This window comes from Flavobacterium sp., from assembly GCF_024305175.1.
Taxonomy (GTDB): domain Bacteria; phylum Bacteroidota; class Bacteroidia; order Flavobacteriales; family Flavobacteriaceae; genus Flavobacterium.
Genome location: NZ_JAMWYY010000002.1, coordinates 57,672 through 114,583, shown reverse-complemented (window position 1 = coordinate 114,583; position 56,912 = coordinate 57,672). Strand labels below are relative to the sequence as shown.

Below are 56,912 nucleotides of genomic sequence, written 5' to 3'. Positions count from 1 at the left end.
GTACAGTAAGTACTCATGTAAACTGAAAAATACAATTCAAGTATGGCCGCCTCACCCTCATCTACGCATATAAATGATAACTGTGGAGTATTATTGATACCTGAAAGTTCCGGTGCCGGGAGTATAGTTCCGTTTTTAATATTCAGGTATTGCAACCATGCACAGTCATTCACAATAAAATTAATCAGCAGCGGATTATTACTAAGGTCAAGCTCGGTTATTACAGCAGCTGTACAGTCTATAACTTCAAGGTTAACCTGTTCAGATACATCAAGCGTGGTAAAAGGGTTGCCACCGCAAATCAGTTCAGCAATATTAATAAGCCCGCTAAGCTCAAGGTCAGTAATATTATTGTTAGCACAATCAAGCTCCTCAAGGTTTATAAGGGCTGATATTGGCAGGGTATCTAAATAATTATCCGCACATTCAAGATGGTCAAGATTTATAAAGGCTTCTATTCCTTCAAGTGAATATATTCCTGCTGCGTTAACATCAAGCCTTGAGATATTCAGTGCTTCACTAACCTGTATTTCGTTATCATTATTTATGTCAATAACTGCAGGGTCGTTATTAAGGTCTCTTGCTACATCATTATCTGTCGTGGCAGAAAGCAGGACATTTTTAAAGGCGGCATCAGGTATGCTTACAATTTGTGCCCCTGCAGCAGCACTTATGAGCAGTAACACTATAATTGGTAGTAATTTTTTCATAACTTATTTATTTTGAGCGTGTGGTATAACAAAAATATACTAATTAAAGCATACAGGCTTTTTCACTTAGAATTTGCCCAGCTTCATTTAGAATTCGCTACAGCGTGCGTAGCAGTTCCTGTAATCTTTCTTTTTTTCGCTGCGAAATAGGCAGGTGGCTGTTATCGGCCATTACGGCATATCCTCCATCTTTTTTTATGTATGATTTAAGGTAGGCAAGATTTATAAGATGCGACTGGTGTATCCTTTCAAAACCCTGCTCGCTCAATAAATCTTCATATTCTTTCAGCGTTTTTGAGATAAGTACCGGCTTGTTGTCTTTAATGTAAAACTTAGTATAATTATCCTGACTTTCGAGCCTGATAATATCACTTACCTCAAACAGGTGTATTCCCTCGGCTGTAGAAAGCGCTATCCTTTTAAATTTATCTACTTTCTTCCTTATATTTTCAAGCAAAAGGTCTATGTGTGCAAAGCTGTCATTGCCTGTAACCACCTTTTTTATCTTCTCTGTTACTTTCCGCAAATCCTCGGGATCTACAGGTTTAAGCAGGTAATCAAGCGCACTAAACCTGAATGCCTTAACCGCATACTGCTCGTGTGCAGTTATAAAAACAACATGGGCATTTATACTGCCCCGCTTTTGCGCAAGCTGCTCCAGTATATCAAACCCGGTACCGTCGCCAAGCTGTATATCAAGAAAAATTACGTTTGGCTGGTAGTGCTCTATTGCATTTATACCTGTTTTCACGCTGTCTGCCTCACCCAAAATATGTATATCGGGTGCATACATTCCCAAAAGGCCTTTCATTCCTGTCCTCAGGTTGCTGTCGTCATCTATTAGCAGTGCAGTAATCATATCAGTTTGAAGCATATTGTATTGGTAAATTTAAAACTATTTTTGTTCCGGATGGCTCTCCTGCAGCATTATGCAGTTCTGTAATCTCAACCTGAGATGTTTTAGAGGTAAATGCCTGTATCACTTCCAGCCTCTTGCGGGTTATCTCTAACGCCATTGATTTGTGTACCGTTACCGAGTTTTCTTTCATTTCCTTCGATTTACTGAAGCCGATACCGTCATCTGTTACCGTGCATACCAGCTTGTTGTTTACCAGCCTGAAATCTACCATAATAGTACCCTTTTCTTTTTTAGGAATAATACCATGTATAATGGCATTTTCTACAAATGGCTGAAGCAATAGCGGCGGTATAGCCATATCATCTTCTATGTCCGGATCTTTTGTAATGGTAAATTCAAACATCCTGTTGAAGCGTAACTGCTCCAGCTCAAGGTAGTTTTGCAGGCCTTCTATCTCGCTGTCTATAGGGATAAGCGATTCTTTGCTGTACTCTAATGTAAGACGCATCAGCTTACTGAATTTTGAAAGGTACTTTATAGCAGAATCGGTTCCGTTTTGTACTATAAAACTGGATATGGAGCCGAGGCAGTTAAAGACAAAATGCGGGTTCATTTGCAGGTGAAGCGCTTTTTGCTCATATTCTGCAAGGTCGCGTTGCAGGGTTAAAGTCTTTTTAAGCTGAAGCCTGTTGTATATAACAAAAACAAGCCCCACAAGCAGTACTACTATAAGCCCGGCAAATATCATTTGCTGGCGGTGGCGCTTTTCCTGCTCTATGTATATGGCTTCCCGCTTTTCGCTCTCCTTTTTTTGTATTGCTTCGCGGCGCTCCATTTCATAATTCATCTCTTCGCGAACCATAGTCCGGATGTTCTCGGCATTTATAATGCTGTCCTGTGCCGCAGTATATTTCTTGTAATGCACCAACGCTTCTTTATAATTACCCTGTTTTTCATAAAGGCTGCTGATATTCTTTTCAGAGTCCCGCACGTGTTCAAGCGAGCCTATCTCCTGTGCATAGGCAGAAGACTTGCCGAAATAATCTAAAGCCTGTTTATCATTCTTCTTTTTCAGGTAGAGCTCGCCCAATAAATTAAGCGATGCAGATGCCCCGAATTTTTCGCCTGCTTCATTAAAAATGGCAAGTGCTTTTTTATAACTTTCCTCTGCTTTATTGATATCACCTGTTTTGCTGTAGTAATCGCCAAAGTTGTTATACAACTCGGCCAGCGCCCTGTTGTCTTCATATTTAGTAAGCATGGCAAGCGCATCATTGTAATAGTTAAGGGCTTTATTATACTGCCCTTTTTCAAGATATACATTACCTATATTAGCCATGGTGGAAGAAGAGAACCTGTCCTTTAACTTCTGTTGCAGCGCAAGTGCTTTTTCAAAATAAGTCAGGGCCTTGTCATACTCTTCATGGCTTTTGTAAACAACGCCTATGTTGTTATACAAGGCAGCCTCTATATATTCCTGCTTATCGGCTTTATATAATTTAAGGGCTTTAAAATAATATTCAAGCGCCCTTGCATAATTGTTCTGTTCACTAAAAACTACTCCAAGACTGCCATATATGCTGGCAAGCGTGTTTTTGATATTAGCGTCAGATGCATATGCTGTTTCGGTAAGCATTTTTTCCAATATATCCTGAGCCTGTGTAAACCTGTTTACAGCCTGCGGATAGTTGCTCATCATGATACTTACATTACCAAGATTCAATAATGCGCTCGCCTCCTCTGCCCTGATATTATTCTTCCTTGCAATGGCAATGGCTTTTTCGGCATAATGCCTCATCTTATCTGCATCATTTCCTGTATATTCAGATGCTATAAGATTCATCAGCCCTGCCTTATCTTTAGCGGTATCAGCTTTAGCAAGCAAATCAGTAAGGCTGTCCAGCACTTTAGTTTGTGCAGGCAGCGTACTGCTGCATACTAACAGTAAAGCCAGCAGGATTAGTTTTAAGGTTTTCATACACTAAAGGTTATACAACAGCAAAAGTATAACTTACTATCAAATTATAATTTACTGTTTAGAATTTGCCTGCTTTAATTTAGAATTTGCCATAAAAAAAAGCACCCTGCATAAGCAGGGTGCCTGTATAACCTGAAAAAGGGTTAAACTATTTCTTTATTTTAAATGCTTTCTCACCCGGAAAATAAGCCACTTCTGCCAGTTCTTCTTCTATGCGAAGTAGTTGGTTATATTTGGCCATACGGTCAGAGCGTGAAGCAGAACCTGTTTTTATTTGTCCGCAATTTAGCGCCACAGCAAGGTCGGCAATTGTGTTATCTTCAGTTTCACCAGAACGGTGCGACATTACAGAAGTGTAACCTGCGTTGTGCGCCATGTTTACAGCCGCAATAGTTTCAGTAAGGGTACCAATCTGGTTTACTTTTATAAGTATAGAGTTTGCAATACCTTTCTCTATACCTGTAGAAAGGCGCTCTACGTTAGTAACAAAAAGGTCGTCGCCCACAAGCTGAACTTTATCGCCTATTTTCTCAGTCAGGTACTTCCAGCCTTCCCAGTCATCTTCATACATACCATCCTCAATAGAAATAATAGGATATTTAGCGGCAAGCTCAGCAAGGTAATCTGCCTGCTCCTGAGAAGTCCTTACCTTACCTGTCTCGCCTTCAAATTTTGTGTAATCATATTTTCCGTTTACATAAAACTCAGAAGCGGCACAGTCAAGCGCTATCATTAAATCACCTCCAAAAGTATAACCCGCTTTTTCAATGGCTAATTTAATGGTATCAAGGGCATCCTCTGTACCACCGGCAAGATTTGGCGCAAAACCACCCTCGTCTCCTACTGCGGTACTCAGGTTGCGGTCATGAAGCACTTTTTTAAGGTTATGGAAAATTTCTGTACCTATTTGCATAGCATGTGTAAAGCTCTTTGCTTTTACAGGCATAATCATAAATTCCTGGAATGCGATAGGCGCATCAGAGTGAGAGCCCCCGTTGATGATATTCATCATCGGCACAGGCAGGGTGTTACCCGATACACCGCCTACATAACGGTATAGCGGAAGGCCAAGCTCGTTAGCGGCAGCCTTAGCAACAGCAAGCGACACACCAAGTATTGCATTAGCACCCAGTTTCGATTTATTTGAAGTACCGTCAAGCTCAATCATCATTTTATCAATACCGTTCTGCTCGAATACAGAAGTACCCACAATCTCTGCGGCTATAATAGTATTTACATTTTCAACAGCTTTAGAAACACCTTTACCCATATAAGCGCTTCCACCGTCACGAAGCTCTACTGCTTCATGCTCTCCTGTAGATGCCCCTGATGGTACCGCAGCCCTTCCTAAAATACCGTTTTCTGTTACAACGTCTACTTCAATTGTAGGATTTCCGCGCGAATCCAGTATCTGCCTTGCATGTACTTTAATAATTATGCTCATGAGTTTTGAATTATTAGTTTTTGGTTGATTTTATTATGTTTTACACAAATTTATATAATTATAAATACGAAAACTGCTAAGAAACAAAAAGTTATAAACGCAAACGTTTTAGGTAGGCCTTATTTATTTTTTGCTTTTTCTATATTGCTTACAAACATATCAAACAGGTAAGATGCATCGTGAGGGCCTGGACTGGCTTCTGGATGATATTGTACAGAAAAACAGTTCTTGTTTTTCATGCGCATACCGGCAACTGTGCCATCATTAATATGCTCATGCGTAATTTCAAAATCCGGATGCTTTTCAAGCTCTTCGCGTACTACTGCAAAGCCGTGGTTTTGCGAGGTAATTTCACCTTCGCCAGTAAGCATGTTTTTTACAGGATGGTTTATGCCCCTGTGCCCGTTAAACATTTTGTAGGTTGGGATGCCGTTGGCAAGTGCAAGCACCTGGTGCCCTAAGCATATACCAAATACAGGCTCATCTTTTTCAAGTATTTTCTTAGCCGTTTCCTGAGCTACAACAAGTGGCGCAGGGTCGCCGGGGCCATTCGACAGGAAGTAACCGTCAGGGTTAAAACTCTTCAGGTCTTCATAACTTGCATCATACGGGAAAACTTTTATATAGCAATCACGCTTGGCAAGGTTTCTTAATATATTCTTTTTAATACCAAGGTCAAGTGCAGATATTTTATACTTAGCATCAGGGTTACCTATAAAATAAGGCTCTTTAGTAGAAACTTTAGATGAAAGTTCCAAACCTTTCATGTCAGGCACTTCTGCAAGCTGCCTGCGTAACTCTTCAACAGGTGTGCCATCGGTAGATATAGCGGCATTCATAGCGCCATTATCGCGTATGTAACTTACCAGTGCTCTTGTATCAACATCAGAAATGGCTACAAGGTTATGTGCTTCAAAATACTCTTTCAGGTTGTGCTTTGAATTGATTCGCGAGTGGTTAAAACTGAAGTTTTTGCATACAAGGCCGGATATCATGATTTTATCCGCCTCTATTTCCTCTTCGTTAGTACCATAATTACCAATATGGGCGTTACTTGCCACCATTATCTGCCCAAAGTATGAAGGGTCAGTAAAAATTTCCTGATAGCCCGTCATACCGGTATTGTAACAAACCTCACCAAAGGTTGTTCCCTCTATACCTATAGATTTTCCGTGAAAAATTGTGCCGTCAGCTAAAAGTAGTATTGCCTGCTTTCTGTTAGAATATTTCATTTAAGTAGTTTGTTGTTGTGTTGTGTGCAAATTTACTCTAAAAATTTGTGTCGCTAAAAAGTTTGTGCAATTTCCGTACCATGCAGGGGCAGGTAAATTAACTGCAAAAAAAAAGGACAAACCCAGAGAGTTTATCCTTTTTTGTTTTATTGAAAATTCAGGTGCTTCATTATTATTCTGTAGCTTCTTTATTTTCGTCAGCCGCAGGAGCGTTATCTGCTTCTTTTGCAGGAGCAACTTCGGCAGCCGGAGCTGTTTCAACTTTTTTAGCCCTGCTACGGCGTGTAGTTTTCTTAGCTTCTTTCTTAGTAGCGTTGTATAGTTCGTTAAAGTCTACAAGCTCTATCATTGCCATATCAGCGTTGTCACCAAGACGGTTACCAAGTTTAATGATACGTGTGTAACCACCCGGACGGTCGCCCACTTTAGCGGCAACTTCCCTGAATAGTTCAGTAACAGCATATTTGTTTCTCAGGTAAGAGAAAACAACACGCCTGTTGTGTGTAGTATCTTCTTTAGATTTTGTTACCAAAGGCTCAACATACTGCTTTAGAGCCTTGGCTTTGGCCACAGTCGTATTAATACGCTTGTGTTCTATAAGTGAACAGGCCATGTTAGCCAGCATCAGTTTCCTGTGCCCTGCCTGCCTGCCAAGATGATTTATTTTCTTTCCGTGTCTCATTGTTATCTTTAATGTGAATCAGTGGCTTGATTCAGATTATTCTTTATCTAATTTGTATTTGCTCAAATCCATACCGAAGTGCAGGTTCTTAGACGCTACAAGCTCATCAAGCTCTGTAAGCGACTTTTTACCAAAGTTACGAAACTTCATTAAGTCGTTTTTGTTAAACGATACCAGGTCTCCCAATGTATCAACTTCAGCCGCTTTCAGGCAGTTAAGCGCCCTTACAGAAAGATCCATATCTACAAGTTTCGTTTTAAGCAGCTGCCTCATGTGCAGCGACTCCTCGTCATATGATTCAGTCTGGGCAATTTCATCGGCCTCAAGTGTAATCCTCTCATCAGAGAACAGCATAAAATGATGAATCAGTGTTTTTGCTGCCTCAGTAAGTGCATCCTTAGGGTGTATAGAACCATCAGTAATAATTTCAAAAACCAGCTTTTCATAGTCAGTTTTCTGTTCTACACGAAAGTTCTCTATTGTATATTTTACATTCTTTACAGGTGTGTAAATAGAATCTGTAAAAATTGTACCTATAGGTGCATTCGGCTTTTTATTCTCTTCAGCAGGAACATACCCACGGCCTTTTTCTATAGAAAGTTCCATGTTAATGTTTATGCTGCTGTCCATGTTGCAGATAACAAGCTCCGGGTTAAGAACCTGGAAGCCTGAAATAAATTTTTGGAAATCGCCGGCAGTAAGCTGGTCTTTTCCGGTAAAAGAAACCGTAACAGATTCGTTGTCGATATCTTCTATCTGACGCTTGAAGCGAACCTGCTTAAGGTTAAGTATAATTTCTGTAACATCTTCAACAACCCCTGGTATGGTAGAGAATTCATGTTCTACTCCTTCAATACGAACTGAAGTAATTGCATAACCTTCCAGCGAAGAAAGTAAAACTCTTCTTAGTGCGTTACCAACGGTCAGTCCGTAGCCCGGTTCCAGTGGACGGAATTCGAATTTCCCCACGAAATCGGTAGAATCGATCATGATAACTTTATCGGGCTTTTGAAAATTAAATATTGCCATATTTCGACTAATGTCAATTATTATTTGTTATACAACTCAACGATTAGTTGTTCTTTGATGTTTTCAGGGATTTGTATCCTGGCAGGAACTGAAACAAAAGTACCTTCTTTAGTATCATTGTTCCAGGTAATCCACTCATATACACTTGATGAATTAGATAAAGAACGGTCGATAGCCTCAAGAGACTTAGATTTTTCGCGAACCGCTATTTTATCGCCCGGCTTAAGGTGGTATGAAGGTATGTTTACCACTTCGCCGTTTACTGTAATGTGCCTGTGGCCTACTATTTGCCTTGCAGCTCTTCTTGAAGGTGCAATACCCATTCTGTATACCACATTGTCAAGCCTTGCTTCACATAACTGTAAAAGAACTTCACCGGTTACACCTTTGGTAGCAGCAGCTTTTTCATACAGGTTCCTGAATTGTTTTTCAAGGATGCCGTATGTGTACTTAGCTTTTTGCTTTTCCATAAGCTGTACAGCATATTCAGATTTTTTACCACGCCTTCTGGCGTTTCCGTGTTGTCCCGGAGGGTAATTTCTTTTTTCGAAAGACTTGTCGTCTCCGAATATCGCCTCTCCAAATTTACGGGCGATCTTAGTTTTTGGACCAGTATATCTTGCCATTTTAAAAAATTATTGAACAGGGAGCTATGAATTCAGGTCTCATCCTCCGATACCCCGTATCCTGTTCGTGTTATACTATAAAATAAAAATTAAACTCTCCTTCTTTTTGGAGGACGGCAACCATTGTGTGGTAGCGGAGTTACGTCGATGATCTCAGTAACCTCAATGCCTCCGTTGTGTAGCGACCTGATAGCAGACTCACGTCCGTTACCCGGGCCTTTAACGTAAACTTTAACCTTTTTAAGGCCGGCTTCAAGTGCAACTTTTGTACAATCTTCAGCAGCCATCTGGGCAGCATACGGAGTGTTCTTTTTAGAACCTCTAAAGCCCATTTTACCGGCAGAAGACCAAGAAATAACTTCACCTTTCTTGTTTGTAAGAGAGATGATTATATTGTTAAAAGTTGAAGAAACGTGGGCCTCGCCTGTAGATTCTACAACAACTTTACGTTTTTTTGTATTCGCTTTAGCCATTACTACTTCTTATTATTTAGTTGCTTTTTTCTTGTTAGCAACAGTTTTTCTCTTACCTTTTCTAGTCCTTGAGTTGTTTTTGGTGCGCTGGCCCCTAAGTGGCAGGCCAACCCTGTGGCGTATACCCCTGTAACATCCAATGTCCATAAGACGTTTAATGTTAAGCGATATTTCAGAACGAAGCTCACCTTCTATCTTGTAGTAAGATACAGCATCACGGATTGCGCTGATATCATCATCGTTCCATTCCTGAACTTTTTTATCTTCGCTAACCTGAGCTTTAGCCAGGATTTCTTTAGCCCTGCTCTTACCAACACCGAAGATATAGGTTAAAGCAATAACTCCTCTTTTATTTTTGGGTACATCTACCCCTGCAATTCTCGCCATAATTATCCTTGTCTTTGTTTAAATCTAGGATTCTTTTTGTTAATAACGTATAATCTGCCTTTCCTGCGCACTATTATGCATTCGGCACTTCTTTTCTTTACTGATGCTCTTACTTTCATTTTAATATAGCTTTAGTATCTATAAGTAATTCTTGCTTTAGACAAATCGTAAGGGCTCATTTCAAGTTTCACTTTATCACCTGGTAATAATTTGATGTAATGCATGCGCATCTTACCTGAAATATGAGCTATCACTACGTGCCCGTTTTCTAATTCAACACGGAACATAGCATTAGATAATGCCTCTATTATTGATCCGTCCTGTTCTATTGCTGCTTGTTTTGCCATAAAAATTATTAAGCTACCGCTTTTCTATTCTTACCACTCTTCATTAAACCATCATAGTGCCTGTTAAGCAGGTATGAGTTAATTTGCTGAATAGTATCAATTGCAACCCCTACCATAATGAGCAGAGAAGTACCACCATAAAACAATGCCCATTGTGACTGAACGCCAAAGCTAACTGCAATAGCAGGAAGTATGGCTATAAGCGCAAGGAATAATGAACCAGGGAAAGTGATTAATGACATAATTTTGTCAAGATAATCTCCGGTTTCTACACCCGGCCTGATGCCCGGTATAAAACCACCGCTCCTCTTAAGGTCATCGGCCATTTTATTGGTAGGTACTGTAATTGCGGTGTAAAAGTACGTAAAAATTATAATTAATAAAGCAAAAACAACATTGTAGGCCAAACCGAACACATTTTGAAACTGTGCCGTAACGGTTTGTGCCATGTCAGACTCGGATAACCCTGCCACAGCAGCAGGAATAAACATAATAGCCTGTGCAAATATGATTGGCATAACTCCCGAAGCATTTAGCTTTAACGGTATCCATTGCCTGTTGCCTCCGGCTGCGTCCTGCTCATAGTCTCCGGTTACAGTGCGCCTTGCATACTGTACAGGAATTCTGCGGACAGCCATAATAAGCAATATACATACTATAATTACCAACAGCCATGCAACAACCTCCAGCACAAGCACAAGCGGCCCACCCTGGTTATCTGTTACTACTGAAGAGAATTCCTGTATAAATGCCTGAGGCATCCTTGCAATAATACCAACTAAAATTAACAGCGATATACCGTTACCAATACCCTTATCAGTAATTTTTTCGCCCAGCCACATAGCAAATATAGTACCTGTGGTAAGGATGATTACTGAAGAGAAAAGGAACTGGAAAGAGTCAGACGGTAACAGGAATGCATCTGCAGGCAGTGTCCTGTAAAGGTTATAGATGTAGCCAGGCCCCTGTACCAATGTAATAACAATGGTAAGCCAACGGGTTATCTGGTTTATCTTTTTCCTGCCGCTTTCGCCCTCTTTCTGTAGTTTTTGCAGGTAAGGTATTGCAATACCCATAAGCTGTACCACGATCGAGGCTGAAATATAAGGCATGATACCCAATGCAAATACAGATGCCTGCGAGAACGCACCACCTGTAAATACATCGATAAGCCAGCCAATACCCTGTTGGGTCTGATCTGATAAGCTGTTTAATTTTGTAGCATCAATACCAGGAAGGGTTACGTGTGCACCAAAACGGTACACAAGAAGTAATCCCAGAGTAACTAAAATTCTGTTTTTTAATTCCTCTATCTTCCAGACATTGGCAAACGCTTCGAAAAATTTCTTCATTGCTGTTTAAAGATTATAAACTTACAGCTTCTCCGCCTGCAGCCTCTATGGCAGCCTTAGCAGTAGCAGTAAATTTGTGAGCAGTTACTTTTAGTTTTGCTTTAAGCTCTCCTCTTCCTAAAATCTTTACCTGTTCATTTTTTGTAGCAAGGCGGTTGTTAACCAGTACTGCAAAATCTACAGTATCGGTAACTACACCATTATCTACAAGAGCCTGAAGCGTGTCCAGGTTAACACCTGCATACTCCTTACGGTTTATGTTTTTAAAACCAAATTTAGGAACACGCCTTTGTAAAGGCATCTGGCCACCTTCAAAACCAATTTTCTTAGAGTAACCAGAACGAGACTTAGCTCCTTTGTGGCCACGTGCGGCAGTACCGCCTTTGCCTGAACCTTCGCCCCTGCCTACTCTTTTGTTTTTGTTGTGAACTGAACCTTCTGCCGGTTGTAAGTTACTTAAATCCATTTCTGTATTTATTAGTTAGTTTCCTCTACAGAAACCAGGTGTTTAACTTTGTTTACCATTCCAAGGATAGCAGGAGTTGCTTCGTGCTCAACAACCTGTCCAAGCTTGCGTAGGCCTAAAGACTCAAGCGTAAGCTTTTGTGTTTGCGGACAGTTGATTTTACTCTTTACTTGTTTTACTCTGATTTTTCCCATGATTTCCCTGAATTAACCTTTAAATACTTTATCAAGAGATAGGCCCCTTTGTTTTGCAACAGTAGATGCGCTTCTCATTTGAAGTAAAGCATCAAAAGTAGCTTTTACAACATTGTGAGGGTTAGATGAACCCTGCGATTTAGATAATACATCGTGAATACCAACAGACTCAAGTACTGAACGAACAGCACCACCGGCAATAACTCCGGTACCGTGAGAAGCAGGCATTAGCAGTACACGTGCACCGCCAAATTTACCTTTTTGCTCGTGAGGCACAGTCTGGCTGTCAAGCGGTATACGAACAAGGTTTTTCTTAGCATCCTCTACTGCTTTAGCAATAGCTTCAGATACATCTTTAGATTTACCAAGGCCGTGGCCTACCACTCCGTTTTCATCACCCACCACTACTATGGCAGAAAAGCCGAAAGCCCTACCACCTTTAGTAACTTTGGTTACACGATTTACAGCAACCAGGCGGTCTTTAAGCTCAAGCCCGCTTGGTTTTACTATTTCTACGTTTTTATAATTATGATACATAATTTACTTTAGAATTTAAGTCCGGCTTCCCTTGCGCCTTCAGCTAATGATTTAACACGTCCGTGGTAAAGGTAACCGCCCCTGTCAAAAGAAACAGTTTCTATACCTGCCTGTAGGGCTTTCTCGGCAATCATTTTGCCAACAGCCGAAGCAGTTTCGATGTTAGTACCTTTAGTAACTCCTTTATCTCTTGAAGATGCAGAGGCCAAAGTTACACCGTTTACGTCGTCTATGATTTGTGCATAGATCTCTTTATTGCTCCTGAAAACAGAAAGCCTTGGCTTAGCAGCAGTTCCGCTTACAATCTTTCTGATCCTGAACTTAATTCTTTGTCTTCTTTCAGATTTGTTTAATGACATAGTCTTAATTTTTAAGCTGATTTACCTGCTTTTCTTCTTAATACTTCGCCAACAAACTTAACACCTTTACCTTTGTAAGGCTCAGGCTTGCGGAAAGAGCGGATTTTAGCCGCTACCTGACCTACAAGTTGTTTGTCGTGTGAAGTTAGTTTAATGATAGGGTTTTTACCTTTTTCAGATACTGTTTCTACAGTTACTTCAGGCACTACATCAAGAACTATGTTGTGAGAGAAACCAAGCGCAATATCCAGTTTTTGACCCTGGTTAGAAGCCCTGTAACCTACACCCACAAGTTCAAGCTGTTTTGTAAAGCCTTCAGAAACGCCAACAATCATGTTGTTGATAAGCGCCCTGTATAAACCGTGCTTAGATCGCTGTTCTTTATCATCAGACGACCTTTCAACTAAAACCTTGCCATCTTCTACCTTTACGGTAACATCAGAAAAGTTTTGGGTAAGTTCGCCCCTTTTACCTTTTACCTTAACAACATCTCCGTTAACCTCTACAGTTACGCCGGATGGTATTGTAATTGGATTTTTACCTATTCTTGACATTGTATAAGTCTCTTTTAATTTAGTATACGTAGCAAATTACCTCACCACCAACATTAAGTTGTTTTGCCTGTTTTCCTGTCATCAGTCCTTTAGATGTAGAAACAATAGCAATACCAAGGCCGTTAAGGATTCTTGGAAGGTTAGATGAACCTGCATATTTACGTAAACCCGGTTTACTAATTCTCTGGATATCTTTTATTACCGGCTCTTTAGTATCTTTATCATACTTAAGGGCTATTTTGATTGTACCCTGTACAGAGTTGTCATCAAATTTGTAACTTAAGATATATCCCTGATCGAATAAAATCTTTGTGATTTCTTTTTTCAGGTTAGAAGCAGGAATTTCAACCACTTTGTGGTTAGCCCTTACTGCATTTCTAATCCTGGTTAGAAAATCTGCTATAGGATCTGTGTACATTTGTTTTTCCTTTTAATCTTAATTACCAACTTGACTTTTTAACTCCCGGTATCAATCCGTTATTGGCCATTTCACGGAATGTAACACGTGAAATACCGAATTGACGCATATACCCTCTTGGCCTTCCTGTTAGCTTGCAACGGTTGTGCAGGCGAACCGGAGAAGCATTTTTAGGCAGTTTTTGTAAACCTTCATAATCTCCGGCTTCTAATAAAGCCTTCCTTTTCTCGGCATACTTAGCTACCAGCTTCTCTCTTTTTGCCTCACGGGCTTTCATTGATTCTTTAGCCATATCTTAATTCTTTTTAAAAGGTAAACCCAGTTCTGCTAATAATGATTTTGCTTCTTTATCAGTTTTTGCAGAAGTTACAAATGTAATATCTAAACCTGATATTTTGTTAACCTTATCAATATCAATTTCAGGGAAAATGATTTGCTCGGTTACACCCAGGTTATAATTACCCCTTCCGTCAAAACCTGTAGCCTTAATACCACCAAAGTCCCTTACGCGTGGTAAAGCTGATGTAATTAGCCTGTCAAGAAATTCATACATCCTTTCGCCACGAAGTGTTACTTTAGCGCCAATTGGCATACCTTTCCTTAGTTTAAACGTAGCAACGTCTTTCTTAGAAATGGTAGAAACAGCTTTCTGGCCTGTAATTTTAGTTAATTCCTCAACTGCATAGTCAATAAGTTTCTTGTCTGATACAGCGGCTCCAACTCCACGGCTAAGAACGATTTTCTCAAGTTTAGGAACCTGCATCACGTTCTTGTAACCGAACTCTTCTTTAAGGGCAGCTATAACCCTGTCCTTATATTCTTGTTTTAATCTTGGTATATAAGCCATTACTATAATACTTGATTAGATTTTTTTGAAAATCTCACGTTCTTATCTCCTTCTGTTCTTACACCCACTTTTGTAGTTTCCTTAGTTTTAGGATCTACAAGTGCAATGTTAGAAATATGGATAGGAGCTTCTTTCTTCACGATACCACCCTGAGGGTTTTTGGCGCTTGGCTTTGTGTGCTTGCTCACCATATTTACACCCTCTACTACCGCTTTATTTTTTTCACGAAGAACACGAAGCACTTTACCCTCGCTACCTTTGTGGTCGCCGGCAATTACCCTTACTGTGTCTCCTGATTTTATCTTTAGCTTTATCATTTCTAAAATCAATTAAAGCACTTCAGGTGCCAATGATACAATTTTCATGAATTGTTTTTCACGAAGTTCTCTTGCTACAGGGCCAAAAACGCGGGTTCCCCTCATTTCACCAGCAGCATTTAACAAAACGCAAGCGTTATCGTCAAACCTGATGTATGAACCGTCGGCTCTCCTCACCTCTTTTTTGGTACGAACAACTACAGCGGTAGAAACAGCACCTTTCTTAACGTTTCCGTTTGGTGTTGCATCTTTTACAGCCACTACAATTTTGTCGCCCACAGAAGCGTAACGCCTTTTTGTACCTCCTAGAACACGGATAGTTAAAACTTCTTTAGCTCCCGTGTTATCTGCTACTTTTAATCTGGATTCCTGCTGTACCATAATTACTTCGCTCTTTCAATGATTTCTACTAATCTCCAACATTTAGTTTTACTTAAAGGACGTGTTTCCATAATCCTTACAGTATCTCCAATGTTACAGTCGTTCTTTTCGTCGTGTGCAACATATTTCTTAGTTTTTAACACGAACTTACCATATAACGGGTGTTTAACCTTCCTGGTTTCAGAAACAACAATAGATTTTGTCATTTTGTTGCTGGTTACAACACCTACTCGTTCTTTTCTTAAATTTCTTTTTTCCATCTTTCAGCTTAGACTACAATTATTGTAACTCTCTTTTGCTTAACTCAGTAGCTACTCTCGCAATAGACCTTCTTACGGTCCTGATTTGTAACGGATTCTCGATTGGAGAGATAGCGTGAGCTGATTTTAGGTCGGCATATGTCTTTCTTAGCTCACCAAGTTTACTTTGTAACTCAGCTGCAGATAGATCTTTAATTTCTGATTGTTTCATAATAATTGTTGATTATGCTTCAAAATCTCTGGCAACAATAAACTTAGTTTTAACAGGAAGCTTTTGTGCTGCAAGGCGTAAAGCCTCTTTTGCAACTGCAAGCGGCACACCTCCCACTTCAAACATTATCCTTCCCGGTTTAACAACGGCTGCCCAATATTCTACGGCACCCTTACCTTTACCCATCCTTACCTCTAGAGGTTTTTTGGTTATAGGCTTATCCGGGAAAATTTTAATCCATAATTGCCCTTCCCTTTTCATAAAACGGGTTGCAGCGATACGCGCAGCCTCTATCTGACGAGAAGTAATAAAAGATGAATCTAAAGATTTTATGCCAAACATACCATTAGAAAGTTCGTGACCTCTTTGAGACACGCCCTTCATTTTACCTTTCTGTACCTTGCGGTATTTCGTTCTTTTAGGCTGTAACATTTTTTCTTTCTTTTAAAAAATTACTTTCTTTTGCGGGGTTTGCCTGCTCCGGCTGGTTTTTGAGATCCTGCAGATTTAGACTGTTTCTTGTCCATACCTACTAACGGAGAAAGATCTCTCTTACCATAAACCTCACCTTTCATGATCCACACTTTGATACCCATCCTACCATAAGTAGTATGAGACTCTGCAAGTGCATAATCAATGTCCGCCCTGAAAGTAGAAAGAGGGATCCTACCTTCTTTAAACATTTCTGAACGTGCCATTTCAGCACCATTCAAACGGCCGGAAATCATAACTTTAATACCTTCTGCGTTCATACGCATAGCAGCAGCAATAGCCATTTTAATAGCACGCCTGTAAGAAATCCTGCTTTCTATCTGGCGGGCAATGCTTGATGCTACAAGGTAAGCGTCAAGTTCCGGTCTTTTAATTTCAAAGATGTTGATTTGAACCTCTTTGTCAGTAATTTTCTTAAGCTCCTCTTTCAGCTTGTCTACCTCCTGGCCACCTTTACCGATAATAATACCGGGACGGGCAGTGGTGATAGTAACGGTTACAAGTTTAAGAGTCCTTTCAATAATTACTTTAGACACACTTGCTTTTGATAAACGCGCATGGATATACTTCCTGATCTTGTGGTCTTCGGCAAGTTTATCGCCGTAATCATTTCCACCATACCAGTTGGAATCCCATCCTCTAATGATACCAAGGCGATTTCCTATTGGATTTGTCTTTTGTCCCATACTGTTTATTAATTGCTTTGTGTGTTATTGTTAATAGCTCCAAGTACAATTGTAACATGGTTAGAGCGTTTCCTTATCCTGTGGGCGCGGCCCTGAGGTGCAGGCCTAAGCCTTTTTAACATCGTACCACCGTCTACCCTTATCTCTTTCACAAAAAGGCCGGCTTCTTCCAGGTTTTCCTCGCTGTTCTTTTGCTGCCAGTTATTAATGGCAGAAAGCAAAAGTTTTTCAAGTTTGCGGGAAGCCTCCTTGCTGTTAAATTTCAATATATTGAGTGCTAATTCTACTTTTTGTCCCCTTACAAGGTCTGCTACAATACGCATTTTCCTTGGAGAAGTAGGGCAGTTGTTAAGCTTTGCAAAAGCAACTGACTTGTTAGCCTCTTTCCTGGCATCTGCTGCCTGTCTTTTACGAACTCCCATTGCTTATTATTTTTTTCCTTTATTTTTAGCACCGGCGTGGCCCCTGAAAGAGCGGGTCGGCGAAAATTCTCCTAGTTTATGACCTACCATGTTCTCTGTAACATATACAGGAACAAACTGACGACCGTTGTGCACTGCTATAGTCTGTCCTACAAAATCAGGGGTAATCATAGAGGCGCGAGACCATGTCTTAACAACTCCTTTGTTACCTTTTTCTATATTTTCAAGAACTTTCTTTTCCAGTTTGTAGTGAACGTAAGGTCCTTTTTTTAATGAACGTGCCATATCTTACTTATTATTTCTTTCTACGTTCTACGATATACTTATTACTCGGGTTAACTTTAGAACGAGTCCTGTAACCTTTAGCCGGAAGACCTTTCCTAGAGCGTGGGTGACCTCCTGAAGAGCGTCCTTCACCACCACCCATCGGGTGATCTACAGGGTTCATAGCTACCGGCCTTGTTCTTGGCCTGCGGCCTAACCACCTGCTCCTACCTGCTTTACCGCTAACGATAAGCTGGTGGTCTGAGTTAGAAACAGCTCCTATAGTAGCCATGCAGGTTAAAAGGATAAGCCTTGTTTCACCGCTTGGCATTTTAATAGTAGCATACTTTCCGTCCCTTGCCATTAGCTGGGCAAAAGTACCGGCACTACGCGCTATAACAGCACCTTGTCCCGGGCGTAGTTCTATGCAAGATATAACAGTTCCCAGAGGAATTTTACTTAAAGGAAGTGCATTACCAATTTCTGGCGCTGCATTTTCTCCGGAAACAATGGTTTGGCCTACCTGAAGTCCGTTAGGAGCTACAATGTATGCCTTTTCTCCGTCAGTATATTGTACCAGGGATATAAATGCTGAACGATTAGGGTCGTATTCTATAGTTAAAACTTCTGCGTTAACAGCAGTTTTAGCTCTTTTAAAATCTATAATACGATACCTTTTTTTGTGACCACCGCCTGTGTAACGCATGGTCATTTTTCCTTGACTATTTCTACCTCCTGAGCTTTTTTTCGGTGCGATAAGAGAACGCTCCGGCTTATCAGTTGTAATAGTGTCAAAGCTATTTACAACTCTAAAACGCTGGCCCGGGGTAATAGGTTTTAATTTTCTAACTGACATTTTCTATTAGATATTATTGTAAAAATCTATTGTTTCTCCTTCCTGTACTTGAACAATTGCTTTTTTGTAAGCACTTGTCTTTCCTGTTATCAGTCCACTTTTTGTGTACTTAACTGTTCTATCAGCCCTGTAGTTCATTGTGTTAACTTCAACCACAGAAACCCCATAAGCAGCCTCAACGGCTTTTTTTATCTGGATTTTGTTGGCCCTTTTATCAACAACAAAACCAAAACGGTTAAAAACTTCACCGTCTTTGGTTACTTTTTCAGTGATGATAGGCTTAATTATAATGCTCATATCCCTGTTTATTTGCTTAAGTTTTCTGTAATTCCTTCTACTGAGCCCTCTGTAAGAACTAAATTATTAGCGTTTATTATCGCGTAAGTGTTTAATTCTGAAGAAGTTACAACAGAGGACGCTTTTAAATTGCGTGACGACAAATATACGTTTTTATTTGTATCACCCAACACAAATAAAGATTTTTTATTGTCTAACCCTAAAGCTTTCAAAACGTTAATGAAATTTTTAGTGCTTGGGGCATCAAAATTAAAGTCTTCTACAATTATCAGGTTAGACTCTTTTGCTTTTAATGCAAGGGCAGATTTTCTTGCAAGGCGCTTAAGGTTTTTGTTAAGCTTAAAAGAGTAGCTTCTTGGCCTTGGGCCAAAAATGGTACCCCCACCTTTAAACAAAGGGTTCTTAACGCTACCTGCACGGGCTGTACCGGTACCTTTTTGCTTTTTAATTTTACGGGTACTACCGGTTACCTCGTTACGCTCTTTACTTTTATGGGTACCCTGCCTTTGGTTAGCCAGGTATTGTTTAACATCAAGGTATACAGCGTGCTTGTTTGGCTCTATAGCGAATACTGAATCAGAAAGGGTTACCGTTCTGCCAGTTTCTTTTCCGTTTATGTTTAATACTTTTACTTCCATTACTTCTGAATGATTACATACGAGTTTTTGTGGCCAGGTATTGCACCCTTAATAACAAGAAGGTTTTTCTCTGCTACCACTTTTAAAACTACAAGGTTTTGTATTGTTACTTTCTCTCCACCTGTTCTTCCTGCCATACGCATACCTTTAAATACCCTTGATGGATATGATGATGCACCAACAGAACCCGGAGCCCTTAAACGGTTGTGCTGACCGTGAGTAGCCTGGCCAACACCGCCAAAGCCGTGGCGTTTAACAACGCCCTGAAAGCCTTTACCTTTAGATACTCCCTGAACATCTACAAATTCACCTTCTTTAAAAAGGTCTACTGTAAGCACATCTCCTAAGTTGTGCTCTGTTGCAAAATACTTGAATTCGGCGACCTTTTTCTTGCCAGAAGTACCTGCTTTTTTAAAGTGCCCTTCGGCAGCTTTAACTACATGCTTTTCTGTTTTGTCATCGAAACCAAGTTGCAACGCCTTATACCCGTCAACCTCATTGGTTCTGACTTGGGTAACTACGCATGGGCCAGCTTCAATTACTGTACACGGAATGTTTTTACCGTTTTCATCGAAAATACTGGTCATGCCTATTTTTTTACCAATTAACCCAGACATATAAATAATTATTAATTAAAAAATAAAATACTTTTTCTTAGATATGAGATATGAGAATTGAGTAAAGAGAAGAAACTCTATACTCAATCCTCAAATTCCCTTTTCTTTTATTATCACACTTTTATCTCTACCTCTACACCGCTTGGAAGCTCTAATTTCATTAGGGCATCAATGGTTTTGCTTGAAGAGCTGTAGATATCAAGAAGCCTTTTGTATGAACTTACTTCAAACTGCTCCCTGCTCTTTTTGTTTACGTGCGGAGAACGAAGAACGGTAAAGATCTTCTTGTGTGTTGGTAACGGAATTGGGCCTGTAACCACTGCTCCGGTACTCTTTACAGTTTTAACGATCTTTTCAGCAGACTTGTCTACAAGACTGTGATCGTATGATTTTAGTTTTATTCTGATTTTCTGACTCATTTTCCTTTAATAATTAAGCGTTTCCTTTAGCTTTTTTAATTACTTCATCCGCAATGTTAGAAGGTGTCTCTGCATAGTGAGAGAACTCCATTGTAGATGTTGCCCTACCAGAAGACAATGTTCTTAGTGTAGTTACATAACCAAACATTTCTGAAAGCGGAACGCTTGCTTTAACTACTTTAGAACCTGCCCTGTCGTCCATGTTGTTTATCTGGCCACGACGACGGTTAAGGTCACCTACAATATCACCCATGTTTTCTTCCGGAGTAAGCACTTCAAGCTTCATGATAGGCTCAAGGATTACGGCACCGGCAGCTTTAGCGGCTTCTTTGTAGCCCATTTTTGCAGCAAGTTCAAATGAAAGTGCATCAGAGTCAACCGGGTGGAATGAACCGTCAAGAAGTGTTACCTTCATGCTATCCATTTCATAACCGGCAAGAGGCCCTTGTTTCATAGCTTCTCTAAAGCCTTTCTCTACAGCAGGGACAAATTCTTTAGGCACGTTACCACCTTTTACCTCGTTTACAAACTGTAATCCAACAGGAGCTTTGCCATCTACTTCGTCAGCAGGCTCAAGTTTAAATACAATATCAGCAAACTTACCGCGACCACCAGACTGTTTCTTGTAAACCTCTCTGTGGTTAGCGCTGCGTGTAATAGCCTCTTTATACTCTACCTGTGGCTCGCCCTGGTTAACCTCTACCTTAAACTCACGCTTAAGACGGTCTACAAGGATGTCAAGGTGAAGCTCACCCATACCAGAGATAATAGTTTGTCCTGAAGCATGGTCTGTCCTTACGGTAAACGTTGGGTCTTCTTCTGCAAGTTTTGCAAGCGCCATACCCATTTTATCAACGTCTGCCTTTGTTTTAGGCTCTACCGCGATACCGATTACCGGATCAGGGAAGTTCATACTTTCAAGTACTATTGGGTGCTTTTCATCACATAGTGTGTCACCCGTTTTAATATCTTTAAAACCTACTGCTGCACCAATGTCACCCGCTTCAATAAAGTCGATGGCATTTTGCTTGTTAGCGTGCATCTGGTAGATACGTGATATACGCTCTTTGTTTCCTGAACGTGTGTTAAGGATATAAGAACCTGCATCAAGGCGGCCAGAGTAAGCCCTGAAGAATGCTAAACGGCCCACGTAAGGGTCGGTAGCAATTTTAAATGCAAGTGCAGCAAATGGCTCAGTTACAGATGGCTTACGCGAAATAGGCTCTTCTGTATCTGGGTTTGTACCGTCAATCGCTTCTTTATCAAGTGGCGAAGGAAGGAATTTACAAACCGCGTCAAGCATAAACTGAACACCTTTGTTCTTGAATGAAGAACCGCAAAGCATCGGTATGATAGCCATATCGATAGTAGCCCTGCGAAGCGCGTTGTTGATTTCATCTTCTGTGATAGAATCTTCATCTTCCATGAATTTCTCAAGAAGGTTTTCATCATAAGCGGCAACTTCTTCTATAAGCTGTGCACGGTACTGGTGTGCTTCTTCTTTCATATCGTCCGGAATAGGAACAATATCAAAAGTAGCGCCCTGTGTTTCATCGTGCCAAACGATAGCCTGGTTCTTGATAAGGTCTACAACACCTTTAAAGTCGGCCTCATCACCAATTGGCAATACAATTGGCACAGCGTTACTTTTAAGCATGTCTTTAACCTGCTGGCATACTGCAAGGAAGTTAGAACCCTGGCGGTCCATTTTGTTTACAAACCCCATACGCGGAACCCTGTAGTTATCTGCAAGCCTCCAGTTGGTTTCAGATTGTGGCTCAACACCGTCTACGGCGCTAAAAAGGAACACAAGTCCGTCAAGCACCCTAAGTGAACGGTTTACCTCAACAGTAAAGTCAACGTGTCCGGGAGTATCAATGATGTTAAAGTGGTAACCGGTAGTGTTATCTATAGGCTTACCCTGCTCTGTAGGGAAATTCCAGGTACAGGTTGTAGCAGCCGAGGTAATGGTAATACCCCTTTCCTGCTCCTGTGCCATCCAGTCCATCGTAGCAGCACCATCGTGTACCTCACCAATTTTGTGTGATTTACCCGTATAAAAAAGGATACGCTCTGTTGTTGTCGTTTTACCGGCATCAATGTGAGCAGCAATCCCTATGTTTCTAGTATATTTTAAATCTCTTGCCATTGTATTGTTTTCTTTATGAAATTAGAATCTAAAGTGAGAGAATGCTTTGTTAGCCTCTGCCATTTTATGAGTATCCATTCTCTTTTTAACAGCAGCACCTTCTTCTTTGGCAGCAGCCAAAATTTCTGAAGCTAACCTTTGAGCCATAGATTTCTCATTTCTTTTCCTTGCATAAAGTATAAGCCACTTCATGGCCATAGAGATTTTCCTGTCTGGCCTGATTTGCATTGGTATCTGGAAAGTTGCGCCACCTACCCTGCGGCTACGAACCTCTACGTGAGGCATAACGTTAGTTAGGGCGTCTTTCCACATTTCAAGCGCAGATTTTTCTTCGTCTTGTTTCTTAGTTTCTACGATGTCTATAGCATCATAAAACACTTTAAAAGCAGTTGATTTTTTACCGTCCCACATTAAGTTATTTACAAAACGTGTTACCAACTGGTCGTTAAACCTCGGATCCGGTAAAAGAGGTCTTTTTTTAGCCTGTCTTTTTCTCATGTCTTCTCTTTAAAAACTCTTTAAATTACTTTTTGTCTTTAGGGCGTTTTGCACCGTACTTAGACCTTCTCTGTAACCTTCCGTTTACACCGGCAGTATCCAGAGCTCCACGAACAATGTGGTATCTAACACCTGGCAAGTCTTTAACCCTTCCACCCCTAACTAATACTATCGAGTGCTCCTGCAGATTATGTCCTTCACCCGGGATGTAAGCATTTACCTCGTTGCCGTTTGTTAAACGAACCCTTGCTACTTTACGCATTGCAGAATTCGGTTTTTTAGGCGTAGTTGTGTAAACACGTGTACAAACACCCCTCCTCTGTGGACAAGAATCTAAAGCAGCCGATTTACTCTTCTTAGTTATCTGGGCCCTTCCTGTTCTTACTAATTGTTGAATTGTAGGCATAATTGTTATTAAATATTTCTATAAATTAAAAAACCCGCTTTTTTCGGGGTTGCAAATGTAGGAATTATAATTAATAAAACAAATCATAATTCATTAATTTTCAAGTATATTGTTCTACGCAACAGGCACTAATATTTTTTCCGCTTTTTTTGCGTTACTTTTACCAACACCATTTTTCTGTATTGAGATTTCTTTACTTCATATATACATTACTATTTTCTGCTTTTTGGTGCGGGGCGCAAAACCTGTATCTTAAAGCTGAAGGCGCCAATGCAGCCGAAACTGCTGTTATTGACTCTTTAGGATATATAAAAAACCACGAAAACGCAAAAGCCGTTGAAGCGGAAGCGGCAAATATACTACAAAAGCTATCAGGCAAAGGCTACCTGGAAGCCCGGGAGGTGGCGCACCAAAAAATAAATGATACCACTTTTGTATATGCATTTTCAATTGCCACAAAAACAGATTACATACATATATATACAACTACACTTACCGATGCCGAAAGGCAGTTGCTGGACATTGCAGAAGACACAATAGTATTGGCAACAGGCACTGTAAAGCAGTATATGGAAAACCGTACGGCCTTACTCGAAAAAAAAGGATACAGCCTGAGCAGCCTGCAACTGACAGGGCATGAAAAAAAAGGTAATATTATAACTGCCGCCATAAAAGCAGAAATAGAAAAGAAGCGCACGCTTGACGGGCTGGTTATAGAAGGCTATACAAAATTTCCTGAGGGCCTGCGGAGAAGTATCTTAAAAAAGTACAGTGGTAAAACCTTTAACCGCGAAAACCTGCAAAGGGTGTACAATGACTTTAATGCAATAAAATTTGTAAGCCAGGTGCGTTACCCTGAAATACTATTTAAGGAAGACACGACTAAAGTATATGTATATCTGGAAAAAGCCAAACCAAACAGTTTTGACGGATTTATAGGCTTCAGTAATGACGAAGATGAAGGTAATGTTCGCTTTAACGGATATTTAGACCTGCTGTTGGTAAACGTGCTTAACTCCGGAGAGCGCTTTAACCTGTACTGGAAAAACAATGGCGATGAGCAAACTACGTTTAACGCCCAGTTGGAACTGCCGTATATTTTTAAAAGCCCCATCGGGTTAAAGGGCAGCCTTAATATATTTAAGCAGGACAGCACATTCCAGAACACCGTTACAGACCTTAATGCCGGATATTACTTTAGCTATAACTCAAAAGTTTTTTTGGGTTACAGGCGCACCCAGTCGGTAGATATACAAAATCTCGACAATACCACACTTAGCGACTACAGCAGCACCTTCTGGACCTCAACCTACGAGCATACCGGTTATACTTTTGATGATTACCTGTTCCCTGAAAAAACCCGCATAATGATTAAAGGCGGTATTGGCAGCCGTAATACCAAGGCGACTGATACCGGCCAGTTTTTTTTACAGGCAGACGTTTCGCACAACCTGTACCTGAACAAGCGGAATATTATTGCAATACGCAACGAAAGCTATTATCTGGACAGTAACACCTATATAATTAATGAGCTTTACCGCTTTGGGGGTATTAACTCTGTAAGGGGGTTTAACGAGAACAGCCTGCAGGCAAGCCTGTACACCGCCCTGCTCGCCGAGTACAGGTATATACTGGCTCCTAATATGTACCTATACTCTATTACCGATTATGGATATTTTCAGGATAAGACCTCTAACTTTAATGACAACCTGCTTGGGTTGGGATTCGGTTTCGGGCTGCTCACAAAAAACGGATTATTCAATATAATTTATGCTAACGGCAGTACAGGCAACCAGTCTATAAAACTATCAAACTCTATAGTACACCTTAGTTTTAAAGCTGTTTTTTAACAATCTACTTGTTAAAGTGTTAAGCTAACCCAAATATTATGCTAAAGTAATATTAAGGTTAACAAAACATAATCCTAAAGGCTTTGCATTACCAAAACCATCATTAGATATTTGGGGTTCTAACATCTCAAAACTATACTCAATGAAAACAAAACTTGATGGTTTGTTAACGCTCCTCATTGCGTTAACAATGCAAATTTCATTTGCACAGGAGAGGGCAGTTACAGGAACTGTTACCGACCAGACCGGGTTCCCTATACCCGGCGCCAATGTTGTGATTAAGGGTTCTGCTACAGGTGTGCAAACCGATTTTGACGGTAAGTACGAAATACAGGCAGCACCGGACCAGGTTCTGGTTTTCAGCTATATTGGCATGACTACCGAAGAGCGACCTGCAACAAGCACCACTATTGATGTAATGCTTGAAGACTCTGCCACCGAACTGGAAACGGTTGTGGTAACGGCAGTAGGTATCCGCAGGGAAAAATCTTCACTGGGTGCGGCAACCACCACCCTTCGTTCGGACGAGATTAACGAAGGCTCCCAAAACAACATTTCGGATGCGATTAAGGGAAAAGTGGCAGGTGTTGTAATATCAAATGCTTCTACAGATCCGGGTGCGTCTTCCAGTGTTGTCATCAGAGGATACAGCAGTTTAAGCGGAAATAACCAGCCGCTTTATGTAGTTGATGGTATACCTATTAATAATAACACCAATTTTTCTGACGACCTTGATGGCGGTTATGACTTTGGACGGGGTTCTTCGGACATTAACCCGGATGACATCGAAAGCATGACTATACTTAAAGGTGCAGCTGCTTCGGCACTTTATGGTGCAAGGGCAGCAAACGGTGCTATTATTATTACCACCAAAAAGGGTAAGGCAGGAAAGTTATCGGTTGATTTTAGCACCACAACATTCTTTACCCAGGTATTAAGGACACCAAAGTACCAATCTACATACGGACAGGGATGGGACGGTGTGCATTACCTTAACGAAAATGGTTCATGGGGACCCCGTTTTGACGACCAGCCGCGTGTTTGGGGCAATGTTGTAAATAACAGCCAGCTTTTAAAGCCTTATTCATTCCAGGAGGACCAGCTTAGAAACTTTTTTGATACAGGTGTTTCCCAGTTAACCAATTTTGCGGTATCAGGCGGTTCCGGCGAAAGCAGTGTGCGCCTTTCATACTCCAATGCGCAGCAGGATGGTATTTACCCAACTGATGCCGACTCTTATGAAAGGAATACCATATCACTTAGTGGTACAACTAAAATTGACAAGTTTACCATTAATGCGAGCATGAACTATGTAAACACGCAAGGTAGCTCGGTTGCTACAGGCCAGGGCTTAACAGTATATAACAACCTGTTGCAGATACCAAACGACATCCCTATTACGGAATTTGCCGATTATAATAATCCTTTCCATAACGTGTCTAACTACTACACGCCCTATGGTGTAACCAACCCATATTTTACACTTAACGAAAATGGTTCTGATTACAATAAAGAAAGGGTTTACGGTTCGGTAGAACTTACTTATGACCTTAACAGTTGGTCTAACGTTCTTTACAGGTTTGGTGTAGACAGCTACAGCGATGTAACAAGAATTTGGGAAGCACGTGTAGATGCAGCTCCGGGTAGCCCTAATGATGGTTCTTCTACAGAGTATCCGGGCAGCTACTATGAGGCCAGCAGCACTTTCAAGCAGCTTAACCACGACTTGTTATACAACCTTGATTTTGATATAGATGATAACTTTGGTGTTGTTTCTACATTTGGTTTCAACATTAATTCGCGCGAAGGCATGCAGCTTGCCGCTAATGTGGGCAGCCAGGACATACCTGACTTTTACTCGCTTGCCAACAGCTCGCAGGTGCCAACAGTAGCCAATACACGTTCGCTGCAAAAGCTGTACGGACTTTACAACACCACTACATTCTCATATAAAGAACAATTGTTCTTAACAGGAAACGTAAGAAACGACTGGTACTCTACCCTGCCGGAAGCAAACAGGTCTTCGCTATATGCGGGAGCCAACGCAAGCTGGGTATTTTCAAGGACATTCCCTGAAATTAATAACATCATTAATTATGGTAAGTTAAGGGTAGGCTATGGTGAAGGCGGTAACGACACAGATCCGTACCAGGTATATGCTGACTTTGTACAGGGTTCTGCTGTAGGAACATTTGGTAACCTTACATTCCCTATCAACGGCTTAAATGCTTATGAAGTAGGTAACCGTGCTCCTAACCTTGACCTGAAACCCGAAAGGAGAAAAGAGTTTGAAGTAGGTATGGAGCTTTCATTGTTCGACAACAGGATTACCATTGATGCCACCTATTATGATGCAAGGGTAGAAAACCAGATATTGCCGCTGCCTTTGGCACCAAGTACCGGCTATACCAACCAGGTTGCCAACCTTGGTACTATATCTAATAAAGGTATAGAGGCTTTGGTTAACTTCTCAATATTTAAAAACAGGGATGGCTTTAACTGGGATACCTCGGTAAACTTTACGACTAACGACACTAAGCTTGAAGAGCTTGACCCAAGGATTGAACAGGTTGAGCTTGGAGGTTTAAGCACGCTTGAGTATATAGCCAAACCGGGACAAACTGTTGGCCTTATACAGGGCTATGTTCCTGAAAAAGATCCTGACGGCAATATAGTGGTTGATGCCAATGGTGTGCCGATTGCCTCACCTATCAAAGAAGTATATGGTGACACCCAATATGATTATACTATGGGTATTACCAACAACTTTGAGTGGAAAGGGATAAGCCTCGGCTTTACGTTTGATATCAGGCAGGGTGGCCTTATGTACTCGCGTACTGCCGATATTACAAGGTTTACAGGAAACTCTGTAACCACTATGTATAACGACAGGCAACCGTTTATAGTGCCAAACTCTGTTGTAAGAGTTATTGATGAAGGCACTGGCAATGTTAGCTACCAGCAAAATACAACTGCTGTTGACAGGGAGCACATGGACGATTACTATCGTGCAGATGCACTGGCAAGGGCTACGGTAATAGATAAATCGTTCATAAAGCTGCGTGAGGTGGTGCTAAGCTACAGGTTCCCTACAAAATATCTTGAAGGCACATTTATACAAGGGCTTACCTTCTCTGTAATTGGGCGTAACCTGTTCCTGTGGACACCGGCAAGCAATCAGTACATAGACCCTGAGGTTTCTACATTTGGTACACAGCTGGCAGGACAGTTTGGTGAGTTCTCTGCAAACCCTTCAACAAGAAGCCTTGGCTTTAGCCTGAAAGCTAATTTTTAAAATAAAAAACTATGAAAAGTATATATAAAATAATAGTAATTGCAACTATAGGGCTGTTTGTATCCTGCGATGAAGAGCTGGATATTAACCGCAACCCTAACACGCCCAATGAAATTAATGCCGGGCTTGCACTAACCTCGGCAGAGGCATCGCTTGCCATGGTAGTGGGCGATGAACTGACTAATTTAGGTGGTTTTTATGCACAGTATCATACCCAGTCGCCCAGTGCGAGCCAGTATGAAAGTATAGACCAGTATAACCTTAATACAGGTTATGCCAACAGGTTCTGGACAGAGTTATATACCGGCTGTTTAAATGACTTAAAGTATGTAAAAGAAGAATCTGATGCTGCAGGAGATACTGCTTCGGCTCTTATTTCAGAACTTTTAAGGGCATATACCTATCAATTGCTGGTAGATCTTTTTGACGACATACCCTATACAGAAGCTTTACAACAGGAATCGGGTAACATCACCCCTGCATTAACATCGGGAGAAGAAGTATATGCCGACCTGCTGGAAAGGATAGATGCTGCCGTTGCTGCTTATAACACCAACCCTACAGAGGCCGAAGTAGCTTCGCAGGATGTTATTTATGGCGGCAATATGGACAGGTGGATAGAGTTCGCCAATACGTTGAAACTTAAAATGTACCTAAGGATGGCCTATACTTCTATGGCTGACCCCGGCGCTGTTAACGCACTTATGGCTGAAGGCAATTTTCTTACCGAAGATGCAGCTTTTGCAAGCTTTGCTGATACTGACGACAAAAGGAATCCGTTTTATGAAGTGCAGTTTGACCAGACAGGCTTAGGGGATGTAAACCACATTGCCAGTAACACGCTGCTGCTTTTTTATGAAGGTAATGCTGACCCAAGGCTTTCGGCAGTTTACAGGGCCAGCAGTGCCGGCACTTACCTTGGTATAGAACAGGGAACAGGTAACGACTTTAATGATACCGCACAGGCTTATGCAAGGCCAAACGTAGGGCCATTTACACCTGTGTTTTTTATAAGCGTTACCGAAAGTTACTTTTTGCAGGCAGAGGCGCTGGCGCGCTATAGCGGCGGTACAGGTGCTAAGGAAATGTATGACATGGCTGTAGAAACCTCTTTTGACACCTATAAAGAATACTTCGGACTAAACAATGATGCAGACCCTTCAGCGTTAACCGGTGCAGGAGGCGCATATGAATATACAGATGCCGGTAGTGTAGAGGCAAATATAAGGCAGATAATGGTTCAGAAATGGGCATCTTTACCTTATATCAACAACATCGAATCGTATATTGAAACAACCCGCACCAAATTCCCTGAAGTTGTAACAGCAGGCACACAGGATTATACTGAAGGTAACAGGATACCATCGGCTATTTCTGTACTGGGTGGTACTGCGGTGCCAAGCATATTATTCTACCCTGATGATGAGGTAAACAGGAATCCTAACATTACACAAAGGGCAAACATCACCGAAAATGTTTGGTGGGATCAAAAGCCCGAATAACTAAAAAAAGTAAGTTGATATGAAAACATTATATAAAATAAAGTTTTACGCACTGGCGGCTGCGGGGCTGCTTGCCCTGAATGCCTGCAGTACGGAAGACACTATAACATCTACGGTGACTAACTATGCTGTTATTACACCAAATAATGATGATAAGAATCCGTATGTACTTGCCCCCGGCGAAACATATGAAGAGTTTGGCGCAGTAGCTTTAGAAAATGGCACCGAGCTGGATGTAGAGACATCATATACCCGCGGGCATTTTACAGGTGAACTGTTTGACCCGAATTCTACAGAGAACCCGAGAGACTATTACTCGGCAAGATACAGTGCAGAGAACCAGGACGGTTTCAGTGCATCGCAGATGAGGGATATAATTGTTACCGAAACAGGTGATTTTGAAACCAGTATTGCAGGTGCATACCTTTCTACAGTTGTAAGGGACGGAACTGCATCAGCACAATATACCAATATGGGATATGTGCTTATATGGCAGACAGGTGAAAATACATTCGAAATATCAGATGCTCTTGGAGGCTACTATGACATCGGACGTGCTTATGGCACAGACTATATTAATCCGGGTGGTGTAATAATAGCTAATGATATAGCAGCAAACGATTTTTCTACACCCGGAACACAAACCAATATAGCTTTTGGAGGTAATTCTACTATAGATTCTTTTTCTGTAGACCAGGAGGCTAAAACCATAGATATGGTAGTATCATGGGAAGGCTATACGTTTGAAATTCACCTGGAGCAAATTCAACCTTAAAAATGCAAACAAATATGAAAAATATAAAGATAAAAATAACGGCCATTTTGCTTTGTGTATTTGCCTTGCCGGCATTTATATCTTGCGATGACCAGGGCTATGACGATTATGATGCAGGGGAAACCCCTGTACAGGCCATGAGCGGTGAATGGTTTATAGATATTACGGATGATGCGACCGGCGATTTGCTTGTAGCCCATGCATTGCATAAAACCTATAACACTGGTACAGGCTCTGATGAGACAATGTATATTAACGACCAGCAGAACGGCTGGTGGCTTGGTGGCATTGTAAACATTAACCTTGATGATTTAACCTTTAGCGTTACCGATGAGGAAAACTTTCAGGATCCGGGTACTACCTTTACTATAACTGAAGGCAAGATAATGAGGAATGCCGCAACATCGCCAACCGGCGCAACTGTTGACAGTATTTACTTTAAAGCAACCTTTAGTTATGACCCTGAATCAGTACTTTCATTTTCAGGCTACAGGCGAACAGGCTTTGTAGAAGAAGAATAGTCAGCAATAACCCTTGTTATAATTAAGAAAGCCGCCCACAAGGGCGGCTTTTCTGTCTTAAAAACGGAATTACTAATTAACAATCACTTTTACATTATATACTTTGTTAGAGTGTATTTTTAGTATATATACTCCTGTTGGCAGGCTCTGGTTAATTAAAGAGAAGTTATAATCGTTGATGTTCTCTGAAGTATAAAACAGGTTACCTGTCATATCAAAAACATCAATCTGGTCTATCGGATATTTGCATTTAATATAAGTTTTCTCTCCTGCTTTAACAGGGTTAGGGTAAACCATTACTGCATTCTGGCTGCTAAACTCATCTAAGCCTGCAGTGTCATCCATAATCTGGAAAGTCACCCTGTTAGAAACTTCATTATAAGAGTCGTCAGTAAATATTACAATAAAGTATTCGCCCGGCGTGGTGGGCATGTTCTCGTCAGGAATTATTTTGCTTCCTTCCGGCTGCCCGTCAAAGTAAGTGTAGCTTACCAGCGGGTCAACGTTTGGTTCATCTCCTTCATGGTAGATACCCAGCCAGTCTTTAATAATACCGGGAGCGTCTGTCCAGGTGGCTATAATATTTTCATTAAGGTTGTAAATGGTATTGTTTATGGCAAGCTGGGTAATCTGGCTTCCCACCTGAAAGAACACCTTTTGCCCTACCGTGTCATAACCATCCTCAAGGAAATACTGCACAAAGTAGTAACCGTCTGCAAGCCCTTCAAAAGTTAATTCACCTTCGGCTGCATATACATACTCCCATTGCGTAGAGTTAATACTGCCCGGTGTATGGCCTACCTTATAAATACCTATCCAGTCGTTTGTAAGCGCAGGGCCATTGGCAAACGTTACGGTTACAGCGTTGCCGGATTCATACACATTCTGGTCGGTATCAAGCGTAACAAAAGGGCCTACATAAAAATACTTTCTCTCAACAATTTCATTATATGTATCGTTTTCCATTAGTGTAGCATAATACCTGCCTACCTGGTTAAGGCCGTTAAACGTAATGTTGCCACTTATCTGGCCGTTGGTATATTGCCATGCCTGAGAAGGGCTGGCGCTGCCCGGTGTCTGCCCAACTTTATAAAGCCCAACCCAGTCGGTACCGTTGCCCGGAGTATCAGAAAACGAAACGCTGATTGGCTCATTCACATTATAAGCAATGGTGTCAAGCTGTATTAGCGTATTGGCAAAGCTACTGTTGGTAACATTGAATGATTTTACCTCGCTCCATTCAGACCATGACAGGTTACGGTCCCTGTGGCGCACTTTTACAAAGTACTGCCCGTTAGGTATTTCATTTTCTGCAATGGTTAGCTTAGTAATATCTACGCCCTCCATTACGTTTGCAGAAGTATCTACCTGTGTGCCTACCGGCCCGTATAGATCTTCGAAGTCACGGTACACATCTTTTTCAAGGATTTCAAATTCAGCATTTTTACCAATCATGAACTGGGTACTGTTAAGCAGCTCTTCAGATGTTGTAGTATAAGGTGAGCTTTCTATAGTAAGGGGAAGCTCTACATCGCCACCATCAAAATTATTTATAATTTCAGGCTGTGCCGGCGCAGCAAGCCCTTTATAATGATGAAACTCATCCATAAGCTCATTGTCTTTCCACTGGTACACACTGCCTATTGAGTATGACTCCACATCAAAAGTGTCGTTGTTTACATCCACATCTACAATCTGGTACATCCAGTTGGATATGGTTTTCTGTACATCTTCATAATTAGCTTCGGCAGCCATACCCCAGTACTGGTCCCATGCCACACCTCCGGAAATAATCTGGTAGGTTGGGGTGTCTTTAAGCTGCCCCCTGTGGTACAGGTGGTGGTGTGCACCTATGTGCAGTATGTGCTTTGGCGAAGTAACCAGTACAGGCATAACGGTATTGCGCACCCATTGCGAAATATCACCTATGTACTGTTCTGCCTGGTAAGGCCTGTGCCCCAGTGATATTATCCAGTCTACCGTTTCATCATTATTGGCTGCGGCAAGTACCTGGTTTACCCATGTTAGCTGTTGCAATCCTGTATGCTCTGTATCAAGCGCTATAAACAGTACATTACCAACCTGGTTGGCATAATAATTCTCTGTCCCTGATGATATACCCTGATACGACATTTCATCAAGTACATAATGGTCGTAATAGGCCTGCATGGCAAGTGTGCCATAGGTTTCATGGTTACCCACAAGCGTTTGTATGGGCAGATAGCCCGATAGCGCTTTGTTTTTCTTAAAGTGTACATTCTCATAATGGTCAAGCGTACCCACATCTACCTGGTCGCCCACCATAACTGTAAGGGCAATATTATCCGAAGGGTCGGCTAAAAGTCCCCACTTTTGTGCAATTTTTCGTTTAGCGGCAGAGACAAGCGAGTCGAATCTCGGCACGTTACGCATCTGGTTATCGCCCATGATAAGAAAGCGCAGGTGACCGTCTTCGGTAGCTGCCTGACCCGGCAATGGCATAGTGCGGAAAGAATATACCTCAGAAGTTAATGTACCCGTTTTTACACGGTAATAATATTTGGTGTTTGGCGTAAGCCCGTCAACCTTTACAGTGTGGTAGTAATAGTTTGCAGGGTAACCGGTATCCGAAAATACAGATGCGTTTCCTGTAGAAGTTGTGGTAAGGCTTTCCGGGCTGCTGCCATACTCTACTATAGATTCTGTGTTGCCATCCGTTTTCCAGTTAACATAAATGGATGTAGGAGTTGCTGCCTGTAAATACGGATTTAGTGTTTGTGCTTTTAAGAACAGGCCGCTTAAAAGCACAAGCAAAAAGTAAAATTTTTTCATGTTGCGTTGTGTGAATAAAAGTTTAGAAAAATATGCCCAAAAATACCGGTTGCCAACGGTAAGGCTATTAGCTGATTCTTAAAGTAGCATTATCAAATAGAAAGCGAATTGTTATCAAGATTATATTTGTGTTATACTGCAAAAACAGCTTGACTGATATAACTGAAACCTTTTATGCCTTGTTTTTCTATAATTGTAAATTATACCTGCACAAAAAATAAACGAAAGTGAATTTAATCTTAAAACAATAAAAAATTATAATCTTAATGCTAACCATTATCTTTGCAGCATGGAAAATAAGGAACACCAGATATTCGGTATACGCGCCATAATAGAGGCGGTACATTCAGGAAAAGAAGTGGATAAGGTTTTTATTCAGAAAGATGCACAGGGCGACCTTATGCGCGATTTGCTGAAGGTTTTAAAGCAGCATAATGTTAACTTTAGCTATGTTCCGGTTGAAAAGCTGAACAGGCTTACACGCAACAACCACCAAGGTGCTGTGGCAAGTATATCGCCGGTAGCGTTTCATGACCTTGAAACTTTAACCGAAAGTGTGCTGGAAAGCGGCAAGACTCCGTTGTTCCTGATACTTGACCAGCTAAGTGATGCGCGCAATTTCGGCGCAATAATCCGAACTGCAGAGTGTACAGGTGTTAATGGCATTATTGTGCAAAAGCAAGGTGCTGCACCTGTTAACGGTGATACCGTTAAAACATCTGCCGGGGCTGTTTTTAATGTGCCTATATGCAAAGTTACCCATATTAAAGATGCTATTTTCCATTTGCAGGCATGCGGCATTAAAACTGTTGCTGCCACAGAGAAAACCGACAGCACTATATATGATATTGATTTTACAACCCCGGTTGCCATAATCATGGGCAGTGAAGACAGGGGTATAAATCCGTCGGTACTTAAAATAACCGATGAAAAAGCAAAGCTGCCTATGTATGGCAGTATATCATCGCTTAACGTATCTGTTGCATGCGGTGCATTTTTATATGAGGCAGTAAGGCAGCGTATGTAGTTTACGCACCTCCATCTTTTTCAGGATTATCATCCAAAGTTTGTTCCTGTACAGGCTTATATTGGTACAATATTGTAATTCCGGATATGGTTGCAGAATGGTGTATTGCATTACCTGAATCTGTGTCCTGTTCCGGTTCAGGCTCCGGCTTTGGCGGGTTAACAAAGTTACCGTTCTCATCAAACCGTTTCATAAAAGCATCCTCCTGAGGATTAAAGTCAGGACGCTGCCAGTCGTATACTATCGGTTTTTGATAATCAGGCGAATCATAAAACCTTGAAAAAAGAAAACCGGTAACCAAACCGCCCAAATGCCCCTCCCATGATATGCCTTCATCAACATCAGGAAAAACATACCATATCATACCACCATATAACATTATTATGGTGAGCGAAAGTGCTACCAGCCTGTAGTAACCGGTCTGTATCCCTTTAAAGAACATAAAGCTTACCAGTACATAAATAAGCCCGCTGGCGCCTATGTGGTAAGACTCCCGCCCTATCAGCCATGTTATAAAACCGGAGAGCAATATACCGTAACCTATAATTTGCAAAGCGTGCCTGCGGTAAAAAAATCGTAATGCGGCTATAAGCACCACGAGTGCTACAGAATTATTATATAAGTGTTCCAGGCTGCCATGCAGAAACGGGCTGAAAAGAACACCGCGCAAACCTTTAAGCGTGCGCGGATATACACCGTAATGGTTTAAGTATATATGGAATTTTACTTCTACCCAATATATAAGCCACAATACCAGTACACCCAGTAAAGGCCATGTAAATACAGATGGAGAAAAAGTAAAGCGGTTGTCGTTATTGGTCATACAGATACCTCTTCAAAAAATTAACCAAACTTTATAGAATGCTATTTTGACAGATTAAGTAATTTTACGTTATGGAAGCACCTTTGGCAGAACGCATACGCCCGCAGCAGTTATCAGAATATATAAGCCAGCTACACCTGGTTGGGCCCAACGGCTCATTAACGCACCAGATAAGCCGGGGCATTATACCGTCATTAATACTATGGGGGCCACCTGGAACAGGCAAAACCACGCTTGCACAAATTATTGCGCACGAATCTAAACGCCCGTTTTACGAGCTTAGTGCCATTAATTCGGGTGTAAAAGAAGTGCGCGATGTCATCGAAAAAGCCAAGCAAAGCGGTGGGTTATTCACGACCAAAAATCCTATTTTGTTTATTGATGAGATACACCGCTTTAGCAAATCGCAACAGGACTCGCTGCTTACGGCAGTAGAAAAAGGCTGGGTAACACTTATAGGTGCCACTACCGAAAATCCGAGTTTTGAAGTTATACCGGCTTTACTATCACGCTGCCAAGTATATGTTTTAGAAGCCTTTTCACGCGAAGACCTTGAAGCGCTGCTGCACCGCGCCATGGCTAAAGATGAGGTACTGAAGCAGAAAAATATTGAACTGAAGGAAACCGAGGCGCTACTGAGGCTATCGGGCGGAGACGGGCGTAAGCTACTGAATGTTTTTGAGCTTGTGGTAAATGCCTCTGAAAGTGATGATATTGTTATTACCAATGAAAGGGTAATGCAGCTTGCCCAGAAAAATACTGTTTTATATGACAAAACAGGTGAGCAGCACTATGACATAATTTCCGCTTTTATAAAATCGATGCGTGGCAGCGACCCTAACGGAGCGGTTTACTGGCTTGCAAGAATGATTGAGGGAGGTGAAGATCTTAAATTTATTGCCCGCCGAATGCTGATCCTTGCCAGTGAAGATATCGGCAACGCCAACCCTACCGCGCTCATCATGGCTAATAATACTTTTCAGGCGGTGAGCACCATCGGATACCCTGAATCGAGGATTGTACTGAGCCAGTGTGCTGTTTACCTTGCCACATCGCCTAAAAGCAATGCAAGCTATATGGCTATTGGCAAAGCACAACAGGTGGTAAGGCAAACAGGCGACCTGCCTGTACCGCTGCACCTCCGCAACGCTCCTACCAAGCTAATGAAAGAACTGGGCTATGGTGATGAATATAAATATGCCCACGATTACAATAATAATTTTGCCGACCAGGAATTTTTACCCGATGATATCAGCGGGACAAAATTTTATGACCCCGGGCAAAACAGCCGCGAAAACAGCACAAGGGAGTTTTTAAAGAACCGCTGGCGCGATAAGTACGGATATTAAAATTCAGACTAAAACTTAATATTCAGTTTTTCGCTGATGAGTTTGTCGTTTTGGTAGTATTCAAAAAACCAGTCGTTACCTTTCTTAAAAACAACACCGTTTTTACCTTCACCCACAGCTGTGAATGAGTCCTGCTGAGATGTTTTGTATATTTTAAGCACTACTTTAGGGGTACTGTCTACTAACTGATAGCCATTGGCAATAGGCTGTGCAAACAGCATATCATCGTTTGCCACCTGCTCTGCCTGCGGAGTGGCAGAAGGCACATAAACCGTAACTGTTTCCGTTTTAGTCACAGGGGTTTGTATGGTTACAGTTTCAGTTTCGCCATTATACTGATAATTCAACGCTTCCACCGAAGCCGACGCTTCGCGTAACGCTTCATAATATGCCCTTTGTACATTTTTCTGCTTGCTCTCTCCTTTTTCAGAAACAAAAACTTCTTTTCCTTTGCAGTCTTTCAGCTTAATAATTACCCCTGTCTTAAGCATGTTCGACTCTTTTGCTAAATCAGCATACAACGCTTTGCAGCGGTTCATAATAAGCTCATCAGGTAGTTCCTGCCCCCTGTAAACAGCAAAGCCATTTTTCTCAAACATCATCGCCACAAGGTTGTTCAGGTTAAACTCTCCCGCTTCCCTTTGCAGTTCGAACCTGTCCGGCACTACCACATATTTATAGCTGTTCAGGTCCTGTGCAAAGCCAGTTACGGCACATAGCATCAATAAGCAAAAAAGTATTTTTTTCATCGCTTTAAAGTAAGTTCTTGATTTGGGAAAGGTGCTGCACCTGTACTACCGATGGGTGCGCTTCTTTATTAAACTCGTTAAAATATATGGCATCAAGCCCGCAACTGATTGCACCCTGCACATCGGCTTCTATACAATCGCCTATCATTATGCTTGTTGCTTTTTCTGCCCCGGCAGCTTTTATGGCATATTCAAAAATATCGGGATGTGGCTTTTTGCACCCCGCCAGTTCAGAGTTTGTAACCGTTTCAAAATAGTGGAGTATATCTGCATTTTTTAGCTTCCCTTCCTGTACGGTGTGAAAACCATTTGTAATTATATGCAGGCTGTACTTAGGTTTAAGGTATTCTAAAAGTTCTGTTGCCCCCTCGTATAAATGATTAAAAGTAGGCAGATGTGCAATATAATCTTCAGATAACAACTCAAGCAGTACATCATCCACATCATATTGCAGTATGTTAAAAGCATCTTTAAGCCTGCCATAGCGAAGTTGCTGCTGGCTTATTTGCCCGTCGCGGTACAGTTTCCAGTACTTCATGTTAATTGGCACATACTCTTTAACAAAAGCCTGCGCATCTACCCCTACTTTATGCTTTTTAAGTATGGTTTCAAATGCAAGTGCAGAATTTTTCTCAAAATCCCACAAAGTATGGTCGAGGTCAAAAAAAACTGTCTTTTTACCGGCTATACGCATTACCTCCCTTTTACAATTACAGCATTATCTATATGATAAATCCAATCGTCAACATCACTGTCATTATAACGGAAAGTACCCTGCAGGGTTACATACTGGTCGGTTTTAAGCCTTATAGACGGATCTTTAAACTTTATGCCCATAATGGTTTCCGGCCCGGCCTGTCCGCAAAAAAAGCAGGAAGCAAATACGTTCTTACTCAGCGCGTAAGTCTTATTATCTATGGGGATAATAAAACCACTCATTATTATCGGCTTCTTGTTCTTTGCTTTCAGGGTTGTATTTACAATCGGGAACATTACGCCTTCAGGATAATCATCCGTTACTCTCTTCACATATTTTATCTGCCCAAGCAGTTTCCAGGAAAGGGTATCGGCAACGGCTGTAGTATATAAAGCCTTATCTGTTTTTGAATATGATGATGGTGTAACTGCCGATGTAAGCATAAATCCGGCAAATAAAAGTGTTGTCAGTATAAAAATTGTTTTACGCATTTGCAAGTGTTTTAGATATATTGAGACTATAGGCTTTAATTGCCGGTATCAGTGCCGCAATAATTCCCACAGCTATTGTGAGCAGGAATAAATATCCTTCTTTATCCCACACAAAGGTAAAAGGATTAAAAGACATTTTAAACTCCTCTTCAGACGATCCGGATATTAAAACCACACCAATCCTTCCAACAATCGTTCCAAACACAAAGCCCGTAACACATAAAATAAGGCTTTCTATTAATACTAAAGATAATAACTGAGCACGGCTCGCACCGTTTACCCTTAGCAGGGCAAACTCATACTTGCGCTCTTTTAACGTATTAAACAAAGCTATGAATATACTGATGCCTGAAATCAGCATAATGCCGTAAGCGAGGTACTGTAGTGCCTGCAACCCTATCCCAAACAAGCTAAACAAGCGGTTTATTTCTTTACCCGGAGATGCCGCCTGCATTTTAGTATTCATGGGTATCATGTATTGCCACGACAACAGGGCAGGCTTGTTTTTCATTTTTAAAAGTACAGCCGTTATTTCTTTACCTGCTTCACTAATTTCAGCTTCATGGTCATGGTCGTGGTCATGGTCATGGTCGTGGTCATGTTCATGGTCGTGTGTGTGAGCTTCAGCGTGGTCATGGTCATGTGCATCACTTCCTTCATGAGCATGAGCTTCATGATCGTGGTCGTGAGCCTCGCCCTCTGCATGCTCGTGGCTGTGCTCCTCTCCACCATGGTCGTGTGCCTCCTCACCTTCATGGTCATGCCCGTGATCATGAATAGCCCATACACTTGGTATTGTGCATAAAATAAGGTTATCTACAACTTTACCGGTTTCAGCGGCGATACCGGTAACGATATAAGCATGTGTGTCATGTACTTCTCCTTCTGCGCTGTCACCATGCGAACCAAAAAATTCATCGCCAATCTTTAACTGCATCTTTTCGGCTACCGTGCTGCCTATTACTACTTCAAAGTTTTCGTTGAAAATTTTGCCCTGCTCTATGGTTGCGCCATAGTGTTTAAGATAAGCAGGTGTGGTACCCACTATTTTAAAGCCACTGTAATTATCGCCAAAAGCCAATGGTATGGCAGTCTCTACAAAAGGGTTGTCCATCCATGTTTTAGCCTCAGTGTAGCTGATGTTACCCGTAGGTGCATCAACCTGGTAAACGGCTGAGAGTATTAACTGTAACGGACTGCCCTGCGCCCCCATTACAAGGTCTATCCCCTCTACATTACTGTTGAATTTCTTTTCGAATTGTTCCTGTAATAAAATCAGTAGGGTTATAATAGCCACACTTGCCGTTAGCAATATGATGCTTAGCAGCGTGTTGAGTGGCTTAAACCAAATATTTTTCCATGCTATTTTGGTAATCATGATAAGTTGATTTGGTTAAGAAAACGGTCTTTTAGCCTTTGGTCGTGCGTTACTATAACCAGTGCTGTGCCAAACTGACGGGCGAGCCTGTCGAGCATATCTGCAACCGTAAGTGCATTTTCATCATCAAGGCTCGATGTAGGCTCATCTGCCAAAAGCAGTTTTGGGTCGTTTATAAGTGCCCTGGCAATAGAAACCCTTTGCTGCTGCCCTATACTAAGGCGGGATGGCAGCTTGTTTAACTGATCCTGAAGGCCAAGCTGCACTAATAGTGGCTTTGCCTTTTCTGTTGCCTGCCTGCCTGTACCCAGCCATGAAGCCAGCACTACATTTTCGAGTACCGTTAACGATTCTACAAAGTAAGCCTGCTGTAATACAAGACCAATATTTTTACCCCTGAAACTATCAAGTTTGCTATCGGGCATTGCAGCAATATTAGTATTGTCTATATTAATTTCGCCCGTAGCCGGTTTAAGCAAGCCACCTAACAGGTGCAACAGGGTAGTTTTACCTTTACCCGACTCTCCTGTTATAAGCAATGTGCCGCCTTTTTGGGCAACAATATCAGGAAAATTAAAAGATGTGCCTTTTCCGTATGAAAAGGTTATATTTTTTGTGCTTATCATGCAGTAACCATTTATTATGACTGCAAGTTAGCGAATTTACATACGAAAGAAAAGTACTTTAATTCTGTAGTGAGCAATAATTTATATCTGAGAATGTTGTAACTCCAAATAATGGAAAATCTAAGGCTATAAAATGCCCTCATCTGTAAAACTCAGATAGCTTTTCTCGGTAATGATTACATGGTCCAGCACTTTTATATCAAGCGAATGGCCTGCGGCTTTAAGCTGCCGGGTTATTTGTTTATCGGCTTCACTTGCCTTTAGCACCCCAGATGGATGGTTGTGAACCAGTATAACAGAAACCGCGTTATGCTCTAATGCTGTTTTAAAAACCAGGCGCACATCTACCATTGTGCCTGTTATACCGCCTTTGCTTAGTTGTGCTTTGTATATTACTTTATTGGAATTATTCAGGTAGATAATCCAGAATTCTTCATGCGGAAGCTCGCCTATCACAGGCTGCATGATATCAAAAACAGCACGGCTGCTTGTTATTTGTTTCAGGTCGGGTCCGCTCTCATCACGTCTCCTGCGACCAAGCTCCATTGCGGCAGCAATACTAATAGCTTTAGCTTCACCAATGCCTTTAAATTGCATTAGCTGCTGGATGGAAAGCTTACCAAGTGCCCCGAGCTGGTTATCTGCACTGGCGAGGATGCGTTTGCTTAGTTCTACAGCGCTTTCATTACGGCTACCCGAGCCAATCAATATCGCTATAAGCTCGGCATCACTAAGTGCAGCTTTGCCTTTCAGCATCAGCTTTTCTCGCGGCTTGTCGTCTTCTGCCCAGTATTTAATCGAAAAAGGGCTTTGTGTTTCTTCCATTAGTCAGCAGGATATCCTGCTAAAATAGCTATTTTTTAAAACCACAGTATACTACATCTAAATATTATTACGTTTTTATTTACAAACCAACTGAAGATGAAATACTTTGCCTTATTGTTTTTATTGGTAATGCTACCCGTGCAGGATAGTTTTTATGCGCGACTTTCTGATGCTGCGTTATCACTTACCAAAGACCATGTAACTTATATTGGCGATTATGTAAAGATTCCCTATCCTAATGGAGATGTACCAAAGAATACGGGCGTGTGCACAGATGTTATAATACGTGCTTACAGGAAACTGGGAATAGATTTACAGAAAGAAGTACACGAGGATATGAAAGCCAATTTTTCTAAATACCCGAAAAACTGGGGGCTTAAATCAACAGATACTAATATAGACCACAGGCGTGTGCCTAACCTGCAAAAATTTTTTACGCGCAAAGGCACTTCATTACCTGTAACAAAAAATGCAGCAGATTATAAACCGGGAGATATAGTAACCTGGATGATTACACCCAGCCTGCCACACATTGGTATTGTGGTAAATAAAAAATCTAAAGACGGTAAACGCTATATGATAGTACACAATGTAGGCCGTGGGCAGGAACTGGAAGACTGCCTGTTCCTGTATGACATATCAGGGCATTACCGCTATAAAAAATAAACATTACATAGCAGTTTTGTCTGCAAGTACAGCCTGCCATTCGGGGTGTTCGGTAATATACCTGGCTACATAAGAACAGTTAGGCACTACTTTATAGCCGCGGTTAGCGGCATGCTGCAAAGCATTCTCAACAAGCTTTTTTGCGGCACCTGTACCCCTTAACGCCTGCGGCGCTTCGGTATGGTTCATAAACAGCACATCGTCTTTTTTTATATAATCTATAATAGCAGTATGTTCTCCCACATGCAGCTCATAGCGGTTTTGCTGCTCGTTAAACTTAAATGTAGTGTCTTTCTGTGTACTCATAATACGTTGTTTTTATAAAGATACAGATTTAGTAATAAAAAAGCCCCTCTTTAACAAGAAGGGCTTCTATATTTATCGAAAAGTTATTAATGATGTAACTGCTCTTCGTTTGGTTTCATAGGAATGTTTTGCGGAACAAAGTCCTCATCATGGCCCGGCTTGCTGTAGTCATACGGCCACCTGTAAACTTCAGGTATCTCGCCCGGCCAGTTACCGTGCATATGCTCAACCGGTGCAGTCCACTCTAGTGTGTTAGACTTCCATGGGTTCATAGGCGCTTTTTTACCTTTAAATATGCTGTAGAAGAAGTTCCACAGGAATACAAGCTGGAATGCTGCACCTATTATTGCAAACATCGTTATAAGTACGTTTACATCCTGAAGGTCGTCAAACAACGGGAAAGCAGTATTGGTATAGTAACGCCTTGGTAAGCCTGCCATGCCTATAAAGTGCATCGGGAAGAATACTCCATAAGCACATATTGCTGTTACCCAGAAGTGGATATATCCAAGATTTTTATTCATCATCCTGCCAAACATTCTCGGGAACCAGTGGTAGATACCCGCAAACATACCATAAAGGGCAGATATACCCATTACAAGGTGGAAGTGAGCTACCACGAAGTATGTATCGTGAACGTTAATGTCTAGCGTGCTGTCTCCAAGTATGATACCTGTTAAACCACCTGTAATAAAGGTTGATACAAGACCTATAGAGAAAAGCATGGCAGGGTTAAGCTGAAGGTTACCCCTCCACAACGTTGTAATATAGTTAAATGCTTTAACTGCCGAAGGAATTGCAATAAGTAGTGTTGTAAAGGTAAACACAGAACCAAGGAACGGGTTCATACCCGAGATGAACATGTGGTGGCCCCATACAATAGTTGAAAGGAATGCAATTGCCAATATAGAGGCAATCATGGCGCGGTAACCAAAAATTGGCTTACGGGCATTGGTTGCAATAATTTCTGAAGTAATACCAAGTGCAGGAAGAAGTACAATATATACCTCTGGGTGCCCAAGGAACCAGAAAAGGTGTTCGAACAATACCGGAGAACCTCCCTGGTAATGTAATACTTCACCCGCGATAAAGATATCTGAAAGGAAGAATGAAGTACCAAAACTCCTGTCAAACAATAAAAGTAATGCCGCTGAAAGAAGTACCGGGAATGATAGTATACCAATAACGGCAGTAATAAAGAATGCCCATATTGTAAGCGGCATCCTTGTCATAGACATACCTTTTGTACGCAGGTTAATAACCGTTACAACATAGTTAAGTGAACCCATTAGTGATGAAGCAATGAATATTGCCATAGATACCAACCAAAGCGTCATACCCGCGCCTGAACCCGGTATAGCCTGTGGCAATGCCGAAAGGGGAGGATAAATTGTCCAACCCGCAGATGCAGGGCCTGCCTCAACAAAAAGGGAGATAACCATTATAACCGAAGATATAAAGAACATCCAGTATGAAAGCATATTCATAAATCCGGAAGCCATATCCCTGGCACCAATCTGTAAAGGAATAAGAAGGTTACTAAAAGTACCGCTCAAACCTGCCGTTAATACAAAGAATACCATTATAGTACCATGTATTGTAACAAGTGCAAGGTAAATATCGTTACGCATTACGCCGTTTGGAGCAAACTTATCACCTAGGAAAATCTTGAACATAGTGAATGACTCTTCCGGCCATGCAAGCTGCATACGGAATAAAATTGACATCATGATACCGATAATACCCATGATAATACCGGTAATAAGATATTGCTTGGCAATCATCTTATGGTCGATGCTAAAGATATACTTTGTTATAAAAGTATCCTTGTGGTGGTGTTCGTGAGCATCATGATGACCTTGATCTCCGTGTATTTCGTGTCCTACTGCTGACATATTTTTTTAATTTGAATATATTAAAAAAGGTTATTTCCTGATTAATTGTGCTACCATTGTTGAGTCTGCCGCAACTGTAGCGGTAGTATCAGCTTCTGTAGCAGGTGCTTCTTGTGTTGCCGGTGCAGCGGCAGCATCCTGCTTAGATTCCTTAACAGCCGCAGAAAGTGGCTTAAGGCCTTTTAACCATGTGTTAAAGTCAGCTTCTGTATCAACAACGATTTTCATTTGCATGTTGTAGTGAGATGCACCACAAATTTTATTACAAAGCAATAAATAGTCAAAAGTATAAGGGTCTAACGCCGACTCTCCTTTTGCAGTAAGCTCTGCACTTTTTGCAGACCTTATTTTGTTTATGTTTGCAACCTTCTCAATTATCTGAGGGTCATTACGCATCTCTTCTGTAGTCATGGTTGGAGTAAATCCAAACTGTGTTACCATACCAGGCACAACGTTCATCTGCGCACGGAAGTGCGGCATATAAGCAGAGTGCAGCACATCCTGAGAACGGAATTTGAATATAACTTTTTTACCTTTTGGCAGGTGAAGCTCACTTGCTGTAATATCATCCTGTGCCGCAGGGTCGCTAAGGTCTACACCCATTGTGTTTACACCCTCAATATACCTTACGTTAGCTTTTCCTAACATACCGTCTTCTCCGGCATAACGCACTTCCCATCCAAACTGTTTTGCGTAAACCTCTACATAAATTGCATCTTCTTTCTCTTCATCAATAAACATAATGTTAGTCCATGCATAAAGTCCGTAAAGAATAAGTCCTGCAAGAACTATAACCGGTATAATGGTCCAGATAAATTCAAGCTTATCGTTATCTGCATAATAAAAAGCTACTTTCTTTTCGTTACCCCTGTACTTAAACGAGAAGTAGTGCAAAAGGAACTGCGTGATTATTTGTACGATAAATATAATCCACATAGAGATAGCCATAAGGTTATCATACTGCGGTCCGTGTTCTGAAGCAGGTGTACCCAATACAAGGTGACCCCACTTAACGAGAGAATATATTGTAAAGATGTATATGAAACCTAAAAAGGCAAACATCAGGTAACCATTAACATTATTATCCCTGTCATTAGCCACTTCACTGTTTTCTGTTTGTGAAGATGAACCAATTTGAGTCAGGTGGAATATTTTAGTTAATTGCCATATTGCAATGCCTAATAAAACTAAAACTGCAATTATCAATAAACTTGTCATTTGTTTATTTCTTTAAATATTAATAATGAAAATGCTTACTCTCTTCCATCAATGGGTTGCGCTTAGCAAGAAGAGGCGCTTTGGTTAATGCCGTAAATACTACAAATATAAACAGGCCAAGGAAAAGAAGTATCGCACCTATTTCGCCTGCGCCAATAAACCAACGGTCTCCCACAGTTGCAGGCATAATCATATTGTAGAAATCAAGGTAGTGACCGCAAAGGATAACAATACCCGCCATAACCACTATCCATGATAAACGTTTAAAGTCGGTGTTGATAAGTATAAGAACCGGGAACACAAAGTTCATAGCTACCATACCAAAGAACGGAAGGTTATATTGTTCTATACGTGTAACAAAGTAAGTTACCTCTTCCGGTATATCAGCATACCACATAAGCATAAACTGAGAGAACCAAAGGTATGTCCAGAACACGCTTATACCAAACATAAACTTGGCAAGGTCGTGTATATGGCTTGTATTTACATACTCAAGATATCCTTTAGCCTTAAGGTAAAGTGTAATCATAGCAATGGCAGTAATACCGCTTACAAAGAAACTTGCAAACACATACCATCCAAACAGGGTACTGTACCAGTGTGGGTCAACCGACATGATCCAGTCCCAAGACATAATAGATTCTGTTATAATAAAGAATACAAGGAAACCGGCAGATGCCTTAAAGTTCTTCTTATAGTACGTATTATCTGTAGCATCATCCTGAAGCAGTGAGTTCTTTCGTGCATACTGGCGGTAAAGTATCCAGCCGCCCATAAAAAGCGCTGCCCTTATCAGGAAGAAAGGCCCGTTAAGATATCCTGTTTTACCTTGCAGTAAATGGTCGTTAGCAACAACTTCTTCATCCATCCATATAAAAATATGGTGAAAATGCAGTACACCCAATACAAGCAGTACAAATACAATTATTGCGCCCGGTATAAGGTAAGCAGAGATAGCTTCCATAACCCTGAAAAGAACTGGAGACCAGCCGGCCTGTGCTGCGTTTTGTATAGCATAAAAAGCAAGTGTGCCAAGCGAAAGCAGCATAAAGAACAAAGCGGCAACATATACTGCCGACCATGGCTTGTTCTGAAGCTGGTGCAATACGTGCTCTAAATGTTCATGGTGCTCATCTGCATGTGTAGCTTCTGCATCATGGCTTGCGGTAACATGCTTTTCTAAATTTTCCATGTGCCCCCTGTCGTCATGTATGGCATGCTCTACAGCGTGATCACCCTGAGGAACGGTTTCATGAAGCTCCTGCGTTGTATGTTCGTGCCCGCCTTCACCCGGTGTAAGCTCGGCATCGTGTACTGTTGCTTCGGCATCAGGATGAGCGGCAGCTCCATGGTGTCCGCCGTGTGCAGCTTCCTCCTCTTTCAGTATTTTTTCTACGTCTTCAATAGTTTTAGGTGCAGTTAAAAAACTATAGCCTATGCCAAGTATACCCAGCACGATAAGGACTAAGGAAAAAGTTTTTAATCTACTTGAAAATGTGTACATATTATATGCTTTCAGTGTTCTACAAATTATAATTCGCTCCTTAATTTAAGCACGTAGCTGGTAACCTGCCAACGCTCTTCCTGAGAAAGCTGGTTAGCATGCGAGCCCATGGAGTTAAGACCGTAGGTTATTACGTGGAATACACTTCCTTCTGTAATTTGCCTGTCTTTGTAGTTAGGCACACCAAGAAACTTTTCCTTCTTTACCAGAGTTCCTTTTCCGTCTCCCTTATCACCGTGGCAAATTGCACAGTAAATAGTATAAAGCTGCTCGCCTTGTGGTAAATCTACAGATGCAGAATCCAGCGGAGATTTCAGGTTAGCTTTTGCCATTTCATATCCTTCGTTGGTATTAGGGTACTCATAAGGAGTAAAGCCCCTCGGGATGCTGCCCTGTGCAGGGTACTGCCCTTCTTTACCGTTAGGAAAAGCTGAAACTTCAGAATAAGTTTCATATGGTATGGCTTCATACATATTCGGGAAATACTGGTAATTCGGCTCTTTTTTATTAAAGCATGCCGTTAGCCCAGAGGCTGCAATTACCAATAATGCTGTTCTATAAAACGCTCTCATAATCTGTTAATGCTTTTCTATTACTTTTACTTCCACAGCTCCTGTATTCTCAAAGAAAGAAACAAGCTGGTCTACATCACCGTGAGCAGCAACTTCCATTAAAAAATGATCATCCGTTGTCCTTACATCCGGGTTCTCTGCTTTTTTAAATGGCCAAAGCTTACTCCTAAGGTAAAATGTTATAACCATTAAGTGGGCGGCAAAAAATACTGTCATCTCAAACATTACCGGTACAAAAGCCGGCATATTTTGTATATAGCTGAAACTTGGCTTACCTCCAATATCCTGCGGCCAGTCTATAATCATCATATAACGCATCATGGCGGTAGCAACGCTTAAACCAACCAAACCGTAGAGGAAAGAAGCAATAGCTATCCTTGTTGGGGCAAGGCCCATGGCTTTATCAAGCCCGTGCACCGGGAAAGGGGTATAAACCTCTTCAATGTGATGATGAGCTGCGCGCGTTTTCTTTACTGCGTCCATCAGGATATCATCATCATTGTATAAAACATGTATAACTTTATTACTCATGACCTCTTAATGATTATGTTCTGAATGTGAATGATTGTCGTGACCGTGTTGCTCGTGAAGCTTTTTATATTTCTCGCTTGACGTTTTCATGATCGATTTAACCTCTGCCTGTGCAATTACAGGGAAACTTCTTGAGTACAGCAGGAACAGTACAAAGAAGAAACCTATTGTACCAATGTAGAAACCTGCATCTACAAATGTTGGCTGGAACATAGTCCATGAAGATGGAAGGTAATCCCTGTGAAGCGATGTAACGATAATTACGAAACGCTCGAACCACATACCTATGTTTACCACAATAGAGATTATAAACGATGCCATAATACTTGTACGGATCTTTTTAACCCACATTACCTGTGGAGATACCACGTTACACGTCATCATTAGCAGGTAAGACCACCAGTAAGGGCCTGTTGCCCTGTTAAGGAAGGCATACTGCTCATACTCTACTCCTGAATACCATGCAATAAATAACTCTGTTATATAAGCTATACCTACTATCGAACCTGTAATCATGATAATGATGTTCATAAGCTCAATGTGCTGTATAGTAATATAAGCTTCCAGGTTAGACACTTTTCTCATAATGATAAGAAGTGTGTTTACCATTGCGAACCCTGAGAAGATTGCACCCGCAACGAAGTATGGCGGAAGGATAGTAGTGTGCCATCCCGGTATAACCGATGTGGCAAAGTCGAATGATACAATGGTGTGAACCGAAAGTACAAGTGGCGTAGCAAGGCCTGCAAGTACAAGAGATACCTCTTCAAAACGCTGCCAGTCTTTAGCACGGCCGCTCCATCCGAAACTTAGAGTTGAATATATTCTTTTTGTGAAAGGCGTTATAGCCCTGTCGCGAAGCATTGCAAAGTCAGGCAATAAACCTGTCCACCAGAAAACAAGTGATACCGAAAGGTAAGTTGAGATTGCAAATACGTCCCAAAGTAGCGGAGAGTTAAAGTTAACCCATAAAGAACCGAACTGGTTTGGTATTGGCATTACCCAGTAAGCAAGCCACGGGCGTCCCATGTGGAATACAGGGAACATAGCCGCCTGTATTACCGAGAAAATGGTCATCGCTTCAGCCGACCTGTTGATGGCCATCCTCCACTTTTGGCGGAATAAAAGCAGTACCGCAGAGATAAGCGTACCGGCGTGACCGATACCTACCCACCAAACGAAGTTGGTGATATCCCAGGCCCAGCCTATTGTTTTATTAGATCCCCATGTACCGATACCGGTTCCTACTGTATAAGCAACGCAACCTACACCCCAAAGGAAAGCGGCAAGCGCAATGGAAAATGCTATCCACCATTGCTTGTTGGCCCTGCCTTCCACCGGCCTTGCAACATCAACTGTTACATCGTGATAATTTTTGTCACCTATAATTAAAGGTTTTCTAATGGGTGCTTCGTAATGAGACGACATATCCTTTATAATGTTTCTTAATTAATAACTAATTGATTAGGTGTTCCTCACTTTAACGTGATAGAATACATTAGGCTTAGTGCCAATATGTTCCAGCAGGTGATACATCCTGTCGCTTTCCTGAAGCTGTGCAACTGTATCTTCCTCATTGTTTACATCTCCAAACACCATTGCACCGGAGCCGCAGGCCTCAGAACATGCTGTGTAGAATTCATCTTTCCTTACCGGGCGGCCTTCACGCTTAGCGTTAAGTATGGTAGCCTGTGTCATCTGGATACAGAAAGAACATTTCTCCATAACACCCCTCGAGCGTACGTTAACATCAGGGTTAAGTACCATACGGCCAAGATCGTCATTCATGTGGTAGTCAAACTCCTCGTTCTTGCTGTATAAGAACCAGTTGAAACGACGCACTTTATAAGGGCAGTTGTTTGCACAGTAACGGGTACCTACACAACGGTTATAAGCCATGTGGTTTTGACCCTGGCGGCCGTGAGATGTTGCCGCAACAGGACAAACAGTTTCGCAAGGCGCGTGGTTACAGTGCTGGCAGAATACAGGCTGGAATGCAACCTGCGGATTCTCTGCCGGGTCTTCCATTTCCCTGAAAGTTTCTATAGAATCAAGTAATCCGCTTGCAGCTTCTTTAGTTTCAACATCACCTGCAAATGTATCTTCAGATGAGTAGTACCTGTCAATACGCAGCCAGTGCATATCACGGCTTCTCCTTACTTCGCTCTTACCAACAACAGGAACGTTGTTTTCGGCGTGGCATGCAATAACGCACGCGCCACAACCTGTACAGGCGTTAAGGTCTACCGATAGGTTAAAGTGGTGGCCCACTGTCCTGTCAAAAGATTCCCAAAGGTCTACAGTAGCTGCAGGCACTTCTTTATGGTCTAATGATACTACAGGAACTTCATTCCATTCAGCAGCATCTTTAGTATTATAATCTTTAAGGGTTGTTTCTTTAATGATGTCGCCCCTGCCCATCAGTGTTTTTTGTAACTGTATGCAGGCAAATTCGTGGTCGCCGCTTTCTTTGGTTATCTTAACCGGCTGAACAGCATTAAAGTTATTATACAGCGTGTAAGCATTTACACCTACCACCATTTCAGGCTTCATAGCCTCTTTGCGGCCGTAACCAAGCGCAAGGCCTACTGTGCCTTTAGCCTGACCAGGCTGTATAATTACAGGGACTTTTTCAAGTTTTTTACCATTAACTTCTATAGTAACATAGCTTCCGTTAAGTCCGCCATTTGCTACATTATAGTTTTCAAGGCCCAGCCTTTCTGCATCAGCCTTTGAAACAGTAAGGTAGTTATCCCAAGATACCCTTGTTATTGGGTCAGGGAACTCCTGAAGCCATGGGTTACTTGCCTGCTGGCCGTCTCCCATACCTGTTTTGGTATAAAGTACAAGTTCAAGCTCTCCTGCTTTTTTGGCTTGCGCAAGCTTAGAAGCCGCACCGCTAAAGTCAGCACCGTTAGTTACAGCAGGAGCTATAGTTTCAGCTACAGCAACACCATCATGCACCAGTTGGTTCCATGTTTTACCTGCTGCATAAGCAGGAGCTGTAACTTTAAGATAGTCGTAGAAAGATTGCGGGTTACCCGTCCATGCCAGTAACGAATCCTGAAGCTGCCTTGTTTTAAACAGCGGGCGGATTGTAGGCTGCATGATGCTGTAGTAACCTTTTGCTATACTTACATCTCCCCAAGACTCAAGGTAATGAGGGGCTGCAGCAGCTATAGTAGTAAGACTAGCCGTTTCATCTTCTTTCATAGTGAAGGCTACCGACATTTTTACTTTTTTAAGGCCTTCTGCAAACGCTGCGCTGTCGGCAAGCGTGTACATTGGGTTAACACCACTTGTAATAAGTGTATGTACCGACCCTGCTTTCATGTCATTTACAAGCTGGGCAACTGCCTTTGCATCACCTTTTCTTATAAGGCGTGCACCTGCAGGGTTAAATGCAGCCGACTGAAGTGCGTTATTAATGGCAAGCACTAATAGTTGTGCATCAGTATCATCTAAACCTGTAACAACCACACCGCGTGAACCAGCCGATTTAAGCTGCTGTGCCGCTTTGGCTACTTCTGCTTTTGCAGTAAATGCCGGTGTGCTAACCGAAGAACCTGTAATTGCATTGTAAAGTTCTACAAGTGCATACTTCTGCTCAGTTACCGTCATCGGGATACGCTTATCGGCATTAGCACCCGATAAAGACATGTTTGCCTCCATCTGGATGTGCCTTGACATTTTACCATTTTTAGGTATACGCCCTTCAGCATATCCGGTATCGCAGCCACCGCCCTGCCAGTCGCCAAGTATATCGGCACCTACAGAAACGATAAGGTCTGATTTAGCAAAATCATAATCAGCAAGAGCCCTTTCGCCATAAACAGACTGGAAGGCATCAAGCGCTGTAGTACATGAAACAGCATCATATATTACATGCTTAAAGTTGGCATACCGTGCACCAAATTCAGCAATAAGTTTTTCAGTTGCAGGGCTTGCAAGTGTACCTGTTAAAAGAACCACCTGCCCGCCAGAAGCCGCAGCCTGATCAAGGCTTTTCTTCACTTCGGCATCAACCTCTTCCCATGATGCAGGCTTACCCTTAATCATAGGCTCTTTAAGGCGCATACTGTCATATAAAGAAAGTACAGACGCATATACCCTGGCATTTGGCCTTATTTTGCCACCTGCCAGATAGTTGTTTTCAACTTTTATAGGCCTGCCCTCGCGGGTCTTAACAACAATATTTGCAAAGTCGAAACCATCTGCCATAGTAGTAGCATAGTAATCTGCTACGCCCGGAATGATTTCTTCCGGCTGAACAACATAAGGTATCGATTTAATAACAGGGCCTTCACACGCTGCAAGCGAAGCTGCAGCAGTACTAAACCCTACATATTTTAAAAAGTCACGACGGCTTGTTGATGATGATGACAAAGCTTCTTTGTTACCAAGAAATTCGTCAGTCGGTATCTCCTCAACAAACTCATTGTTTCTTAGCGTCTCAACAATAGAACTGTTTTCTTTCAGTTCTTCAACACTTTGCCAGTATTTTTTGTTTGATGCCATGTTATATATAGATATTAGCTTCTTTAAAATTGATTAATAGTGACATTTACCACATTCTGTTCCGCCCATATTGGCAGCAGTAAGCTTGGTTACGCCATATTTCTTGGCAAGCTCATCGTGGATTTTTTCGTAGTAAGCATTACCTTCTATCTTCACATCTGTTTCGCGGTGGCAGTTAATACACCAGCCCATTGTAAGAGAAGAATGCTGCTTCATTATTTCAAATGTTTCTACAGGACCGTGGCATGTTTGGCACTCTACACCTGCTACAGAAACGTGCTGAGCGTGGTTAAAGTAAACAAAATCCGGAAGGTTGTGTATCCTTACCCATTTTACCGGCTTTTGTTTGCCTGTATAGGTTTGGGTGGCTTTATCCCAACCAACAGCATCATATAGTTTTTGTATCTCGGCAGTGTAGAACTCTTTAGAATACTCTACATAAGTTGAATCTTTATCTCCCTGGAATTCTGCAATGTTTTTGTGGCAGTTCATACACACATTAAGTGATGGTATACCGGAGTGCTTGCTTACCCTTGCAGAAGAGTGACAGTATTTACAATCTACACCATTATCTCCGGCGTGTATCTTGTGAGAGAAGTGAATTGGCTGTATTGGCTCATACCCTTGGTCTACACCAATCTGCATCAGGTAACCGTAAAGGAAGTAGGAAGCAGAAAGCAGTAACAGGATAGCAGTAACTAAAACCAAAAACTGGTTTTTAGCATAAGCCTGCCATAATGACACTGACGACTCAGGCTTCTCAACCTCAATACCGTTTGCAGCAGCAACCTTTTTAAGTGTTTTATTAACCAGTGCAAGCATTACAATAAGAACCACAAGCACTAAAACAAGAGCACCTAAAATAAGCGCATTGTTTATTCCGTTGTCAGATGCAACAGGAACACCGCCTGGAACAGGAGTTGGCGCAGAAACCTCAGCAGGCTGCGAAGTATAAGCAAGAATATTATCTATGTCCTGGTTAGACAACTGCGGAAACGCAGTCATTACCGATTGGTTGTTTTCATTAAAAAGCTTAACAGCAACAGGGTCGCCCGCTTTAATCATAGCGCTACTGTTCTTTATCCAGCTATACAGCCACTCCCTGTCATGTTTTTCAGCAACATTTCTTAGGGCAGGCCCTGTAGCCTTAGCATCAAGCTTGTGACAGGCAGCACAAAGCGTGTTAAACAACTCTTTACCCTTTACAGGATCTCCCGCACCCGCATCAGCCCCGGCATCAGCAACCGCAGGCGCAGCAACCGCCGCGTCGGCAGGAGGAGCATCCTGTGCAAATACTGAAAGGGAGAAGGATAGCGAGAACGCCAGACAGAACATTATAATTCTTGAAAACGAAGTATGGTTACCCACTTTTTTCATATTAAAAATGATTATCGACTATTTTGGTACAGTTTTTAATGTATACACAACAAAATGTTATAGTTTTTTAAAAACTCCCACAAAAATACGACTTAAGAATTATTCTCAAACCTTAAATAAATGTTAATAATCAATTTATAACAATTCTAAATAAACCCGAAGAATACAGGTAAAACAATATGTTGTACTTTTGTAGCAAACACTATTCATTATGAGAAAATTAAAATTTGGAAGATACTTATTTGTGGCACTTTTCCTAATAACAGGGTCCGGATATATGCACGCGCAGGATGTTACAGTAACGCAGGATGAAAAATTTGTACAGCTGCTTAATGAAAAAAGAAAAATAAATGCATCGGTAACTATAAATGACAAGTATAAAATACAGATTTTTTATGGTGAAAACGACAAAGCACGCAAAGCACTGTCAGAGTTTAAAAGAGAATTTACCGATACAGACGGCACCATAGTTTACGAAAGCCCGACTTACAAAGTATGGGTAGGCAGCTTCAGTTCAAGAATTGATGCCGAAAGGATGCTTGTAAAAGTAAAAGAGAGATTCCCGTATGCGCTTTTAATTAAGCCAAACAAATAGAATAAATAACTATATATAACAACAAAGCCCGCTGAAAAGCGGGCTTTGTTGTAGTAAAAACTTAATTATTATTTAAGCTTTTTCTTTACTTCTACTTCCTGGAATGCTTCAATTACATCAAGCTGTTGCAGGTCGTTATAGTTCTTGATCTGCATACCGCAGTCGTATCCTTTAGAAACTTCCTTAACATCGTCTTTAAAACGTTTAAGCGTGGCAAGTTCACCTGTGTAAATAACCACACCATCGCGTATAAGCCTTATCTTAGAGTTCCTGAATATCTTGCCATCGGTAACCATACATCCTGCAATGGTTCCCACTTTAGAAATCTTGAATATCTCACGCACTTCGGCAGTACCTGTAACCTCTTCTTTAAGTTCAGGCGAAAGCATACCCTCCATCGCATCCTTAACATCATCAATAGCATCATAGATGATTGAGTAGTTCCTGATGTCGATTTCTTCTTTTTCTGCAAGCGATTTGGCACTTGCCATAGGGCGCACATTAAAGCCGATGATGATAGCATCTGATGCCGAGGCAAGCAATACATCACTTTCAGTTATTGCTCCAACACCTTTGTGGATTATGTTGATCTGGATTTCTTCTGTAGAAAGCTTAGAGAATGAGTCTGATAATGCCTCTACCGAACCATCCACATCACCTTTAAGGATAATGTTAAGCTCTTTAAACTGGCCAAGTGCAATCCTCCTGCCTATCTCGGCAAGTGTTATATGCCTTTGTGTACGCACCGATTGTTCGCGGATAAGCTGTGTACGTTTGGCTGCAATTTGTTTTGCTTCCTTCTCGTCTTCATATACACCAAACTTGTCACCTGCTGTTGGGGCACCGTCAAGACCAAGTACAGATATAGGTGTAGATGGTCCTGCTTCTTTAATATTATGACCACGCTCGTCGTGCATTGCCTTAACCTTACCGTGGTGCTTACCTGCAAGTACATAATCGCCTACCCTTAGGGTACCGCCCTGCACCAGCACTGTAGATACATAACCACGGCCTTTATCAAGAAACGCCTCTACAACCGTACCAACAGCCGCTTTTTCAGGGTTGGCTTTAAGGTCTAGTATTTCGGCCTCAAGCAATACTTTTTCAAGTAGCTCATTAACCCCCATACCTGTTTTTGCAGATATGTCGTGCGATTGTATTTTACCGCCCCAGTCTTCTACCAGTAAGTTCATACCGGCAAGTCTTTCTTTAATCTTTTCAGGGTTTGCTGTCGGCTTATCTACTTTGTTAATAGCAAATATGATAGGCACGCCGGCTGCCTGTGCATGGTTTATTGCTTCTTTAGTCTGCGGCATTATATCATCATCCGCAGCAATAACAATAATAGCAATATCGGTTACCTGTGCACCACGCGCACGCATAGCGGTAAACGCCTCGTGGCCCGGTGTATCAAGAAATGTTATTTTCTGTCCGTTTTCAAGCATTACCCCATAGGCACCAATGTGCTGGGTTATACCTCCGGATTCTCCTGCAATTACGTTTTCTTCACGAATGTAGTCAAGTAACGAGGTTTTACCGTGGTCAACGTGTCCCATAACCGTAACTATAGGTGCACGTGGCTCAAGGTCTTCCTCCCTGTCTTC

Annotated in this window: 64 protein-coding genes (2 of these 64 cut by a window edge); 9 read left to right on the top strand and 55 right to left on the bottom strand. The window is 41.5% G+C overall.

The window, feature by feature from the left end; genetic code table 11:
- From Q0K96_RS01160 to rpsL, 37 genes are all read right to left on the bottom strand, one after another.
- A protein-coding gene (locus tag Q0K96_RS01160) for a T9SS type A sorting domain-containing protein (protein ID WP_297332176.1) crosses the window boundary here: on the bottom strand, window positions 1-710 show its 5' end (the start). It extends 1,348 nt beyond the left edge of the window; the window shows 710 of its 2,058 coding nt (coding positions 1-710); its start codon is at window positions 708-710; its stop codon lies beyond the left edge, outside the window.
- 97 nt (window positions 711-807) lie between these two features.
- Entirely contained in the window at window positions 808-1,584 is a 777-nt protein-coding gene (locus Q0K96_RS01155) for a LytTR family DNA-binding domain-containing protein (protein ID WP_236937597.1), read from the bottom strand.
- A complete protein-coding gene (locus Q0K96_RS01150; protein ID WP_297332175.1) occupies window positions 1,571-3,547 on the bottom strand; it encodes a tetratricopeptide repeat protein in 1,977 nt (658 codons plus the stop codon). Before Q0K96_RS01150 ends, Q0K96_RS01155 begins: the two co-directional genes overlap by 14 nt.
- A gap of 148 nt (window positions 3,548-3,695) precedes the next feature.
- On the bottom strand, window positions 3,696-4,991 hold the full coding sequence (gene eno / locus Q0K96_RS01145) for a phosphopyruvate hydratase (RefSeq protein ID WP_297332174.1): 1,296 nt from the start codon (window positions 4,989-4,991) through the stop codon (window positions 3,696-3,698).
- A gap of 119 nt (window positions 4,992-5,110) precedes the next feature.
- On the bottom strand, window positions 5,111-6,223 hold the full coding sequence (gene carA / locus Q0K96_RS01140) for a glutamine-hydrolyzing carbamoyl-phosphate synthase small subunit (RefSeq protein WP_297332173.1): 1,113 nt from the start codon (window positions 6,221-6,223) through the stop codon (window positions 5,111-5,113).
- A gap of 172 nt (window positions 6,224-6,395) precedes the next feature.
- The gene (rplQ, locus tag Q0K96_RS01135; protein WP_297332172.1) at window positions 6,396-6,905 is read right to left on the bottom strand and encodes a 50S ribosomal protein L17; all 510 of its coding nucleotides are present in this window, start codon (window positions 6,903-6,905) and stop codon (window positions 6,396-6,398) included.
- A gap of 36 nt (window positions 6,906-6,941) precedes the next feature.
- Window positions 6,942-7,934, bottom strand: coding sequence for a DNA-directed RNA polymerase subunit alpha (locus tag Q0K96_RS01130; protein WP_297332171.1), 993 nt, complete (start codon window positions 7,932-7,934; stop codon window positions 6,942-6,944).
- A 20-nt stretch (window positions 7,935-7,954) separates the two neighbouring features.
- A complete protein-coding gene (gene rpsD, locus Q0K96_RS01125) occupies window positions 7,955-8,560 on the bottom strand; it encodes a 30S ribosomal protein S4 (protein ID WP_297332170.1) in 606 nt (201 codons plus the stop codon).
- A gap of 89 nt (window positions 8,561-8,649) precedes the next feature.
- Window positions 8,650-9,033 carry a 30S ribosomal protein S11 gene (gene rpsK, locus Q0K96_RS01120; RefSeq protein WP_223052908.1) on the bottom strand — a complete coding sequence of 128 codons (384 nt, stop codon included), beginning with the start codon at window positions 9,031-9,033 and terminating at the stop codon, window positions 8,650-8,652.
- 12 nt (window positions 9,034-9,045) lie between these two features.
- On the bottom strand, window positions 9,046-9,420 hold the full coding sequence (gene rpsM, locus Q0K96_RS01115; protein WP_297332169.1) for a 30S ribosomal protein S13: 375 nt from the start codon (window positions 9,418-9,420) through the stop codon (window positions 9,046-9,048).
- A gap of 2 nt (window positions 9,421-9,422) precedes the next feature.
- Window positions 9,423-9,539 (bottom strand): type B 50S ribosomal protein L36, encoded by a 117-nt coding sequence (ykgO, locus tag Q0K96_RS01110; protein WP_002987490.1) that lies wholly within the window; start codon window positions 9,537-9,539, stop codon window positions 9,423-9,425.
- 12 nt (window positions 9,540-9,551) lie between these two features.
- Window positions 9,552-9,767: a translation initiation factor IF-1 gene (gene infA, locus Q0K96_RS01105; protein ID WP_035129818.1), complete on the bottom strand. Its 216-nt coding sequence runs from the start codon at window positions 9,765-9,767 to the stop codon at window positions 9,552-9,554.
- Between the two features lie 8 nt (window positions 9,768-9,775).
- On the bottom strand, window positions 9,776-11,119 hold the full coding sequence (gene secY, locus Q0K96_RS01100; protein ID WP_223052906.1) for a preprotein translocase subunit SecY: 1,344 nt from the start codon (window positions 11,117-11,119) through the stop codon (window positions 9,776-9,778).
- A gap of 13 nt (window positions 11,120-11,132) precedes the next feature.
- Window positions 11,133-11,585 (bottom strand): 50S ribosomal protein L15, encoded by a 453-nt coding sequence (rplO, locus tag Q0K96_RS01095; RefSeq protein ID WP_223052905.1) that lies wholly within the window; start codon window positions 11,583-11,585, stop codon window positions 11,133-11,135.
- An 11-nt stretch (window positions 11,586-11,596) separates the two neighbouring features.
- Window positions 11,597-11,779, bottom strand: coding sequence for a 50S ribosomal protein L30 (gene rpmD / locus Q0K96_RS01090; protein WP_223052904.1), 183 nt, complete (start codon window positions 11,777-11,779; stop codon window positions 11,597-11,599).
- A gap of 12 nt (window positions 11,780-11,791) precedes the next feature.
- Entirely contained in the window at window positions 11,792-12,316 is a 525-nt protein-coding gene (gene rpsE / locus Q0K96_RS01085) for a 30S ribosomal protein S5 (protein ID WP_223052903.1), read from the bottom strand.
- A gap of 8 nt (window positions 12,317-12,324) precedes the next feature.
- On the bottom strand, window positions 12,325-12,675 hold the full coding sequence (gene rplR / locus Q0K96_RS01080) for a 50S ribosomal protein L18 (protein WP_297332168.1): 351 nt from the start codon (window positions 12,673-12,675) through the stop codon (window positions 12,325-12,327).
- A gap of 11 nt (window positions 12,676-12,686) precedes the next feature.
- Window positions 12,687-13,229, bottom strand: a complete 543-nt coding sequence (rplF, locus tag Q0K96_RS01075; protein ID WP_223052901.1) for a 50S ribosomal protein L6 — start codon at window positions 13,227-13,229, stop codon at window positions 12,687-12,689.
- 19 nt (window positions 13,230-13,248) lie between these two features.
- A complete protein-coding gene (rpsH, locus tag Q0K96_RS01070; RefSeq protein WP_159800542.1) occupies window positions 13,249-13,647 on the bottom strand; it encodes a 30S ribosomal protein S8 in 399 nt (132 codons plus the stop codon).
- A 22-nt stretch (window positions 13,648-13,669) separates the two neighbouring features.
- Window positions 13,670-13,939 (bottom strand): 30S ribosomal protein S14, encoded by a 270-nt coding sequence (gene rpsN / locus Q0K96_RS01065; RefSeq protein ID WP_223052900.1) that lies wholly within the window; start codon window positions 13,937-13,939, stop codon window positions 13,670-13,672.
- Window positions 13,940-13,942: 3 nt separating this feature from the next.
- The gene (gene rplE, locus Q0K96_RS01060) at window positions 13,943-14,494 is read right to left on the bottom strand and encodes a 50S ribosomal protein L5 (RefSeq protein WP_297332167.1); all 552 of its coding nucleotides are present in this window, start codon (window positions 14,492-14,494) and stop codon (window positions 13,943-13,945) included.
- Between the two features lie 2 nt (window positions 14,495-14,496).
- Complete coding sequence (gene rplX, locus Q0K96_RS01055; protein WP_223052898.1) at window positions 14,497-14,811, bottom strand: 50S ribosomal protein L24; 315 nt, start codon at window positions 14,809-14,811, stop codon at window positions 14,497-14,499.
- Between the two features lie 12 nt (window positions 14,812-14,823).
- On the bottom strand, window positions 14,824-15,192 hold the full coding sequence (gene rplN / locus Q0K96_RS01050) for a 50S ribosomal protein L14 (RefSeq protein WP_116787132.1): 369 nt from the start codon (window positions 15,190-15,192) through the stop codon (window positions 14,824-14,826).
- 2 nt (window positions 15,193-15,194) lie between these two features.
- A complete protein-coding gene (gene rpsQ / locus Q0K96_RS01045; RefSeq protein ID WP_223052897.1) occupies window positions 15,195-15,452 on the bottom strand; it encodes a 30S ribosomal protein S17 in 258 nt (85 codons plus the stop codon).
- A 19-nt stretch (window positions 15,453-15,471) separates the two neighbouring features.
- Window positions 15,472-15,663 carry a 50S ribosomal protein L29 gene (rpmC, locus tag Q0K96_RS01040; RefSeq protein WP_223052896.1) on the bottom strand — a complete coding sequence of 64 codons (192 nt, stop codon included), beginning with the start codon at window positions 15,661-15,663 and terminating at the stop codon, window positions 15,472-15,474.
- Between the two features lie 12 nt (window positions 15,664-15,675).
- On the bottom strand, window positions 15,676-16,095 hold the full coding sequence (rplP, locus tag Q0K96_RS01035) for a 50S ribosomal protein L16 (protein WP_223052895.1): 420 nt from the start codon (window positions 16,093-16,095) through the stop codon (window positions 15,676-15,678).
- A 20-nt stretch (window positions 16,096-16,115) separates the two neighbouring features.
- The gene (gene rpsC, locus Q0K96_RS01030; protein WP_297332166.1) at window positions 16,116-16,841 is read right to left on the bottom strand and encodes a 30S ribosomal protein S3; all 726 of its coding nucleotides are present in this window, start codon (window positions 16,839-16,841) and stop codon (window positions 16,116-16,118) included.
- 8 nt (window positions 16,842-16,849) lie between these two features.
- Complete coding sequence (gene rplV / locus Q0K96_RS01025; RefSeq protein WP_223052893.1) at window positions 16,850-17,263, bottom strand: 50S ribosomal protein L22; 414 nt, start codon at window positions 17,261-17,263, stop codon at window positions 16,850-16,852.
- A gap of 6 nt (window positions 17,264-17,269) precedes the next feature.
- On the bottom strand, window positions 17,270-17,548 hold the full coding sequence (rpsS, locus tag Q0K96_RS01020; protein WP_223052892.1) for a 30S ribosomal protein S19: 279 nt from the start codon (window positions 17,546-17,548) through the stop codon (window positions 17,270-17,272).
- A gap of 10 nt (window positions 17,549-17,558) precedes the next feature.
- A complete protein-coding gene (rplB, locus tag Q0K96_RS01015) occupies window positions 17,559-18,383 on the bottom strand; it encodes a 50S ribosomal protein L2 (protein WP_297332165.1) in 825 nt (274 codons plus the stop codon).
- A gap of 6 nt (window positions 18,384-18,389) precedes the next feature.
- The gene (gene rplW, locus Q0K96_RS01010; protein WP_223052890.1) at window positions 18,390-18,680 is read right to left on the bottom strand and encodes a 50S ribosomal protein L23; all 291 of its coding nucleotides are present in this window, start codon (window positions 18,678-18,680) and stop codon (window positions 18,390-18,392) included.
- Between the two features lie 8 nt (window positions 18,681-18,688).
- A complete protein-coding gene (gene rplD, locus Q0K96_RS01005; RefSeq protein ID WP_297332164.1) occupies window positions 18,689-19,318 on the bottom strand; it encodes a 50S ribosomal protein L4 in 630 nt (209 codons plus the stop codon).
- Window positions 19,318-19,935, bottom strand: coding sequence for a 50S ribosomal protein L3 (gene rplC, locus Q0K96_RS01000; protein WP_297332163.1), 618 nt, complete (start codon window positions 19,933-19,935; stop codon window positions 19,318-19,320). Before rplC ends, rplD begins: the two co-directional genes overlap by 1 nt.
- 113 nt (window positions 19,936-20,048) lie before the next feature.
- Complete coding sequence (rpsJ, locus tag Q0K96_RS00995; protein ID WP_020213633.1) at window positions 20,049-20,354, bottom strand: 30S ribosomal protein S10; 306 nt, start codon at window positions 20,352-20,354, stop codon at window positions 20,049-20,051.
- A 13-nt stretch (window positions 20,355-20,367) separates the two neighbouring features.
- A complete protein-coding gene (fusA, locus tag Q0K96_RS00990; protein WP_297332162.1) occupies window positions 20,368-22,503 on the bottom strand; it encodes an elongation factor G in 2,136 nt (711 codons plus the stop codon).
- Window positions 22,504-22,524: 21 nt separating this feature from the next.
- Window positions 22,525-23,001 carry a 30S ribosomal protein S7 gene (gene rpsG / locus Q0K96_RS00985; protein ID WP_223052886.1) on the bottom strand — a complete coding sequence of 159 codons (477 nt, stop codon included), beginning with the start codon at window positions 22,999-23,001 and terminating at the stop codon, window positions 22,525-22,527.
- Between the two features lie 25 nt (window positions 23,002-23,026).
- Window positions 23,027-23,407, bottom strand: a complete 381-nt coding sequence (rpsL, locus tag Q0K96_RS00980) for a 30S ribosomal protein S12 (RefSeq protein WP_035129761.1) — start codon at window positions 23,405-23,407, stop codon at window positions 23,027-23,029.
- 182 nt (window positions 23,408-23,589) lie between these two features.
- Here rpsL and Q0K96_RS00975 point away from each other — a divergent pair, with 182 nt between their 5' ends.
- From Q0K96_RS00975 to Q0K96_RS00955, 5 genes are all read left to right on the top strand, one after another.
- Complete coding sequence (locus tag Q0K96_RS00975; RefSeq protein ID WP_297332161.1) at window positions 23,590-25,257, top strand: hypothetical protein; 1,668 nt, start codon at window positions 23,590-23,592, stop codon at window positions 25,255-25,257.
- 142 nt (window positions 25,258-25,399) lie between these two features.
- A complete protein-coding gene (locus tag Q0K96_RS00970; RefSeq protein WP_297332160.1) occupies window positions 25,400-28,552 on the top strand; it encodes a SusC/RagA family TonB-linked outer membrane protein in 3,153 nt (1,050 codons plus the stop codon).
- An 11-nt stretch (window positions 28,553-28,563) separates the two neighbouring features.
- On the top strand, window positions 28,564-30,054 hold the full coding sequence (locus tag Q0K96_RS00965; protein ID WP_297332159.1) for a SusD/RagB family nutrient-binding outer membrane lipoprotein: 1,491 nt from the start codon (window positions 28,564-28,566) through the stop codon (window positions 30,052-30,054).
- A 19-nt stretch (window positions 30,055-30,073) separates the two neighbouring features.
- The gene (locus Q0K96_RS00960) at window positions 30,074-30,829 is read left to right on the top strand and encodes a BT_2262 family domain-containing protein (RefSeq protein ID WP_297332158.1); all 756 of its coding nucleotides are present in this window, start codon (window positions 30,074-30,076) and stop codon (window positions 30,827-30,829) included.
- Between the two features lie 14 nt (window positions 30,830-30,843).
- Window positions 30,844-31,350: a lipid-binding protein gene (locus Q0K96_RS00955; protein ID WP_297332157.1), complete on the top strand. Its 507-nt coding sequence runs from the start codon at window positions 30,844-30,846 to the stop codon at window positions 31,348-31,350.
- A 72-nt stretch (window positions 31,351-31,422) separates the two neighbouring features.
- Here Q0K96_RS00955 and Q0K96_RS00950 read toward each other — a convergent pair whose 3' ends face one another.
- Entirely contained in the window at window positions 31,423-34,161 is a 2,739-nt protein-coding gene (locus Q0K96_RS00950) for a fibronectin type III domain-containing protein (protein ID WP_297332156.1), read from the bottom strand.
- 289 nt (window positions 34,162-34,450) lie between these two features.
- Between Q0K96_RS00950 and rlmB the strand changes: the two genes are divergently transcribed.
- Window positions 34,451-35,188: a 23S rRNA (guanosine(2251)-2'-O)-methyltransferase RlmB gene (gene rlmB, locus Q0K96_RS00945; protein WP_297332155.1), complete on the top strand. Its 738-nt coding sequence runs from the start codon at window positions 34,451-34,453 to the stop codon at window positions 35,186-35,188.
- 1 nt (window position 35,189) lies between these two features.
- Here rlmB and Q0K96_RS00940 read toward each other — a convergent pair whose 3' ends face one another.
- Window positions 35,190-36,011, bottom strand: a complete 822-nt coding sequence (locus Q0K96_RS00940) for a rhomboid family intramembrane serine protease (protein ID WP_297332154.1) — start codon at window positions 36,009-36,011, stop codon at window positions 35,190-35,192.
- A 71-nt stretch (window positions 36,012-36,082) separates the two neighbouring features.
- On the opposite strand from Q0K96_RS00940, the gene Q0K96_RS00935 reads away from it, so the two are divergent.
- A complete protein-coding gene (locus tag Q0K96_RS00935; protein ID WP_297332153.1) occupies window positions 36,083-37,360 on the top strand; it encodes a replication-associated recombination protein A in 1,278 nt (425 codons plus the stop codon).
- 8 nt (window positions 37,361-37,368) lie between these two features.
- Here Q0K96_RS00935 and Q0K96_RS00930 read toward each other — a convergent pair whose 3' ends face one another.
- The 6 genes from Q0K96_RS00930 to radC form a co-directional block, all read right to left on the bottom strand.
- The gene (locus tag Q0K96_RS00930) at window positions 37,369-38,109 is read right to left on the bottom strand and encodes a hypothetical protein (protein WP_297332152.1); all 741 of its coding nucleotides are present in this window, start codon (window positions 38,107-38,109) and stop codon (window positions 37,369-37,371) included.
- A gap of 4 nt (window positions 38,110-38,113) precedes the next feature.
- Complete coding sequence (locus Q0K96_RS00925) at window positions 38,114-38,803, bottom strand: YjjG family noncanonical pyrimidine nucleotidase (RefSeq protein WP_297332151.1); 690 nt, start codon at window positions 38,801-38,803, stop codon at window positions 38,114-38,116.
- Window positions 38,803-39,297, bottom strand: coding sequence for a hypothetical protein (locus Q0K96_RS00920; RefSeq protein ID WP_297332150.1), 495 nt, complete (start codon window positions 39,295-39,297; stop codon window positions 38,803-38,805). Before Q0K96_RS00920 ends, Q0K96_RS00925 begins: the two co-directional genes overlap by 1 nt.
- Window positions 39,290-40,675 carry an FtsX-like permease family protein gene (locus Q0K96_RS00915; protein WP_297332149.1) on the bottom strand — a complete coding sequence of 462 codons (1,386 nt, stop codon included), beginning with the start codon at window positions 40,673-40,675 and terminating at the stop codon, window positions 39,290-39,292. Before Q0K96_RS00915 ends, Q0K96_RS00920 begins: the two co-directional genes overlap by 8 nt.
- Window positions 40,672-41,301, bottom strand: coding sequence for an ATP-binding cassette domain-containing protein (locus Q0K96_RS00910; protein WP_297332148.1), 630 nt, complete (start codon window positions 41,299-41,301; stop codon window positions 40,672-40,674). Before Q0K96_RS00910 ends, Q0K96_RS00915 begins: the two co-directional genes overlap by 4 nt.
- Window positions 41,302-41,427: 126 nt before the next feature.
- A complete protein-coding gene (gene radC / locus Q0K96_RS00905; protein ID WP_297332147.1) occupies window positions 41,428-42,126 on the bottom strand; it encodes a DNA repair protein RadC in 699 nt (232 codons plus the stop codon).
- Window positions 42,127-42,255: 129 nt separating this feature from the next.
- Between radC and Q0K96_RS00900 the strand changes: the two genes are divergently transcribed.
- Window positions 42,256-42,792 carry a DUF1287 domain-containing protein gene (locus Q0K96_RS00900; protein ID WP_297332182.1) on the top strand — a complete coding sequence of 179 codons (537 nt, stop codon included), beginning with the start codon at window positions 42,256-42,258 and terminating at the stop codon, window positions 42,790-42,792.
- Between the two features lie 3 nt (window positions 42,793-42,795).
- Here Q0K96_RS00900 and Q0K96_RS00895 read toward each other — a convergent pair whose 3' ends face one another.
- From Q0K96_RS00895 to Q0K96_RS00855, 9 genes are all read right to left on the bottom strand, one after another.
- Entirely contained in the window at window positions 42,796-43,098 is a 303-nt protein-coding gene (locus Q0K96_RS00895) for a GNAT family N-acetyltransferase (protein ID WP_297332146.1), read from the bottom strand.
- Window positions 43,099-43,184: 86 nt separating this feature from the next.
- Window positions 43,185-44,993 (bottom strand): cbb3-type cytochrome c oxidase subunit I, encoded by a 1,809-nt coding sequence (locus tag Q0K96_RS00890; RefSeq protein WP_297332145.1) that lies wholly within the window; start codon window positions 44,991-44,993, stop codon window positions 43,185-43,187.
- A 30-nt stretch (window positions 44,994-45,023) separates the two neighbouring features.
- Complete coding sequence (locus Q0K96_RS00885) at window positions 45,024-46,211, bottom strand: cytochrome c oxidase subunit II (RefSeq protein WP_297332144.1); 1,188 nt, start codon at window positions 46,209-46,211, stop codon at window positions 45,024-45,026.
- A gap of 19 nt (window positions 46,212-46,230) precedes the next feature.
- Window positions 46,231-47,715 carry a quinol:cytochrome C oxidoreductase gene (locus Q0K96_RS00880; protein ID WP_297332143.1) on the bottom strand — a complete coding sequence of 495 codons (1,485 nt, stop codon included), beginning with the start codon at window positions 47,713-47,715 and terminating at the stop codon, window positions 46,231-46,233.
- 26 nt (window positions 47,716-47,741) lie between these two features.
- Window positions 47,742-48,287, bottom strand: coding sequence for a cytochrome c (locus tag Q0K96_RS00875; RefSeq protein WP_297332142.1), 546 nt, complete (start codon window positions 48,285-48,287; stop codon window positions 47,742-47,744).
- A 6-nt stretch (window positions 48,288-48,293) separates the two neighbouring features.
- A complete protein-coding gene (locus tag Q0K96_RS00870) occupies window positions 48,294-48,818 on the bottom strand; it encodes a DUF3341 domain-containing protein (RefSeq protein ID WP_297332141.1) in 525 nt (174 codons plus the stop codon).
- Between the two features lie 6 nt (window positions 48,819-48,824).
- Window positions 48,825-50,246, bottom strand: a complete 1,422-nt coding sequence (nrfD, locus tag Q0K96_RS00865; protein WP_223052863.1) for an NrfD/PsrC family molybdoenzyme membrane anchor subunit — start codon at window positions 50,244-50,246, stop codon at window positions 48,825-48,827.
- Window positions 50,247-50,282: 36 nt separating this feature from the next.
- On the bottom strand, window positions 50,283-53,336 hold the full coding sequence (locus Q0K96_RS00860) for a TAT-variant-translocated molybdopterin oxidoreductase (protein ID WP_297332140.1): 3,054 nt from the start codon (window positions 53,334-53,336) through the stop codon (window positions 50,283-50,285).
- Window positions 53,337-53,369: 33 nt separating this feature from the next.
- Window positions 53,370-54,713, bottom strand: coding sequence for a c-type cytochrome (locus Q0K96_RS00855; protein ID WP_297332139.1), 1,344 nt, complete (start codon window positions 54,711-54,713; stop codon window positions 53,370-53,372).
- A gap of 211 nt (window positions 54,714-54,924) precedes the next feature.
- Between Q0K96_RS00855 and Q0K96_RS00850 the strand changes: the two genes are divergently transcribed.
- Window positions 54,925-55,308 carry an SPOR domain-containing protein gene (locus tag Q0K96_RS00850; protein ID WP_297332138.1) on the top strand — a complete coding sequence of 128 codons (384 nt, stop codon included), beginning with the start codon at window positions 54,925-54,927 and terminating at the stop codon, window positions 55,306-55,308.
- A 68-nt stretch (window positions 55,309-55,376) separates the two neighbouring features.
- On the opposite strand, the gene infB is transcribed toward Q0K96_RS00850, so the two are convergent.
- Window positions 55,377-56,912: the 3' portion of a translation initiation factor IF-2 gene (infB, locus tag Q0K96_RS00845; protein WP_297332137.1), read on the bottom strand. It continues 1,317 nt past the right edge of the window; 1,536 of the gene's 2,853 nt are visible here — the last part of the coding sequence; the start codon falls outside the window, past its right edge — the gene reads right to left on this strand; its stop codon occupies window positions 55,377-55,379.

Coding starts and splice junctions, on each gene's coding strand:
- Q0K96_RS01155 (WP_236937597.1), bottom strand. CDS start 1,584: ATGCTTCAAACTGATATGATTACTGCACTGCTAATAGATGACGACAGC.
- Q0K96_RS01150 (WP_297332175.1), bottom strand. CDS start 3,547: ATGAAAACCTTAAAACTAATCCTGCTGGCTTTACTGTTAGTATGCAGC.
- eno (WP_297332174.1), bottom strand. CDS start 4,991: ATGAGCATAATTATTAAAGTACATGCAAGGCAGATACTGGATTCGCGC.
- carA (WP_297332173.1), bottom strand. CDS start 6,223: ATGAAATATTCTAACAGAAAGCAGGCAATACTACTTTTAGCTGACGGC.
- rplQ (WP_297332172.1), bottom strand. CDS start 6,905: ATGAGACACGGAAAGAAAATAAATCATCTTGGCAGGCAGGCAGGGCAC.
- Q0K96_RS01130 (WP_297332171.1), bottom strand. CDS start 7,934: ATGGCAATATTTAATTTTCAAAAGCCCGATAAAGTTATCATGATCGAT.
- rpsD (WP_297332170.1), bottom strand. CDS start 8,560: ATGGCAAGATATACTGGTCCAAAAACTAAGATCGCCCGTAAATTTGGA.
- rpsK (WP_223052908.1), bottom strand. CDS start 9,033: ATGGCTAAAGCGAATACAAAAAAACGTAAAGTTGTTGTAGAATCTACA.
- rpsM (WP_297332169.1), bottom strand. CDS start 9,420: ATGGCGAGAATTGCAGGGGTAGATGTACCCAAAAATAAAAGAGGAGTT.
- ykgO (WP_002987490.1), bottom strand. CDS start 9,539: ATGAAAGTAAGAGCATCAGTAAAGAAAAGAAGTGCCGAATGCATAATA.
- infA (WP_035129818.1), bottom strand. CDS start 9,767: ATGGCAAAACAAGCAGCAATAGAACAGGACGGATCAATAATAGAGGCA.
- secY (WP_223052906.1), bottom strand. CDS start 11,119: ATGAAGAAATTTTTCGAAGCGTTTGCCAATGTCTGGAAGATAGAGGAA.
- rplO (WP_223052905.1), bottom strand. CDS start 11,585: ATGGATTTAAGTAACTTACAACCGGCAGAAGGTTCAGTTCACAACAAA.
- rpmD (WP_223052904.1), bottom strand. CDS start 11,779: ATGGGAAAAATCAGAGTAAAACAAGTAAAGAGTAAAATCAACTGTCCG.
- rpsE (WP_223052903.1), bottom strand. CDS start 12,316: ATGTATCATAATTATAAAAACGTAGAAATAGTAAAACCAAGCGGGCTT.
- rplR (WP_297332168.1), bottom strand. CDS start 12,675: ATGTCATTAAACAAATCTGAAAGAAGACAAAGAATTAAGTTCAGGATC.
- rplF (WP_223052901.1), bottom strand. CDS start 13,229: ATGTCAAGAATAGGTAAAAATCCAATTACAATACCATCCGGCGTAACT.
- rpsH (WP_159800542.1), bottom strand. CDS start 13,647: ATGTACACAGATCCTATAGCAGATTTTCTAACCAGGATTAGAAATGCA.
- rpsN (WP_223052900.1), bottom strand. CDS start 13,939: ATGGCTAAAGAATCAATGAAAGCCCGTGAGGCAAAAAGAGAGAAGCTG.
- rplE (WP_297332167.1), bottom strand. CDS start 14,494: ATGGCTTATATACCAAGATTAAAACAAGAATATAAGGACAGGGTTATA.
- rplX (WP_223052898.1), bottom strand. CDS start 14,811: ATGATAAAGCTAAAGATAAAATCAGGAGACACAGTAAGGGTAATTGCC.
- rplN (WP_116787132.1), bottom strand. CDS start 15,192: ATGGTACAGCAGGAATCCAGATTAAAAGTAGCAGATAACACGGGAGCT.
- rpsQ (WP_223052897.1), bottom strand. CDS start 15,452: ATGGAAAAAAGAAATTTAAGAAAAGAACGAGTAGGTGTTGTAACCAGC.
- rpmC (WP_223052896.1), bottom strand. CDS start 15,663: ATGAAACAATCAGAAATTAAAGATCTATCTGCAGCTGAGTTACAAAGT.
- rplP (WP_223052895.1), bottom strand. CDS start 16,095: ATGTTACAGCCTAAAAGAACGAAATACCGCAAGGTACAGAAAGGTAAA.
- rpsC (WP_297332166.1), bottom strand. CDS start 16,841: ATGGGACAAAAGACAAATCCAATAGGAAATCGCCTTGGTATCATTAGA.
- rplV (WP_223052893.1), bottom strand. CDS start 17,263: ATGGGAGTTCGTAAAAGACAGGCAGCAGATGCCAGGAAAGAGGCTAAC.
- rpsS (WP_223052892.1), bottom strand. CDS start 17,548: ATGGCACGTTCATTAAAAAAAGGACCTTACGTTCACTACAAACTGGAA.
- rplB (WP_297332165.1), bottom strand. CDS start 18,383: ATGTCAGTTAGAAAATTAAAACCTATTACCCCGGGCCAGCGTTTTAGA.
- rplW (WP_223052890.1), bottom strand. CDS start 18,680: ATGAGCATTATAATTAAGCCTATCATCACTGAAAAAGTAACCAAAGAC.
- rplD (WP_297332164.1), bottom strand. CDS start 19,318: ATGGAAGTAAAAGTATTAAACATAAACGGAAAAGAAACTGGCAGAACG.
- rplC (WP_297332163.1), bottom strand. CDS start 19,935: ATGTCTGGGTTAATTGGTAAAAAAATAGGCATGACCAGTATTTTCGAT.
- rpsJ (WP_020213633.1), bottom strand. CDS start 20,354: ATGAGTCAGAAAATCAGAATAAAACTAAAATCATACGATCACAGTCTT.
- fusA (WP_297332162.1), bottom strand. CDS start 22,503: ATGGCAAGAGATTTAAAATATACTAGAAACATAGGGATTGCTGCTCAC.
- rpsG (WP_223052886.1), bottom strand. CDS start 23,001: ATGAGAAAAAGACAGGCTAAAAAAAGACCTCTTTTACCGGATCCGAGG.
- rpsL (WP_035129761.1), bottom strand. CDS start 23,407: ATGCCTACAATTCAACAATTAGTAAGAACAGGAAGGGCCCAGATAACT.
- Q0K96_RS00970 (WP_297332160.1), top strand. CDS start 25,400: ATGAAAACAAAACTTGATGGTTTGTTAACGCTCCTCATTGCGTTAACA.
- Q0K96_RS00965 (WP_297332159.1), top strand. CDS start 28,564: ATGAAAAGTATATATAAAATAATAGTAATTGCAACTATAGGGCTGTTT.
- Q0K96_RS00960 (WP_297332158.1), top strand. CDS start 30,074: ATGAAAACATTATATAAAATAAAGTTTTACGCACTGGCGGCTGCGGGG.
- Q0K96_RS00955 (WP_297332157.1), top strand. CDS start 30,844: ATGAAAAATATAAAGATAAAAATAACGGCCATTTTGCTTTGTGTATTT.
- Q0K96_RS00950 (WP_297332156.1), bottom strand. CDS start 34,161: ATGAAAAAATTTTACTTTTTGCTTGTGCTTTTAAGCGGCCTGTTCTTA.
- rlmB (WP_297332155.1), top strand. CDS start 34,451: ATGGAAAATAAGGAACACCAGATATTCGGTATACGCGCCATAATAGAG.
- Q0K96_RS00940 (WP_297332154.1), bottom strand. CDS start 36,011: ATGACCAATAACGACAACCGCTTTACTTTTTCTCCATCTGTATTTACA.
- Q0K96_RS00935 (WP_297332153.1), top strand. CDS start 36,083: ATGGAAGCACCTTTGGCAGAACGCATACGCCCGCAGCAGTTATCAGAA.
- Q0K96_RS00930 (WP_297332152.1), bottom strand. CDS start 38,109: ATGAAAAAAATACTTTTTTGCTTATTGATGCTATGTGCCGTAACTGGC.
- Q0K96_RS00925 (WP_297332151.1), bottom strand. CDS start 38,803: ATGCGTATAGCCGGTAAAAAGACAGTTTTTTTTGACCTCGACCATACT.
- Q0K96_RS00920 (WP_297332150.1), bottom strand. CDS start 39,297: ATGCGTAAAACAATTTTTATACTGACAACACTTTTATTTGCCGGATTT.
- Q0K96_RS00915 (WP_297332149.1), bottom strand. CDS start 40,675: ATGATTACCAAAATAGCATGGAAAAATATTTGGTTTAAGCCACTCAAC.
- Q0K96_RS00910 (WP_297332148.1), bottom strand. CDS start 41,301: ATGATAAGCACAAAAAATATAACCTTTTCATACGGAAAAGGCACATCT.
- radC (WP_297332147.1), bottom strand. CDS start 42,126: ATGGAAGAAACACAAAGCCCTTTTTCGATTAAATACTGGGCAGAAGAC.
- Q0K96_RS00900 (WP_297332182.1), top strand. CDS start 42,256: ATGCTACCCGTGCAGGATAGTTTTTATGCGCGACTTTCTGATGCTGCG.
- Q0K96_RS00895 (WP_297332146.1), bottom strand. CDS start 43,098: ATGAGTACACAGAAAGACACTACATTTAAGTTTAACGAGCAGCAAAAC.
- Q0K96_RS00890 (WP_297332145.1), bottom strand. CDS start 44,993: ATGTCAGCAGTAGGACACGAAATACACGGAGATCAAGGTCATCATGAT.
- Q0K96_RS00885 (WP_297332144.1), bottom strand. CDS start 46,211: ATGACAAGTTTATTGATAATTGCAGTTTTAGTTTTATTAGGCATTGCA.
- Q0K96_RS00880 (WP_297332143.1), bottom strand. CDS start 47,715: ATGTACACATTTTCAAGTAGATTAAAAACTTTTTCCTTAGTCCTTATC.
- Q0K96_RS00875 (WP_297332142.1), bottom strand. CDS start 48,287: ATGAGAGCGTTTTATAGAACAGCATTATTGGTAATTGCAGCCTCTGGG.
- Q0K96_RS00870 (WP_297332141.1), bottom strand. CDS start 48,818: ATGAGTAATAAAGTTATACATGTTTTATACAATGATGATGATATCCTG.
- nrfD (WP_223052863.1), bottom strand. CDS start 50,246: ATGTCGTCTCATTACGAAGCACCCATTAGAAAACCTTTAATTATAGGT.
- Q0K96_RS00860 (WP_297332140.1), bottom strand. CDS start 53,336: ATGGCATCAAACAAAAAATACTGGCAAAGTGTTGAAGAACTGAAAGAA.
- Q0K96_RS00855 (WP_297332139.1), bottom strand. CDS start 54,713: ATGAAAAAAGTGGGTAACCATACTTCGTTTTCAAGAATTATAATGTTC.
- Q0K96_RS00850 (WP_297332138.1), top strand. CDS start 54,925: ATGAGAAAATTAAAATTTGGAAGATACTTATTTGTGGCACTTTTCCTA.